This window comes from Rhizobium sp. PP-CC-3G-465, from assembly GCF_004343445.1.
GTDB lineage: Bacteria > Pseudomonadota > Alphaproteobacteria > Rhizobiales > Rhizobiaceae > Ferranicluibacter > Ferranicluibacter rubi.
Window position 1 is genome coordinate 313,714 of the sequence record NZ_SLYH01000004.1, and the last position, 57,130, is coordinate 370,843.

52 protein-coding genes and 1 pseudogene are annotated in these 57,130 nt (G+C 62.8%); 28 read left to right on the forward strand and 25 right to left on the reverse strand.

Annotation, left to right across the window (positions count from 1 at the left end; all coding sequences use genetic code 11):
• A pseudogene (locus C8J33_RS27080) lies at positions 1-1,377 on the forward strand (hypothetical protein); the annotation flags it as partial.
• A gap of 113 nt (positions 1,378-1,490) precedes the next feature.
• Here the strand turns inward: C8J33_RS27080 and C8J33_RS17405 are convergent.
• The gene (locus C8J33_RS17405) at positions 1,491-2,549 is read right to left on the reverse strand and encodes an ABC transporter permease (protein WP_110802535.1); all 1,059 of its coding nucleotides are present in this window, start codon (positions 2,547-2,549) and stop codon (positions 1,491-1,493) included.
• On the reverse strand, positions 2,546-4,039 hold the full coding sequence (locus tag C8J33_RS17410; RefSeq protein ID WP_132664990.1) for a sugar ABC transporter ATP-binding protein: 1,494 nt from the start codon (positions 4,037-4,039) through the stop codon (positions 2,546-2,548). Before C8J33_RS17410 ends, C8J33_RS17405 begins: the two co-directional genes overlap by 4 nt.
• A gap of 300 nt (positions 4,040-4,339) precedes the next feature.
• Here C8J33_RS17410 and C8J33_RS17415 point away from each other — a divergent pair, with 300 nt between their 5' ends.
• Positions 4,340-5,386 (forward strand): substrate-binding domain-containing protein, encoded by a 1,047-nt coding sequence (locus C8J33_RS17415; protein ID WP_110802533.1) that lies wholly within the window; start codon positions 4,340-4,342, stop codon positions 5,384-5,386.
• Positions 5,387-5,433: 47 nt separating this feature from the next.
• A complete protein-coding gene (locus C8J33_RS17420) occupies positions 5,434-5,625 on the forward strand; it encodes a hypothetical protein (RefSeq protein WP_110802531.1) in 192 nt (63 codons plus the stop codon).
• Between the two features lie 49 nt (positions 5,626-5,674).
• On the opposite strand, the gene C8J33_RS17425 is transcribed toward C8J33_RS17420, so the two are convergent.
• A complete protein-coding gene (locus C8J33_RS17425) occupies positions 5,675-6,688 on the reverse strand; it encodes a zinc-binding alcohol dehydrogenase family protein (RefSeq protein ID WP_132664975.1) in 1,014 nt (337 codons plus the stop codon).
• Between the two features lie 121 nt (positions 6,689-6,809).
• On the opposite strand from C8J33_RS17425, the gene C8J33_RS17430 reads away from it, so the two are divergent.
• From C8J33_RS17430 to C8J33_RS17470, 9 genes are all read left to right on the forward strand, one after another.
• Positions 6,810-7,205 (forward strand): winged helix-turn-helix transcriptional regulator, encoded by a 396-nt coding sequence (locus tag C8J33_RS17430; protein WP_132664976.1) that lies wholly within the window; start codon positions 6,810-6,812, stop codon positions 7,203-7,205.
• Positions 7,206-7,302: 97 nt separating this feature from the next.
• Positions 7,303-8,250 carry an MYG1 family protein gene (locus C8J33_RS17435; protein WP_110802525.1) on the forward strand — a complete coding sequence of 316 codons (948 nt, stop codon included), beginning with the start codon at positions 7,303-7,305 and terminating at the stop codon, positions 8,248-8,250.
• 27 nt (positions 8,251-8,277) lie between these two features.
• Positions 8,278-8,760, forward strand: a complete 483-nt coding sequence (gene greA / locus C8J33_RS17440; protein ID WP_110802523.1) for a transcription elongation factor GreA — start codon at positions 8,278-8,280, stop codon at positions 8,758-8,760.
• A gap of 168 nt (positions 8,761-8,928) precedes the next feature.
• Positions 8,929-10,023 carry a LacI family DNA-binding transcriptional regulator gene (locus tag C8J33_RS17445; protein WP_110802561.1) on the forward strand — a complete coding sequence of 365 codons (1,095 nt, stop codon included), beginning with the start codon at positions 8,929-8,931 and terminating at the stop codon, positions 10,021-10,023.
• A 138-nt stretch (positions 10,024-10,161) separates the two neighbouring features.
• Entirely contained in the window at positions 10,162-11,430 is a 1,269-nt protein-coding gene (locus tag C8J33_RS17450) for an ABC transporter substrate-binding protein (RefSeq protein WP_110802521.1), read from the forward strand.
• Positions 11,431-11,551: 121 nt separating this feature from the next.
• Positions 11,552-12,463, forward strand: coding sequence for a carbohydrate ABC transporter permease (locus C8J33_RS17455; protein ID WP_110802520.1), 912 nt, complete (start codon positions 11,552-11,554; stop codon positions 12,461-12,463).
• A complete protein-coding gene (locus C8J33_RS17460; protein ID WP_110802518.1) occupies positions 12,460-13,293 on the forward strand; it encodes a carbohydrate ABC transporter permease in 834 nt (277 codons plus the stop codon). Before C8J33_RS17455 ends, C8J33_RS17460 begins: the two co-directional genes overlap by 4 nt.
• 10 nt (positions 13,294-13,303) lie before the next feature.
• Entirely contained in the window at positions 13,304-15,550 is a 2,247-nt protein-coding gene (locus tag C8J33_RS17465) for a glycoside hydrolase family 2 protein (RefSeq protein WP_110802559.1), read from the forward strand.
• 8 nt (positions 15,551-15,558) lie between these two features.
• Positions 15,559-16,641: an ABC transporter ATP-binding protein gene (locus tag C8J33_RS17470; RefSeq protein ID WP_110802517.1), complete on the forward strand. Its 1,083-nt coding sequence runs from the start codon at positions 15,559-15,561 to the stop codon at positions 16,639-16,641.
• 196 nt (positions 16,642-16,837) lie between these two features.
• Here C8J33_RS17470 and C8J33_RS17475 read toward each other — a convergent pair whose 3' ends face one another.
• The 6 genes from C8J33_RS17475 to C8J33_RS17500 all read right to left on the reverse strand — a co-directional run bounded on the left by C8J33_RS17475 (position 16,838) and on the right by C8J33_RS17500 (position 25,885).
• A complete protein-coding gene (locus C8J33_RS17475; RefSeq protein ID WP_110802515.1) occupies positions 16,838-18,208 on the reverse strand; it encodes an alpha-glucosidase/alpha-galactosidase in 1,371 nt (456 codons plus the stop codon).
• 16 nt (positions 18,209-18,224) lie between these two features.
• Positions 18,225-19,895, reverse strand: coding sequence for an ABC transporter ATP-binding protein (locus tag C8J33_RS17480; RefSeq protein WP_110802513.1), 1,671 nt, complete (start codon positions 19,893-19,895; stop codon positions 18,225-18,227).
• Positions 19,896-19,908: 13 nt separating this feature from the next.
• The gene (locus tag C8J33_RS17485; RefSeq protein ID WP_110802511.1) at positions 19,909-21,066 is read right to left on the reverse strand and encodes an ABC transporter permease; all 1,158 of its coding nucleotides are present in this window, start codon (positions 21,064-21,066) and stop codon (positions 19,909-19,911) included.
• Positions 21,063-22,076 (reverse strand): ABC transporter permease, encoded by a 1,014-nt coding sequence (locus C8J33_RS17490; protein WP_132664977.1) that lies wholly within the window; start codon positions 22,074-22,076, stop codon positions 21,063-21,065. Before C8J33_RS17490 ends, C8J33_RS17485 begins: the two co-directional genes overlap by 4 nt.
• Before the next feature lie 139 nt (positions 22,077-22,215).
• The gene (locus C8J33_RS17495; RefSeq protein ID WP_132664978.1) at positions 22,216-24,303 is read right to left on the reverse strand and encodes an ABC transporter substrate-binding protein; all 2,088 of its coding nucleotides are present in this window, start codon (positions 24,301-24,303) and stop codon (positions 22,216-22,218) included.
• A gap of 115 nt (positions 24,304-24,418) precedes the next feature.
• Positions 24,419-25,885, reverse strand: coding sequence for an alpha-glucosidase/alpha-galactosidase (locus tag C8J33_RS17500; protein WP_110802508.1), 1,467 nt, complete (start codon positions 25,883-25,885; stop codon positions 24,419-24,421).
• Between the two features lie 188 nt (positions 25,886-26,073).
• On the opposite strand from C8J33_RS17500, the gene C8J33_RS17505 reads away from it, so the two are divergent.
• Positions 26,074-26,988: an AraC family transcriptional regulator gene (locus C8J33_RS17505; protein ID WP_110802506.1), complete on the forward strand. Its 915-nt coding sequence runs from the start codon at positions 26,074-26,076 to the stop codon at positions 26,986-26,988.
• Between the two features lie 202 nt (positions 26,989-27,190).
• Positions 27,191-27,334, forward strand: a complete 144-nt coding sequence (locus C8J33_RS17510) for a DUF1127 domain-containing protein (protein WP_082475727.1) — start codon at positions 27,191-27,193, stop codon at positions 27,332-27,334.
• Between the two features lie 120 nt (positions 27,335-27,454).
• Here C8J33_RS17510 and C8J33_RS17515 read toward each other — a convergent pair whose 3' ends face one another.
• A complete protein-coding gene (locus C8J33_RS17515) occupies positions 27,455-28,309 on the reverse strand; it encodes a LysR substrate-binding domain-containing protein (protein WP_132664979.1) in 855 nt (284 codons plus the stop codon).
• 114 nt (positions 28,310-28,423) lie between these two features.
• Here C8J33_RS17515 and C8J33_RS17520 point away from each other — a divergent pair, with 114 nt between their 5' ends.
• Positions 28,424-29,419: a bile acid:sodium symporter family protein gene (locus tag C8J33_RS17520; protein WP_132664980.1), complete on the forward strand. Its 996-nt coding sequence runs from the start codon at positions 28,424-28,426 to the stop codon at positions 29,417-29,419.
• A gap of 152 nt (positions 29,420-29,571) precedes the next feature.
• Entirely contained in the window at positions 29,572-31,575 is a 2,004-nt protein-coding gene (locus C8J33_RS17525) for a methyl-accepting chemotaxis protein (protein WP_110802500.1), read from the forward strand.
• A gap of 61 nt (positions 31,576-31,636) precedes the next feature.
• Here C8J33_RS17525 and C8J33_RS17530 read toward each other — a convergent pair whose 3' ends face one another.
• The 4 genes from C8J33_RS17530 to C8J33_RS17545 form a co-directional block, all read right to left on the reverse strand.
• Complete coding sequence (locus C8J33_RS17530; protein ID WP_110802498.1) at positions 31,637-33,022, reverse strand: FAD-containing oxidoreductase; 1,386 nt, start codon at positions 33,020-33,022, stop codon at positions 31,637-31,639.
• On the reverse strand, positions 33,019-33,507 hold the full coding sequence (locus C8J33_RS17535; RefSeq protein WP_110802496.1) for a DUF4126 family protein: 489 nt from the start codon (positions 33,505-33,507) through the stop codon (positions 33,019-33,021). Before C8J33_RS17535 ends, C8J33_RS17530 begins: the two co-directional genes overlap by 4 nt.
• A gap of 382 nt (positions 33,508-33,889) precedes the next feature.
• Positions 33,890-34,942, reverse strand: a complete 1,053-nt coding sequence (dinB, locus tag C8J33_RS17540; RefSeq protein WP_245420196.1) for a DNA polymerase IV — start codon at positions 34,940-34,942, stop codon at positions 33,890-33,892.
• Positions 34,943-35,107: 165 nt separating this feature from the next.
• Positions 35,108-37,186, reverse strand: a complete 2,079-nt coding sequence (locus tag C8J33_RS17545; RefSeq protein WP_132664981.1) for an ATP-dependent helicase — start codon at positions 37,184-37,186, stop codon at positions 35,108-35,110.
• A 293-nt stretch (positions 37,187-37,479) separates the two neighbouring features.
• Between C8J33_RS17545 and C8J33_RS17555 the strand changes: the two genes are divergently transcribed.
• From C8J33_RS17555 to C8J33_RS17590, 8 genes are all read left to right on the forward strand, one after another.
• On the forward strand, positions 37,480-37,935 hold the full coding sequence (locus tag C8J33_RS17555) for an RbsD/FucU family protein (RefSeq protein WP_110728900.1): 456 nt from the start codon (positions 37,480-37,482) through the stop codon (positions 37,933-37,935).
• A gap of 344 nt (positions 37,936-38,279) precedes the next feature.
• On the forward strand, positions 38,280-38,954 hold the full coding sequence (locus tag C8J33_RS17560) for a FadR/GntR family transcriptional regulator (RefSeq protein WP_110802492.1): 675 nt from the start codon (positions 38,280-38,282) through the stop codon (positions 38,952-38,954).
• Entirely contained in the window at positions 38,951-40,132 is a 1,182-nt protein-coding gene (locus tag C8J33_RS17565) for a PLP-dependent transferase (RefSeq protein ID WP_110802484.1), read from the forward strand. The genes C8J33_RS17560 and C8J33_RS17565 overlap by 4 nt, the downstream gene beginning before the upstream one ends.
• Before the next feature lie 34 nt (positions 40,133-40,166).
• Positions 40,167-41,426: an ABC transporter substrate-binding protein gene (locus C8J33_RS17570; protein ID WP_110802481.1), complete on the forward strand. Its 1,260-nt coding sequence runs from the start codon at positions 40,167-40,169 to the stop codon at positions 41,424-41,426.
• A gap of 189 nt (positions 41,427-41,615) precedes the next feature.
• Positions 41,616-42,548 carry a carbohydrate ABC transporter permease gene (locus C8J33_RS17575; protein WP_110728904.1) on the forward strand — a complete coding sequence of 311 codons (933 nt, stop codon included), beginning with the start codon at positions 41,616-41,618 and terminating at the stop codon, positions 42,546-42,548.
• A gap of 2 nt (positions 42,549-42,550) precedes the next feature.
• A complete protein-coding gene (locus C8J33_RS17580; RefSeq protein ID WP_110802479.1) occupies positions 42,551-43,375 on the forward strand; it encodes a carbohydrate ABC transporter permease in 825 nt (274 codons plus the stop codon).
• A 3-nt stretch (positions 43,376-43,378) separates the two neighbouring features.
• Positions 43,379-44,494: an ABC transporter ATP-binding protein gene (locus C8J33_RS17585; RefSeq protein WP_110802477.1), complete on the forward strand. Its 1,116-nt coding sequence runs from the start codon at positions 43,379-43,381 to the stop codon at positions 44,492-44,494.
• A 108-nt stretch (positions 44,495-44,602) separates the two neighbouring features.
• Positions 44,603-44,983, forward strand: a complete 381-nt coding sequence (locus tag C8J33_RS17590; protein WP_110802475.1) for a PRC-barrel domain-containing protein — start codon at positions 44,603-44,605, stop codon at positions 44,981-44,983.
• Between the two features lie 143 nt (positions 44,984-45,126).
• Here C8J33_RS17590 and C8J33_RS27335 read toward each other — a convergent pair whose 3' ends face one another.
• Positions 45,127-45,531 carry a PadR family transcriptional regulator gene (locus C8J33_RS27335; RefSeq protein ID WP_207901548.1) on the reverse strand — a complete coding sequence of 135 codons (405 nt, stop codon included), beginning with the start codon at positions 45,529-45,531 and terminating at the stop codon, positions 45,127-45,129.
• The gene (locus C8J33_RS27340) at positions 45,528-45,704 is read right to left on the reverse strand and encodes a hypothetical protein (RefSeq protein ID WP_207901549.1); all 177 of its coding nucleotides are present in this window, start codon (positions 45,702-45,704) and stop codon (positions 45,528-45,530) included. Before C8J33_RS27340 ends, C8J33_RS27335 begins: the two co-directional genes overlap by 4 nt.
• A 228-nt stretch (positions 45,705-45,932) precedes the next feature.
• Between C8J33_RS27340 and C8J33_RS17600 the strand changes: the two genes are divergently transcribed.
• Complete coding sequence (locus tag C8J33_RS17600; RefSeq protein WP_132664982.1) at positions 45,933-46,700, forward strand: siderophore-interacting protein; 768 nt, start codon at positions 45,933-45,935, stop codon at positions 46,698-46,700.
• A 76-nt stretch (positions 46,701-46,776) separates the two neighbouring features.
• Here the strand turns inward: C8J33_RS17600 and C8J33_RS17605 are convergent, their stop codons facing one another.
• Positions 46,777-46,944, reverse strand: coding sequence for a Thivi_2564 family membrane protein (locus C8J33_RS17605; protein WP_092936807.1), 168 nt, complete (start codon positions 46,942-46,944; stop codon positions 46,777-46,779).
• A 139-nt stretch (positions 46,945-47,083) separates the two neighbouring features.
• Positions 47,084-47,290: a hypothetical protein gene (locus tag C8J33_RS17610; RefSeq protein ID WP_110802470.1), complete on the reverse strand. Its 207-nt coding sequence runs from the start codon at positions 47,288-47,290 to the stop codon at positions 47,084-47,086.
• A gap of 94 nt (positions 47,291-47,384) precedes the next feature.
• Here C8J33_RS17610 and C8J33_RS17615 point away from each other — a divergent pair, with 94 nt between their 5' ends.
• A complete protein-coding gene (locus tag C8J33_RS17615) occupies positions 47,385-48,356 on the forward strand; it encodes a 3'-5' exonuclease (protein WP_110802468.1) in 972 nt (323 codons plus the stop codon).
• A 402-nt stretch (positions 48,357-48,758) separates the two neighbouring features.
• Here C8J33_RS17615 and C8J33_RS17620 read toward each other — a convergent pair whose 3' ends face one another.
• The 7 genes from C8J33_RS17620 to C8J33_RS17650 all read right to left on the reverse strand — a co-directional run bounded on the left by C8J33_RS17620 (position 48,759) and on the right by C8J33_RS17650 (position 55,419).
• Positions 48,759-50,039: a TRAP transporter large permease gene (locus tag C8J33_RS17620; protein ID WP_110802466.1), complete on the reverse strand. Its 1,281-nt coding sequence runs from the start codon at positions 50,037-50,039 to the stop codon at positions 48,759-48,761.
• Complete coding sequence (locus C8J33_RS17625; protein WP_110734815.1) at positions 50,039-50,560, reverse strand: TRAP transporter small permease; 522 nt, start codon at positions 50,558-50,560, stop codon at positions 50,039-50,041. The genes C8J33_RS17620 and C8J33_RS17625 overlap by 1 nt, the downstream gene beginning before the upstream one ends.
• Positions 50,561-50,646: 86 nt before the next feature.
• Positions 50,647-51,621, reverse strand: a complete 975-nt coding sequence (locus C8J33_RS17630) for a TRAP transporter substrate-binding protein (RefSeq protein WP_110802464.1) — start codon at positions 51,619-51,621, stop codon at positions 50,647-50,649.
• 50 nt (positions 51,622-51,671) lie between these two features.
• Positions 51,672-52,559, reverse strand: a complete 888-nt coding sequence (locus C8J33_RS17635) for an amidohydrolase family protein (RefSeq protein ID WP_132664983.1) — start codon at positions 52,557-52,559, stop codon at positions 51,672-51,674.
• Positions 52,559-53,707 carry a mandelate racemase/muconate lactonizing enzyme family protein gene (locus C8J33_RS17640; RefSeq protein WP_110802460.1) on the reverse strand — a complete coding sequence of 383 codons (1,149 nt, stop codon included), beginning with the start codon at positions 53,705-53,707 and terminating at the stop codon, positions 52,559-52,561. The genes C8J33_RS17635 and C8J33_RS17640 overlap by 1 nt, the downstream gene beginning before the upstream one ends.
• A 1-nt stretch (position 53,708) precedes the next feature.
• A complete protein-coding gene (kdgD, locus tag C8J33_RS17645) occupies positions 53,709-54,614 on the reverse strand; it encodes a 5-dehydro-4-deoxyglucarate dehydratase (RefSeq protein ID WP_132664984.1) in 906 nt (301 codons plus the stop codon).
• A gap of 70 nt (positions 54,615-54,684) precedes the next feature.
• A complete protein-coding gene (locus C8J33_RS17650) occupies positions 54,685-55,419 on the reverse strand; it encodes a FadR/GntR family transcriptional regulator (RefSeq protein WP_110802456.1) in 735 nt (244 codons plus the stop codon).
• A gap of 124 nt (positions 55,420-55,543) precedes the next feature.
• Between C8J33_RS17650 and C8J33_RS17655 the strand changes: the two genes are divergently transcribed.
• Both C8J33_RS17655 and C8J33_RS17660 read left to right on the forward strand, forming a co-directional pair.
• Complete coding sequence (locus tag C8J33_RS17655) at positions 55,544-56,341, forward strand: NAD-dependent epimerase/dehydratase family protein (protein ID WP_110802454.1); 798 nt, start codon at positions 55,544-55,546, stop codon at positions 56,339-56,341.
• Positions 56,342-56,377: 36 nt separating this feature from the next.
• Positions 56,378-57,094 carry a hypothetical protein gene (locus C8J33_RS17660; RefSeq protein WP_110807735.1) on the forward strand — a complete coding sequence of 239 codons (717 nt, stop codon included), beginning with the start codon at positions 56,378-56,380 and terminating at the stop codon, positions 57,092-57,094.
• The last annotated feature ends 36 nt before the right edge of the window (positions 57,095-57,130 follow it).

A 57,130-nucleotide genomic window follows, 5' to 3' on the forward strand; every position in this document is an offset into this window, starting at 1 on the left:
TCGGCCCTCAACGCTAATGTGTTGTCGAAGCTCTCGACGGACAACATCGCGGCCCTGACGTCCACGCAGCTCGGTGGTCTGACGACCGCACAGGCTGGCGCTCTCGGTACGGCCCAGATCAAGGTGCTCTCGACGGCCCAGATCGACGGCTTGACGACGGCGCAGGTCAAGGTCCTGACGGCGGTACAGGTCGGTGCCCTGACAACGGATGGTCTGGCTTCGCTCTCGACCGATCAGGTCGCAGTGTTGAGCACGGCCGTGGTCGCCGCGCTGTCCTCCACGCAGATCGGCGCTCTGACCAGCGTGCAGCTCGATGCCTTCGATACCAAGCAGCTGGCGGCCCTGTCGCCGGCAGCCGCAGCCGGCCTCGAAACGGCAGACATGGCAACGATCTCGTCGACGGAAATCTCGGCTCTCAACGCGAAGGTGTTGTCGAACCTCTCGACGGCGAACATCGCGGCCCTGACCTCCACCCAGCTCGGCGGTCTGACGACGGCACAGGCCGGTGCCCTCGGTACGGCCCAGATCAAGGTGCTTTCGACGGCCCAGATCGACGGCCTGACGACGGCGGCGGTCAAGGTCCTGACGGCGGCTCAGGTCGGCGCCCTGACAACGGATGGTCTGGCTTCACTCTCCACCGATCAGGTCGCAGCCCTGAACACGGCGGCGATCGCCTCCCTCTCCTCCACGCAGATCGGCGCTCTGAGCAGCGTGCAGCTCGATGCCTTCGATACCAAGCAGCTGGCGGCGCTTTCGTCGGCAGCGGCTGCAGGCCTTGAAACCGTCGACATGGCAACGATCTCATCGACGGAAATCTCGGCTCTCAGCGCCAGGGTGTTGTCGAGCCTCTCGACGGCGAACATCGCGGCCCTGACGTCTACCCAGTTGAGCGGTCTGACGACGGCACAGGCCAGCGCTCTCGGCACGGCTCAGATCAAGGTGCTTTCGACGGCCCAGATCGACGGCCTCACGACGGCGCAGGTCAAGGTTCTGACGGCGGCACAGGTCGGCGCTCTGACGACCGACGGTCTGGCCTCGCTCTCGACCGATCAGGTCGCAGCCCTGGGTACCGGCGCTGTTGCCGCGCTCTCGACCGCGCAGCTGGATGCCATGTCGTCCGACCAGATCGGTGCGCTGACAGCTACCCAGGTGTCTGTGCTTGGCTCGGCAGCGATCGCTGCTCTGTCCTCGCAGGACCTCCTGGCCTTCTCGACGAGCGATATCGCTGCCATCAACCTCCGGGCACTGGCAGGGCTCTCGACGGCGGATATCGGCAACCTGTCGACCACGCAGGTACGGGCCTTCACGACGACCCAGGTCGCCGCGTTCGACACGGAGCAGATGAACGCTATCGTCATCGCCTACCAGCAGATCTAAAACACATACCGCCATTCGGGCTTGTCCCGGATGGCGGTGATCCTTCCAATATCAAGATCCCGCCGGCTGATGCACATGCGTCAGCCGGCGAACGTCGTCTGAAAAACGGTGGCCTACAGCCGGTTCCGCGCAACCCCGTAGGTCAGCGCCAGCGCTCCCACGAGGACGGCACCTTTGATGAAGTCCTGCGTGTAGTAGGGGGCATTCAGCATGGTCAGCCCATTCAGAAGCACGCCGACGAAAACTGCGCCGATGATGGTGCCAAAGACATTGGGACGCCGCAGGCCGAGCACCGCAAAGCCGATCAGCGCGGCGGCGACCGAATCCATGAGGAGGGACGCGCCGGAGGAGACATCGCCGCGACCGACGCGTGCCGCGACGATGATGCCACCGACAGAGGCCAAGGCACCCGAAAGCACATAGGCGATGGTCTTGATACGCGCGGTGTTCGCGCCTGCGAGCCGCGCAGCGATCTCGTTGCCGCCGGTGGCGAAGAGGACGCGGCCGAAGCGGGTCTTTTCGGTGAGGACGAAGAGGACAACGGCGAGCGCCGCCATGATGACGACCGGAATGGGGACGGTTCCCCAAAGACTGGATCGGCCGATCAGGAGGAAAGAAGGATCGACCCGCCCGGTGGCCGTCGTGCCGTCCGGCAGGATGAGGCCGGCCGAAATCGAGCGGCCTGCGGTCGGGATCAGTTGCAAGCCGGTGAGAAGGAACATCGTCGATAGCGTTGCCAGGAGATCGGGCACCCCGAGGCGGACGATGAGCAACGCGTTGAACAGGCCGACGAGAGCCCCGAAAGCGATCACGAGGACCACCGTTTCCGTCGCGTTCAAGCCGAGCACGATCATCGCGTAGCTTGCGGCCATGACGCTGGAAGCGGCGACCGCGCCGACGGACAGGTCGAACCCGCCGATGGCCAGCGTCACGGTGACGCCGGCGCCGATAATGGCGACGACGGAGACGCCCTGCAAAATGCTCATCAGATTGCCGACCGTGAGGAAGGCAGGCTGCGCGACCGCGAAGACTATCAGGAGAACGGCCAACAGCAGGAATACGGCACTGCTGCGAACCGCTTCGCGGATCGCGTCCAGACCGGGTAGACGCAATGAGGTGGTGCTGTTCGGGTCAAGGGGAGAGGCGGCGTGTGCCGGGTCCTGCGGGATCATGCGTCTTCCTTTTGTTCGCGAAGTGCCTGCGGCTCGGTGATCTCACCGTGCGCAGCGGTCTCGATCGTGTGGCGGGAGAGGGTGAGGACGCGGTCGGCGACGGCGTGCGCTTCGTCCGGATCCGATGTGGCTATCAGGGTGGCCCGCCCGCGCTGGCTGCGCAGCGCGTCGATGATATCCTGGCGTGCGCCGATATCGACGCCCTGGAAGGGTTCGTCCAGAAGCAGGATGCGGCTGACAGCAGCATCCCAACGGGCGAGAACCACCTTCTGCTGGTTGCCGCCGGACAGCGACCAGACCGAGGCATCGGGACTGCGCGCCTTGATCCCCAGCCGTTCGATGGCCCTCGCGGCCTCGCGGTTTTCCCGTCGTGTGTCGATCAGGCCGGAGGGATACCAGCGGGCCAGATGCGGGAGGCTGATCGTTTCGGCGATGCTCTCGCCCGGCCAGCCAGCCGGCATCAGAGACGAGCGATGGCGATCCTCGGCGGCCATCACGACGCCGGCGGCGATGGCCTCGGCCGGTCCTTTCGGACGGTAGGGCATGCCGGCAAGCGTCATGTTACCGGACGCCAGGGGATAAACGCCGAACAGGGTCGAAAGAAGCCGGCTCTTGCCCGCCCCAAGGACGCCTGTGATGGCGACGATCTCGCCCTCGTGAACCGTCAGGTCGAACGGTAGGCTGTCGGGCAGGAGGGCGGCGCCGTGAAGGTGGAGGAGAGGTTTACCGGGCGCTGCAGCCTCTCGTGTTTCGGCCGCGGGTAGTGGTCGCCCGATCATCGCCTCGATGGCGGCGTCGAAATCGATCGGCCGCGCGAAGCGCCCGACATCGCGTCCGTTACGAAGGACGACGACGCGATCGGCCAGCGCCTGAAGATCGGCCGTGCGGTGGGAGATGTAGAGAATGGCTAGGCCTTGGGCCTTCAATGCCCGCAAGAGCGCGTAAAGCCTCTGGCTTTCCAGCGACGAGAGGCTTGCGGTGGGTTCGTCGAGGATCAGCAGTTCGGCTTTGTTGGAGAGCGCGCGGGCAATGGCTACCATCTGCCGATCTGCTGTGCCGAGATCGCCGAAACGACGGTCGAGAGGTAGGTCGATGCCCGTTCCCTTCAGAAGACGGGCGGCCGATCTGCGGACCGAGGCCGTGGAGAGAAAGAAGGGTTGGCGGCCGTCGATGAAGCAGTCGAGCATCAGCGCGTCGGCAACGGTGAGATCGGGAATGCCAACGACATCCGTCGATTGGTGCACGGTGACCACCCCGGCGCGACCGGCCGCCGCAGGGCTTGCCGGAGCAAAGGGCAGGCCCTTCCAGAGAACGGCGCCGCTATCGGCTCTCTGGACGCCGGAGAGGATCTTGACGAGCGTCGATTTGCCCGCGCCGTTCGCGCCCATCAAAGCAACGATTTCGCCGGCTTCGATGCTGAGCGAGGCAGCGTCCAGGGCGCGTGTGGAGCCGAAAGAGAGGGAAAGCGAACGGATATCGAGAAGCGGCATGACGAGGGTCTCCGGATGTTCGGCAAGGCGTGCCGCATCCATGGACCTCCGACAAGGCGTGCCCCTGTTATAGTCGAGTGAGTTTGTAGAATATTATTGCGTTGGAGCCGGTGTGGCCGCTTTTCGTGCACATTCACGGGGGAGAGCGTCGGTGTTCCGCGTTCTACGTCGGGCACAGCATTTGCAAAATGCATCCGCAAACGCGGAGAATGACGCTATTTATTATCTACCATTATACTAGACTAAATGGCCTGATAGGACAACGCTCGATCCGGCGTCGTTCAACGGGAACCCACGACCATGAAGCCCTTCCTCCGTCTCGCCCTTACAACCGCCACGCTCCCTCTTTTTCTCGTGTTGCCTGCGCAGGCAGCAGGACTTCCCGGCGCGCCCGCACCGTTCGACAAGGGAGGCGCAAAGATCGCCCTGATCAGCTACATCTCCGCCGGAGACTTCTTCCAGGCCTATCAGGCGGGAGCGGAAGCGCAGGCCAAGGCGCTCGGCGTCGATCTCAGGGTGTTCCCCGGCCGCCAGAACGCGAGCGAACAGCGCGAACAGATTCTTCAGGCGATCAACCTCGGTGTCGATGGCATCGTGATCGATCACGGCCTGCCGGAATCGCTGGGCGATGTGGTCGAGCAGGCCTTGAGCAAGAATATCAAGGTGGTCGCTTTCGACGTCAATCTGAACAATCCGAAGATCCCGCAGGTGGAGCAATCCGACCACCGCCTCGCCGAACTCGCTCTCGACAAGGCCATCAAGGACAATGGGACGGCCTTCAAGGCGGGCTACGTTTATGTCGCAGGCTTCGCGCCGCTCGACCGCCGCAACGAGGTCTGGGAAAAGGTGAAGGCGGCAAATCCCGGTATCGAACAGAAGGCGCATTTCGGCAGTGTCAGCGATACCACGGCCGCGACAACCGCAGACCAGGCCAAGGCCGCGCTGCAGGCAAACCCCGATATTACCGTCGTCTTTGCGCCCTATGACGAGTTCGCGCGCGGGGTAAAGCTGGCGCTTGCCGATCTCGGGCGGTCCGACGCGGTGAAGATCTACTCGGCGGATGTCTCCACCGCCGATATCCAGGAGATCACCGAGGCCGGTAGCCCCTGGGTCGCGACGGCTGCGACCAATCCGGCCGTCGTCGGCGCGGTTTCGATCCGCGCGGTGGCGCTGCAGATCGCCGGACAGCCCGTACCGCCCCGGATCGTCGTGGAGCCCTTGCTGATCACGCAGGACGAGCTTCGGGCAGCCGGTGTCCAGACGGTCGAGGACCTCGCCCGGAAGATCCCCGCCTTCTCGACCAGTGCAGCCGTGACGGCCGACTGGATCCCCGCCGCGGCATTCTGAGCCGCCGTCGGAGACTCCTAAAAAGCAACCTCGCAGGAGGAAACGATATGGCAGGAGTAGGACATGTCCTGCGGCTGGAAAGCCTGCGCGATGATCTGGAGACCCGCCTGTTTCTCCACGAGGAGCGGCGTTGCTTCGGCGATGACGACGTGGATGACGGTACGTGGCAGGACTTGAAGGTCCGGATCCGCGATCTCTCGCGGGAGATCAGCGCCTTGCGCCATTGCGCGAGCTGCTAAATCCCCGTGCGAGCTTCAGCCCCTGCCGGAGGTCGGCAGGGGCTTGAGGTCAGAAGCCTTCGAGCACGATCTTGCCGCGCGCCTTGCCGCTTTCGATCACGGCATGCGCTTGTTTCAGGTTCTTGGCATTGATCGGTCGCAGCACCTCCGTCACCGTCGTGCGGATCTTGCCGGCGTCGATCAGGGCAGTGACCTCGGTAAGCAGCTTGCCCTGCTCGTCCATGTCGGGCGTTTCGAAGATCGAGCGGGTGAACATCAGCTCCCAGTGAATGGACACGGCCTTGCGCTTGAAGCCGGTGACATCGAGGCTTTCCGGATCATCGATCAGGCCGAAGCGGCCCTGCGGGGCGATGAGGCTGATGATCTCGGCGAGATGACGGTGCGTTTCCGTGGTGGAGAACACGAAGGCCGGGGCGCCGATGCCGAGCGCGGTTATCTGGTCTGCGAGCGGTTTGCTGTGATCTATGACGTGATGCGCGCCGAGCTCGCGGACCCAATCCCGCGTCTCCGGCCGTGACGCCGTCGCAATGACGGTCAGGCCTGTGAGGGCACGCACGAGCTGGATGGCGATCGATCCGACACCGCCGGCGCCGCCGATGATGAGAATGGCGTCTGCCGCGCCCGCGACCGGCTTGCGCACGTCGAGACGATCGAACAGCATTTCCCACGCCGTGATGGCCGTAAGCGGCAAAGCGGCGGCTTCGGCATTCGATAGAGAGGACGGCTTCCTGCCCACAAGCCGCTCATCGACCAGATGGAATTCGCTGTTTGCGCCCGGCCGCAGCAGGGAGCCGGCATAGTAGACGGCATCGCCAGGCTTGAACCCTGCGACGGCGGCGCCCACCTCCACGACTCGACCGACAGCATCCCAGCCGAGCACTTTATGCGCGCCGGCTTCGGGCGAGACGTTTTTCCGGATCTTCGTATCCACCGGGTTCACCGAGATCGCATCCACGGCGACCAGAAGATCGCGGGGCCCGGGCGTCGGCTTGGAGATTTCGACATCGATGAGCGCGTCGTCGCGCTCGATGGTGCCGGCCTTGGTGTAGGCGACTGCTTTCATGATCAGGTTCCTCGTCTTCTTGCTGCCGGCCCATCCGGTTGCTTCCTGCTTGATATGCGCATACGCTCGACAGAATGGAATACGCACAAAGAGAGTACATAGTGTCGAAAAGGATACCGTCATGGCGAAGGTCCGGCATTCCCGGTTCGACTGCAGCCCCGGCTGCTCGGTGGAAGCAGCGATCGGGTTGATCGACGGCAAGTGGAAATCCGTCATTCTGTTCCATCTCCTGTCGGGCACGCTCCGGTTCAACGAGATCCGCAAGATCATCCCCAACATGACGCAGCGCATGCTGACCAACCAGCTGCGCGAGATGGAGGATGACGGCCTGATCTCGCGCAAGGTCTATGCGCAGGTTCCGCCGAAGGTCGAATACAGCCTGTCGCCGCTCGGCCGGTCGATGGAGCCGGTGCTGCTGGCGCTGAAGCAGTGGGGAGACGCCAATCTCGGCCTCTACGGCAAGCCGAAGATCGCCAACCCCGATGAGGCGGCATCCGCCGACAGCGTTGCGGCCTGAAGAAGGCGCTTTCGAAACCGGTTGAGATCAGGGGACGGAGCGTCTATCTGATGGGCACGCGCAGGCGCGAACGTCCCGACAGAACAAGGCATCCGGCATGACCCTTACCTATCTCGTCACCCATTCCGGTGGCTTCCATGCCGATGAGCTTCTCTCGAGCGTCATCCTGACACGGCTTTATCCCGAGGCGCGGATCGTTCGCAGCCGGGCGCCGGAATGGATCACGGCCGGCGCGGACAGGATCGTCTACGATGTCGGCGGCGCCTATGACGCGGAGACACGCATCTTCGACCATCACCAGCGCGGCGCACCGGTGCGGGACGATGGTCAGCCCTACAGCTCCTTCGGCCTGATCTGGCGGCATTTCGGACAGGACTACCTCCGTGCGTCCAGTGTTCCCGAGGCGCATGTCGCGACGATCCATGCCGCCTTCGACGGCAGCTTCGTCCTGCCGGTCGATCTGGTCGATAACGGCGCGCTCAGCCCCTCGACGGCAGGCCTTCTCGCCGGCCTGACGCTTCCGGCCCTGCTCGAAACGCTGAAGCCTGTCTTCGACGAAGCCGACCCGGACGCGGAAAACCGAAGCTTTCATGCCGCGCTCGCCATTGCGCGCAGCTTCGTAGAGGCCAGCATCGGCAAGTCTGCGGCCAAGCTGCGCGCGGAGGCGCTGGTCATGAGCGCGATCGAGGCGGCAGGGCAGGGGAACATTCTGGAGCTTCCGCTCGGCATGCCCTTCCGTTCGGCGGTGGTGAAGGCCGGCGCCGATCAGCTGCTCTTCGTTGTGCACCCGCGTGACAAGGACTGGTGCGTCACGGGTATTCGCCGCGCGGACGAGGGCTTCGAGCTTCGCGCAGACCTGCCTGCCGCCTGGGCCGGGCTGACGAATGCCGACCTCGAGGCAGCCAGCGGCGTGGCCGGCGCGAGCTTCTGCCACAAGGGCCGCTTCATCGCAGCCGCCCGCACGCGCGAGGCAGCTATGGCTCTGGCGGAGATCGCCGTCGCCGAAGCGCTGGCCGAGAAAGCAAGCGTCGCCGCCGTCGCCTGATCGCGGCGCGATGCAGGGAGGTCCGGAATGAGCGTCGCCTTTACCAAGGAAGAAAGCTTCGAGACGGCATCGGAAACGCTCGTTCCCGACCGTCCGATCTCGGCGCATCCGAACCTCGTGACGCAGGAGGGTTTTGCGGCGCTGGAGGCGCAGTTGGAGCAGGCACGGACCGCCTATACAGCGGCGAACCTGATCGAAGACGTCAACGAGAAGCGCCGGCAGACGGCAACGCCACTGCGGGACCTGCGCTATCTCTCGGCCCGCATCCGCTCCGCGCAGGTCATGCCGGAACCGACGTCCTCGGCCAGCGTCGCCTTTGGCAGCACCGTAACGTTTTCCCGCGATGACGGCCGCGTTCAGACCTACCGGATCGTCGGCGAGGACGAGGCGGATCCGAAGGGCGGGACGATCTCGCATGTCTCGCCGGTGGCGGCCCTTTTGATCGGCAAGGCCGTGGGCGATGTCGTCAGCGTCAATGGTCAGGAGCTGGAGATCGTCGCCATTGCGTGATGTGGCGCGATAATCCTCTTCAAGGATGAGCAGCGTGGCGCAGTGGACCTACGGTAAAAATCTCCGACCCTGGCTCGAAAGCCGGTAAATATTTACTGACAGCGAGTGGACAATGGGGCAAGTTGCTTCGTCCCGTCACCGGCTTTCAGCATCGAGCTTCAGCATCTCATGGTCACCATCAAGGAAATCGCGAAAGCTGTCGGCGTGTCCTCCGCGACGGTGTCCCGCGTCCTGAACTACGATCCCGCTCTTTCGATTTCCGCCGCCAAGCGGCAGGCGATCATCGAGACGGCGGAGGCGCTGAATTACGCCACCCCCCGCAACCGCGCCCGCCAGAGCGAGGCTTTGCAGCAGGAGGCGGCGCAGAACGGAGCCGGTCACCACGGTGGCGCCGAGCCAAGCATCCTTCCTCGGCTCGCCATCGTCCATTTCCTGGAACCGTCCGACGAGGTGGCCGACCCCTATTATGTCGGCGTTCGCCTCGGCATCGAGAACCGGTGTCGCGAGTTGCGCACCGATATCGTCAAGGTCTTCCATTCCGATACCCTGCCGGACGCAGCGCTTCTGGCGGACGTCGCCGGTGTCATCGTCATCGGCAAGCACTCGGACAATGAGATCGCCTGGCTCGACGAGCATTGTCGCCATGTCGTCTTCGCCGATTTCGTGCCATCGTCCGACCGCTTCGACTGTGTGCATAGCGATCTCGTTGCCGCGACACACAAGGTATTAGATACGCTTCATCATCTCGACTATGAGCGGATCGCCTTCATCGGCAGCTACGAGCATCTGAACGGGGAAACCCAGCATTTTGGCGAGCGGCGCTGCAAGGCCTATATCGATTGGCAGACGGCGCGCGGCACCTTCGACACAGAACTTCTGGTGCTCGGCGAGAGTTGCGATTCCGGGCAGAACCTGCGGCTCGAAACCGGCTACGAACTCGCGCGCCAACTCCTGTCCCGGCGCCCGCTACCCGATATCATCCTGACCGCGAACGACAATATGGCGATCGGCACCTACCGCGCCGCGCGCGAGGCTGGCCTGTCGATCCCCGACGACGTGGCGATCGTTTCCTTCAACGATATCCCCGTGGCACAATTCCTGACGCCACCGCTGTCGACCGTGAAGATCCACGGGGAGCATATCGGCGAGACCGCGGTCAACCTGCTGCTCGAGCGGCTAGGCGGTCGCAGCTATGCCAAGATGGTGACGATCCCGACCGAGACGATCTGGCGCGGCAGCTGCCGGGCTCCCGGGGCCCTGTGACCGCAGTCGCAGCAGACCTCTTTTGCAGCGCGATAAATATTTACTAAATTTCTGTTGCCCTTGCGCAAAGTTTAGGAAATACTCTCTCCCAAGACAGGTGGAGCTGTCTCAGCCATCGGGACTTCAGGGAGGAAGACCATGCATTTTCAGCGTATTTCCAAGACCTTCGCAGCCGTTGCTCTGGCGGGCACGAGCTTCTTCGCCACCACCGCGGCCTTTGCCGGCGAGATCACCGTGTGGTGCTGGGACCCCAATTTCAACGTCGCGATCATGAAGGAAGCGGGTGAGCTCTATACCGCGAAACACCCGGAAACCACCTTCAACATCGTCGACTTCGCCAAGGCCGATGTCGAGCAGAAGCTGCAGACGGCGCTGACATCCGGCACCACGGATGCGCTTCCCGATATCGTCCTGATCGAGGACTACGGCGCGCAGAAATACCTACAGTCCTTCCCCGGTGCTTTCGCGCCCATGTCCGATACGGTCGATTATTCCGGCTTCGCGCCCTACAAGGTCAAGCTGATGACGGTGGACGACAAGGTCTACGGTATGCCGTTCGACAGCGGCGTGACGGGCCTCTACTACCGCAAGGATTATCTGGAACAGGCCGGCTTCAAGCCCGCCGACATGCAGGACATCACCTGGGATCGCTTCATCGAGATCGGCAAGGTCGTCGAGGAGAAGACCGGCAAGAAGATGCTTGGTCTCGATATCACCGATGCCGGCTTCACCCGCATCCTCATGCAGTCGGCGGGCCAGTGGTATTTCGATGCCGAAGGCAATCTGAGTATCGAGAACAACACGGCGCTGAAGGCGGCGCTGGAAACGCAGCAGAAGATCCTCAAGGCCAACATCCACAAGCCGGCCGCTGGCTGGACGGACTGGGTCGGCACCTTCACGTCCGGCGATGTCGCAACGGTCACGACCGGCGTCTGGATTACCGGAACGATCAAAGCCCAGGCCGACCAGTCCGGCAAGTGGGGCGTCGCGCCTCTGCCGAGCCTCGGTATCGAGGGGGCGACGCATGCTTCCAACCTCGGCGGCTCCAGCTGGTACGTGGTCGAAAGCTCGTCCGAGAAGAAGGAAGCCATCGACTTCCTCAACGAGGTCTATGCCAAGGATATCTCGTTCTATCAGGACATCCTGACGACGCGTGGCGCCGTGGGCTCGCTGACAGCCGCCCGCACAGGCGATGCCTACATGCTGGCCGATCCGTTCTTCGGCGGCGAAAAGGTGTGGCAAAATTTCGCCGACTGGCTCTCCAAGGTGCCGCCGGTCAATTACGGCATCTTCACCAACGAGGTCGACACCGCCGTGACGGCGCATCTGCCGTCGCTGGCCCAAGGCGCCGACATTCCCACGGTGCTGAAGGAAATTCAGTCGCAGGCCGAAGGCCAGATTCAGTAAGCGGTTCCTCCCAGCCGCGCTGCGGTGTCGCGCCTCCCTCCGGGCGCGGCACCGGCTTATCCCCAGGCCCAGTAGGCCGGGGCTGAAGCGCATTCTTCATCCAACAGGTCCCGGCGGAAACATGGCTCACGCGAAAACAGGTGGCGCCCGAACAAGCGGGCTGAAGCGATATTACGACGTCAACGGCTGGCTGTTCATCGCGCCCGCCATCGGCCTGATCGGCCTGTTCCTCATCTACCCCATCTTCCGCTCGCTCTACCTCTCGTTCTTCTCGGGCAGGGGTATGATGATGAAATTCGCGGGCTTCGGGAACATCACGCGGCTGAGCGGCGATCCGGTGTTTCTAAAGGCGCTGACCAACACGACGATCTTCTTCGTCGTGCAGGTGCCGATCATGATCGTGCTCGCGCTGATGCTCGCCTCGCTGCTGAACACGGACCGCCTGAAGTTCGCCGGCGTCTTCCGCACCGCCATCTTCCTGCCCTGCGTCGCCTCGCTGGTCGCCTATTCCATCCTGTTCAAGAGCATGTTCTCGATCGACGGCGTCATCAATCAGGCGCTTCTTGCGGTCGGCATCATCGGCTCGCCGATCGGCTGGCTGACCGAGCCCTTCTGGGCGAAAGTCCTCGTCATCCTCGCCATCACCTGGCGGTGGACCGGCTACAACATGATCTTCTACCTCGCCGCCCTGCAGAACATCGACCGCTCGATCTACGAGGCCGCCCGCATCGACGGTGTGCCGGCCTGGGCGCGCTTCGTTCACCTCACCATCCCCATGCTGAAGCCGGTGATCCTGTTCACCACCATCATTTCCACCATCGGCACGATCCAGCTGTTCGATGAGGTCTATAATCTGACCGAGGGCAAGGGCGGGCCGGCGGATGCGACGATCACGCTGTCGCTCTACATCTACAATCTCACCTTCCGCTACATGCCGAGCTTCGGCTACGCCGCCACGATCTCCTACGTGATCGTCGTCATGGTAGCGGTGCTGTCCTTCCTGCAATTCTACGCCGCTAGGGAGCGTTCATGACCGCCGTCTCCGCTTCCCGGGCAAGCCGTGCCCTGCCGCGCGCCGCCACGTATGTCGCCCTCTCGGTCGCCGCCTTCGTTTCGGTCTTTCCCTTCATCTGGATGATGATCTCCTCGACCAACACGTCGATCGACATCATCAAGGGCAAGGCGACGTTCGGTAGCGCCTTTTCCACCAATGTCGCGAATTTCTTCGCGCAGGTCGATGTGCCCCTGGTGTTCTGGAACTCGGCCAAGGTGGCGATCCTCGCGACGCTGTTGACCATCGCCGTGTCGTCGCTTGCCGGCTACGGCTTCGAGATGTTCCGCTCCAAGATGCGCGATCGCATCTATTCGCTGGTGCTGCTGACGCTGATGGTGCCGTTTGCAGCGCTCATGATCCCCCTGTTCATGATGATGGGCAAGGCGGGGCTCATCAACACGCACATCGCCATCCTGCTCCCGACAGTCGCTTCCGCCTTCATCATCTTCTACTTCCGCCAGGCAACGAAGGCCTTTCCGACGGAACTTCGGGACGCTGCCAAGGTGGACGGGCTGAAGGAGTGGCATATCTTTCTCTACATCTACGTTCCCGTGATGCGCTCCACCTATGCCGCCGCCTTCGTCATCGTCTTCATGATGAACTGGAACAACTATCTCTGGCCGCTGATCGTTCTCCAGTCGAACGACACGAAGACGATCACCCTCGTCGTCTCGTCGCTGGCCTCCGCCTATTACCCCGACTTCGGCGTGGTCATGATCGGCACGATCCTCGCCACACTTCCAACCCTTCTCGTCTTCTTCGTCATGCAGCGCCAGTTCGTGGCCGGCATGCTCGGTTCTGTGAAATAGGATGTCGACAATGCGTAAGTATGAAAGCTTCAACGGCAACTGGACCTTCAGCGAAGGCTTCGACGCTGCGAAAGCCGGACAGCCGCTGAATGGGGAAACCGTGCGCCTGCCGCACACCGCCGTGGAGCTGCCCTACAACTACTTCGACGAAACCAGCTATCAGAAGGCCTTCACCTACCAGAAGGTGATCGCCTGGGAGGCCGGCTTCGAAGGCCGTGAGGTTTCGCTCGTTTTCGACGGTGCCATGGCCGACAGCGAGGTCTATCTGAACGGCGAGAAAATCGCCTTCCACCGCGACGGTTACACACCCTTCGAGGCGCGGCTGACCGCCGGGCTGAAGCCGGGCGACAACATCGTCACCGTCAAGATCGACGGGTCCGAGAACCCCGAGATCCCGCCCTTCGGCGGCATGATCGACTATCTCTGCTATGCCGGCATCTATCGCGATGTCTGGCTGAAGGTCGCAAGCCCGGTCTCGATCCGCAACATGAAAATCGAAACGCCCGAGGCGTTGTCGGCGAGCACGGTCACGGTTCGCGTCGACCTCGCCAACCCGCAGACCCTGCCGACGACGGGCACGCTCCGCGTCTCGATCGCCGACAAGGCGGGCACTGTGGTCGGCACGGTCACGGCGGATGTCGCAGGCGACAGCACGACGCTCACGATCGACGGCCTCACCGGTCTCGCCCTCTGGGATATCGACAATCCCGTGCTCTACACGCTGACGGCGGAGCTGGAGACCGCATCCGGCACGGATGCCCTGTCGAGCAGATTCGGCTTCCGGACCGCCGAATTCACGGCGGACGGCTTCCTGCTCAACGGCAAGCCGCTCAAGCTGCGCGGGCTCAACCGGCACCAGGCCTGGCCTTATTCCGGCTATGCGATGGGACGGCGGGCGCAGGAGAAGGATGCGGATATCCTGAAATTCGACCTGCGCTGCAACATCGTGCGCACCTCGCATTATCCGCAGGCGAAGAGCTTCATCGAGCGCTGCGACGATATCGGCCTTCTCGTGTTCGAGGAGATCCCAGGCTGGCAGCATATCGGCGACGAGGCCTGGAAGACGGAATCGATCGAGAACGTCCGCCGCATGATCGAGCGCGACTGGAACCACCCCTCCATCATCATCTGGGGCGTGCGCATCAACGAGAGCCAGGACGACCACGACTTCTACGCCGAGACGAACCGTCTGGCGCGTGAACTCGACACCACCCGCCAGACCGGCGGCGTGCGCTTCATCACCAATTCCGAGCTGCTCGAAGACGTTTACACCATGAACGACTTCATCTTGGGCCTGGAGGAGACGCCCGGCAACAATCGCGGTCGCGTGGTGCTGCGCGACCGGGTGGAGACGACGGGGATCACAAAGCCGATCCCCTACATGATCACCGAATATAACGGCCACATGTACCCGACCAAACGCTTCGATCAGGAGCAGCGGCAGGCCGAGCATGTGACGCGGCATCTGTTGATCCTCGACGCGGTCGCCGGTCGCGACGATATCTCCGGCTCCACCGGCTGGTGCATGTTCGACTACAACACGCACAAGGATTTCGGCTCGGGCGACCGCGTCTGCTATCACGGCGTGCTCGACACGTTCCGCGAGCCGAAACTCGCGGCCTATGCCTATTCGTCTCAGGGCGATCCGGAAGGCGGCGTCGTGCTGCAGCCGGTGACATACTGGGCGCGCGGCGAGCGTAACATCGGCGGCGTCCTGCCGCTGATCATCCTGACGAACTGCGACTACCTGGAGATCAAATTCGGCGACTTCGAACCGAAGCGCATCGAGCCGGACCGGGAAACTTATCCGCACCTCGCGCATCCGCCCGTCATTCTCGACATGCGCAATGTCACGCCTTCGGAGTTCGGCACCTGGGGCCGGATCTGGCGTGACGGCGTGATCACCGGTTATGTGGGTGGCAAGGCGGTGAAGACCGTGGTTCTGCCGGCCGATCCGCTGCCGACGACGCTGCAGATCGCGCCGGATGACACGCAACTGCGGGCCGGCGAGAAGGACGCCGTCCGCGTCATCGTCCGCGTGCTCGATCAGGGCGGCAATATCCTGCCCTATTATGAAGAGCCAGTCCGCTTCGCCGTGGACGGTCCCGGCCGCATCATCGGCCCGTCGCTGCAGAGCTTCAAGGGCGGGGTGACCGGCTTCTGGCTGGAGGCTGGCGACACCGCCGGAACGATCACGCTATCGGCGGAGTGCGGCCTGTTCGCAGCCCAGACCGTCACCTTCACCGTCAGCGCATAGGAGCCGGAATGGCCGACGTCACCCTCAAGGACATCCGCAAGACGTTCGGCGTGCTCGACGTCATCAAGGGTGTCGATCTCGACATCAAATCGGGCGAGTTCGTCGTCTTCGTCGGCCCGTCCGGCTGCGGCAAGTCCACGCTGCTACGCATGATCGCCGGGCTGGAGGATATCACCTCCGGCACGCTGGAAATCGGCGGGCAGGTGATGAACGACGTCGATCCCTCCAAGCGTGGGATCGCCATGGTCTTCCAGTCTTACGCACTTTATCCGCATATGACCGTGCGTGAGAACATGGGCTTTGCACTGCGCTTTGCCGGGCAGGACAAGGCGGAGATCGCGCGCCGGGTCGATGCGGCCGCAAAGATCCTCGAGCTCGGGCCGCTGATGGACCGCAAGCCGAAGGCGTTGTCCGGCGGGCAGCGGCAACGCGTCGCCATTGGCCGTGCCATCGTGCGCGAGCCGGACGTGTTCCTCTTCGACGAGCCGTTGTCGAACCTCGATGCGGAGCTTCGTGTCCACATGCGCGTCGAGATCGCCCGGCTGCACAAGGAACTGAACGCCACCATCGTCTACGTCACGCACGATCAGGTGGAGGCGATGACGCTCGCCGACAAGATCGTGGTCTTGCGCGCTGGCATCGTGGAGCAGGTCGGCGCGCCGCTCGATCTCTATGACGATCCCGCAAACCTCTTCGTCGCCGGCTTCATCGGCTCACCGCGCATGAACGTCTTTGCCGGGCGGGTGATCGGCGCCAGCGGCACCACCGCCCTCGTCACGCTCGACGGCTTCGCCGATAAGGAGATTGCAGTGCCCCTGCAGGGTCCGGTGCCCTCGGCCGGCACGCCGATCCGCCTCGGCATTCGCCCGGAGCATTTCACCGATGCGGGCGAAGATAGCCTGTCGATCACCATCGACATGTTCGAGCATCTGGGCGGCGAGACCTTCGCCTATGGCCGCTCGACCTCCGGCGAAACCATCGTCGTCACCACCCGCAACGGCCGCAGCCTGTCGGCCGGCCATGTGCTGAAGGCGGGCTTCGACCCGACGCGAGCCTTGCTGTTTGCGGAAGATGGGAAGCGTATCCGCTAGCGATCACGGACGTCGAATGTTGAAGCGCCGGACCTCTCGCGGGGTTCCAGCGCTTTTCTTTGGGCACGAGGCGGTTTTCAGCGACCTCTCTATGATTCAACGGACCGGATGGCCAGGGGTGCCATCCGGTCCGTCAGCGCGGCGGGGACGGTGTCGTCTCGACCCGGGAGGGAGGTCGCGCGCTATCTCTGTCCGGTCAGGCGGCGCGAACCTTCTTTTCGATGCGCGCCCATTGCGGGATCCACTCGTCATGCGCGATCAGCAGATCGTCCACGAGAGACCAGATCTGGTCGAGATCGAGCTCGGCCGCCGTGTGAGGGTCCATCATTGCGGCATGGTAGAGGTGTTCGCGGTTCTCCGTCATCAGGGCCTGAACCGTGAGTTCCTGCACGTTGATGTTGGTGCGCATCAGGGCGGTCAGCTGCGGCGGCAGGGCGCCGACGAAGGTCGGCTGGATGCCGTTTTCATCAACCAGGCACGGCACTTCGGCGGCGCAATTGTCGGGCAGCGAGGTGATGCAGCCATTGTTGCGCTGGTTGCCGTAGATGACCGAGGGCTCGCCGGTCCAGACCGAATTGACGATCGAGGACGCGTATTCCTTGGATTGCTTCACTTCGATCTTGTCGGCGGAGATGTAGGCTGCGGCCTGACCCTTCCAGCGTTCGATCTGCTCGACGCAGCGCTTGGGATATTCGTCGAGCGGAATGCCGAACTTTTCGATCAGGTCCTCGCGGCCTTCCTTGATGAAGTAGGGCGTGTATTCGGCAAAGTGCTCCGAGCTTTCGGTGACGAAGTAGCCGAGACGCGTCAGCATTTCGTAGCGCACCTTGTTCGGGCAGCGCGGGTTCCAGGTCGCCTTCGGCGCACGGCCTTCGCGATAGCCGCGCAGGAGATCCGGGTAGAGATCCTTGTAGGAACCGTCGGGCTGGCGGTGCTCGAACTTCAGGTAGAAGGCCATGTGGTTGATGCCGGCCGACTTGTAGCGGATTTCCTCGTAGGGGATATCCAGATCCTCGGCGAGTTCCATCGCGGTGCCCTGCACGGAGTGGCAGAGACCGACCTGCTTGATCTTCGGATACTTCTCCGCGATCGCCCAGGTGTTGATGGCCATCGGGTTGACATATTGCAGCAGGATCGCCTCTGGGCAGACCTGCATCATATCCTCGCAGATCGACCAGAGATGCGGCACGGTGCGTAAGCCCCGCATGATGCCACCGACGCCGAGCGTATCGGCAATCGTCTGGCGCAGGCCGTATTTCTTCGGCACTTCGAAGTCGGTGACCGTGCAGGGCTCGAAGCCGCCAATCTGAAAGGCGACGACGACGAAGTTGGCACCATCGAGTGCGCGCTTCTGGCTGGAATGCATCTCGATGGTGGCTTTCGCGCCAAGGGACGAGATCAGCTTGCGGACGATGACTTCGCTTTCCGCCAAGCGTTCGGCATTGATGTCCATCAGTGCGATCTTGGCACCGGAGAGAGCCGGGCGCTGGAGGATGTCGCCGATGATGTTCTTCATGAACGTCGTCGATCCCGCTCCGATGAAGGTGATTTTGGGTTGTCTGGTCATGGGGGCCTCTTTCTGCTCAGGCTGCAACGTTGAAGGCGGCTCGGACGAGCCGTTCGGTGTATTCGGTCTTGGGGTTGGACAGGACCTCGGCGACGGGGCCTTCCTCGACGATCTTTCCTCGCTGCATCACCGCGACCCGGTGGCAGAGCGCGCGCACCACCTTCAGATCGTGGGAGATGAAGAGGTAGGAGAGGCCCCGCTCTTCCTGCAGCTTGCGCAGCAGGTCGATGATCTGGGCCTGGACCGAAAGATCGAGCGCCGAGGTCGGCTCGTCGAGAAGAATGAATTCCGGCTCGAGAGCGATGGCACGGGCAATCGCGATGCGCTGGCGCTGGCCGCCGGAGAACTCGTGCGGAAACCGCCCGAGGATGTTGCCCGGCATACCGGCGCTGGCAAGCGCGTCGTAGATCCGTCCCAGCCGCTCGTCGCGCGTCGCGCCGAGCTTGTTGACGATCAGGCCCTCCTCGATGATCTGGCCGACCGACATGCGCGGGTTGAGCGAGGAGAACGGGTCTTGGAAGACGATCTGCATGCGGGCGCGCAGCGGGCGCATCTCGGTCCGGCCGTAGGACTGGATCGCCTCGCCGTCGAACGTGATCTCGCCGCTGCCGGGGTTCAGCAGCCGGATGAGCGCCTGCCCGAAGGTCGTCTTGCCGGAGCCGCTTTCGCCGACGATGCCCAGAGTCTCGCCGCGCCTCAGCGTGAGGCTCAAATCGTTGACGGCGAGAAGCTCGCTGAAGACCGGTTTGAAGAAACCGCCCGATTTCAGCGTGAAGGCAACGCGAACATTGCGGCCTTCGAGGATCACGGGCGCCTTTTCGGAGATAGGCTTCACCGTGCCGCGCGGCTCGGACGCGAGGAGCTTTGCGGTATAAGGATGGCGCGGATTGGCAAACAGCGCCTCGGTGGTGTTGTGCTCGCGCACCTGGCCGGTGCTCATGACATAGACGTAGTCCGAGAACTGCCGCACGACGGTGAGGTCGTGGGTGATCAGGATCACGGCCATATTCATTTCTCGCTGCAGGGAGCGGATGAGATTGAGGATCTGCGCCTGCACCGTCACGTCGAGCGCCGTCGTCGGCTCGTCGGCGATTAGCACGTCCGGCTTGTTGGAAAGGGCCATGGCAATCATGACGCGCTGGCGCTGGCCGCCTGAAAGCTGGTGCGGATACTGGTTGAGCCGCGCCTCCGGCTCGGGGATCTGGACGTGGCGCAGGAGGTCGAGCGCTTCCGCCATGGCCGCCTTCCGGCTCATGCGGCGGTGGACGAGGATGGCTTCGGCGATCTGCGCGCCGATCGTATAGACCGGATTGAGCGAACTCATCGGCTCCTGAAAGATCATGGAGATCCGGTCGCCGCGCAGCTTCCGCCGGCGGTTTTCCGAGAATTTCAGCACGTCCTCGCCCTTGTAGGCGATGGTGGAGCGGGGGCTTGTCACGGCGCGCTTTGAGAGCAGCCCCATGATGGTACGGGCGGTCACGGACTTGCCGGACCCGCTCTCCCCGACGATGGCGATCGTCTCGCCGCGGTAGAGCTGGAAGGACACGTCCTTCACGGCGCTGACCATGCCGTGCTCCACCTTGAAATCGACCGCAACGTTGCGGGCATCGATGATCGGCGCGTCCGTGTGCTGTGCAAGGTCGCAGCGCTCATCTGGGGCCGTGACGGAGATGTCTGATGTCGTCATGGTCTCGCTCCTCTCAATAGGGGTCGATGGCATCGCGCAAGCCATCGCCGAGTGCGTTGAACGCGAAGACGGTGATCAGCACGATGCCGACGGGCGACAGAATCCAGGGATAGGACCCGATGACGGAATAGGTCGAGGTGTCCTGCAGCATCAGCCCCCAGGAGATCAGCGGCGGCTTGACCGCGAAGCCGAGGAACCCGAGGAAGGATTCAAGGAGCACCACGCTCGGAATGGCCAGCGTCACCGCGACGATCACGTGGCTCATGACATTGGGGAAGATGTGCTGGAGGATGATGCGCCGGTCGCTGGCGCCGACCGCGATGGCGGCACGGACATAGTCGATCCGGGCGAGCGCCAGCGTCTTGCCGCGCACCTCCCGCGACATCTGCGCCCAGCCGAGCGCCGACATGACACCGACCACGAAGACGAGGAACACATGCGTAGGCGCCGTGACCGGGATCAGCGAGGTCAGTGCGAGGTAGAGCGGCAGCTGCGGAAAGGCGAGAACGAGCTCCACGAAACGCTGCATCCAGGCATCGAAGCGGCCGCCGAAATACCCCGAGACCATGCCGACCGTGGTGCCGACGACGGTAACGATGAACACCACGGTCAGGGCAATCGATAACGAGATCCGCGAGCCGTAGAGCATGCGGGAGAGGACATCCCGCCCGAACTTGTCGGTTCCGAGGAAATGGATCGGCGAACCGTCCTGCGTGCCGATCAGGTGGCGATCGAGCGGAATGAGGCCGAGCAGCCGATAGGGCGCGCCCTTGACGAAGAGCCCGATGATCTGCGGGTTGTCGTAATCCGGGCCGATGATCGGCTGGAACGTAACCGGATCGAGTTCGTCCGTTTCCCGCACCGGGTAAACCCGTGGAGGGAAGACGAAGTTGCCGTCCTTGTCGGTGAAGCTCGGCAGTTGCGGCGGCGAGAAGCCCACATTCGTCGCTTTGGGATCGACCGGCGACAGGAAATCCGCAAAAACAGCCGAGAAGAGAAGCAGGCAGACAAGGATCAGGCCGAGCATGCCGGTCCAGGATTTCCTCAGCCGCCGCCAGACGAGCGACATGTAGCTCTCGTTGCGGTGGCGCTCGCCCGTCTGGGGTGCGGCCTCGTGCTGCTCCGCCTCGGATGTCGCGATCGGCAGTGTGGCCTGGGTTTCGAAGCTCATGCGGTGGCCCCTCCCATCTGGCGGACGCGGGGGTCGAGGGCTGCGAGCAGCAGATCGGCGATGATGTTGCCGACGATCAGGGTGGCCGAGAGCACCAGCATGAAGGTGGCGGTGACATAGACATCGCCCACGGCCATGGAGCCGACGATGGCGGGGCCGACGGTCGGCAGGGCGAAGATGATGGCCGTCTCGATCTCACCGGTCAGCATGTAGGGGAGGACGACGCCTTGGTACATGACCAGCGGATGCAGCGCATTGGGCACCGCATGGCGCATGATGACCTTGCGCTCGGAGAGACCCTTGGCGCGGGCGGTTTCGACATATTGCGCGTTCAGCGTGTCGAGCAGATTGCCGCGCATGACCCGCATATTGTAGGCGAGGCCGCCGAAGGTGGCGATGGCGATGACCGGCCAGACGTGTTTCAGGAGGTCCACGAACTTGCCCCAGGACCAGGGGGCGCCGCCGTAGCGGGCCGACTGGAACGAGCCGATCTCGCTGACATTGAAGTGGAACACCATGATGTAGACGATAATCAGCGCCATCAGGAAGCGCGGCACCGTCATGCCGAGGAACGAGATGCCCGAAAGCAGCGTATCCACCCAAGTATATTGTCGCGTGGCCGCGAGGATACCGAAGGTGATGCCGATGACGGAGGCAAGGATGTGGCAGACGAGTGCCAGCGCCAAGGTCCGGGGCAGGCGTTCGCCGACCACTTCCGAGACCGGCTTGTTGTAGAACAGGCTGTGGCCGAAATCGCCGCGCGTGACGATGCCCCTGATCCAGTTGACGTATTGGAGGGGCAGCGGCTTATCGAGGCCGTTTGCGATCTTGTAGGCCTGCGCTTGGGCGTCGGCTTCCTCGAAGGACGCGCCGCCCTGGTTGATCGCCTGCGAGCGGATATAATCGCTATAGTCGCCGGGTGGCGCCTGGATGATGGTGAAGGTGACGACGCTCAGGACAAAGAGCACCGGCAGCGCGGAGGCGATCCGCACAAGCAAAAACCTGAGCATGTCGTATCCTTTGGGGAACGGGCCGCCGGACGCGACGCTGCCATGCGCCCGTGCGGTCATTTTTCTCTGCCGCCGGAACGCCCGGCGGCGGTGATGTCAAAGGGCCGTGCTCCGATCAGTTGATCGGACCGGACCACGATCAGTTGATCGGGCCGGGATCTCCGGGCTTGCCGGGAAGCTGCTGCTTGAACAGTTCGTAATCGCCCTGCTTGTCGGCGCTGACGAAGACGCGTTCGCGCAGGATCGTATCTTCAGCCCAGTTGAACATGTAGATCGGTGCGCCCGGGGGAATGTTGGAGAAGCGCTTGTTGATGATAAGCGCCCCCGGATACTCCGTCAGGCCGACCGTATCGACGTTCTCGGTCGCGATCTTCTGATACTTCTTCATCAGGTCCTGCCGTTCGGCATTGTCATTGGACGCGATGAAGCTGTTGACGGCCGCGACCATTTCCTTTTCGAACGGCATCAGATCAACCGTTCCGTCCGGTCCGGCACGGTGATGCCAGCTGGTGCGCGGGCCGACCGGGGCCAGCTGCGGCGTGTTCTGGACCACGGAGGAGATCTCCGAGGTATGGCGCATCAGCGTCCAGTCGAACCGGCCGGCATCGCGCGCCGCATCGCGTTTGACGCCGTCGAGCGAGTTGAGCGTGACCTTGATGCCCAGCTGCTCCATCTGCCCGATTATGCCTTCAGCCAGATTGCGATCCGTACCGTAGTCGGAGGTCGAGAGAAGCACGATCTGCACGTCATCACCGCCCGCGGTGCCCGCGGGGAAGTTGACGAAGCCGTTGCCTTCCGTGTCCTTCAGACCGATTTTCTCCAGGAGCGCCTTGGCGCCCTCCAGATCGAAGGGATAGTAGACGGTCGACTGTCGGTCGTAGAAGCTGGTGCCGGACGAGATGCCGCCGGGATAAATCGAGGTGAATGGCCCCTTCACGAGGCTGTCGCCGATCTTCTTGCGATCGACCGCCATGGTGATCGCCTTGCGGAAATCGGGATTGCGGTTGAGCTCGCGCACGGCCTTGGTCCGCTCGTCCGGGTCGCCCCAGCCATTGGCCGAGAAGTTCATGTGCAGGTTATAGCCGATAAGGCGCGCGCCGAAGGCGAGACGGGCAGGGGCACTTTCCTGTGCCGCACGCTTCAGGCTCTCGACAAAATTTTCCGGCTGCTCGAGGTTCGAGAAATCGCCGGAGCCGGCAATCGCCTGCACGTCGCGGTCGGCCCAAGTCGAGAGCTTGTAATGCAGCTCGTTGACGTAAGGCAGCTGGTGGCCGGCTTCGTCAACCTTCCAGTAATAGGGATTGCGACGCAGCACGATCATGTCGTCCGGCCTGTAGGAGACGGGGACCCAGGCACCCATGACCGGGATGTTCATGTACTGGGCGGGGAAGCCGTTCTTGTACTGGTCGTAGGTGAAGTCCTTGTTGTACTTCGGATGCTTGGTTTTCAGGATATGCGCCGGGCCCGGGCAGAAGGTGCCATAGGCCATGGCGAAAAGGTGCTGGCGAGGGAAGGCTTCCTTGAAGGTCCACTCGACCGTGTAGGCATCGATGGCTTTCAGTGTCGTGCCTTCGCCGAACGTCTCAGGCGAAGCGCCGTTGAGCGGCGTTACATTGGGATCGACCACATTGTCGTTCCAGTAGAACATGACGTCGTCGGAGGTGAACTCGACGCCGTCGGACCATTTCGCGCCTTCGACGAGATGCATGGTCAGCTTGTGGCCGTCCTGCGACCACTCCCAGCTTCGCGCGAGGTTCGGCAGCGGCTCGACGTCGGTCGCTTCGACCTGAAACAGCGGTGCGGTGCGCGTCAGGCACTCCGACATGGCGATGTCGATGCCGCCCCAGCCCTGTGTCTGGCCCGCCGAATAGTTCCAGCCTTCCGGCCGTCCGCCGATGACATGGCGCAGGGTATCGCCATAGACGCCGATGCCGTCCGGCATATTGCCGGTCTTGTAGACCAGCGGCTCCTTCGGCAGGCGCTGTTCGACCGGCGGAAGCTTGCCGGTCGCGACGAACTTTTCCGTCACCCAGTCCGGCTCGCTGTATTTCGGCAGCGCCTTGAACTCGAGAATCGAGTCGCGCGGCACATAGGTGATCTTGCCTTGCCCCGGAAAGGGCGGCGCTTCCGGCGCGACGGTCGGCTCGGAGGCCGAGGCGGTCATTGCGAAGGCGGATACGCCGAGCATCAGCGCGGCGACGGCTCTCAAATGGCGGTTCGATGTCATGGTCCTGTCTCTCCCTCAATCTCTGCCGGTCCGGTTTCCCCGGCTGCGGCACTCCTCCGGAACAAGCCGGTCCGCCTCTCCTCCAGAAGCGGGCCGTCTCATGGTCAAGCCGTTGTTAGCTCGCAGCCCGCAGTTCGGCCTTCTCGGCCCTCAACTCCTCGATGGAGCGGACTTCGCGGCGGGCGACGCCCTTCCAGTCGCGGGTCTTCACCGTAGCATGCTTCAGGCGTTCGCGGGCTTCCGGAACGGCGTGCGCATATTGCGGCAGCCATTCGGCCTGGGCGACGACCATCTCGTCCACCATCTGCCAGACCTCGTCCGGCGTGCAGATCGCGCCGACCAGCGGGTCGTGCAGCACGGCAAGCTTCAGGAGATCGATATCGCCGGATATGGCGGCATGGACGGACATGCGCTGCACGTTGATCGAGGCTATGCAGGTTGCCGCGCAGGCTTCCGGCAGCGTGATGCCGGCGACCATGTTGATGCCGAAGCGATCGACGAAGCCGGGCGACTCGATGATGGCATCGGCCGGAAGATTGGTGATGACGCCATTGTTCTTGACGTTGAAGTGCCCACGATAGACACGGCCCGTTTCCAGCGCCTCAAGAATATGGCTGGCATGTTCGTTGGAACGCTTGGCCGGATCGAGCGGCTTGCCGGCGCTTTCCAGAAACTGCGGAAATTCGGTTTCGAACCAGTTGCGCGTTTCCGTGGAGTAGCGCAGATAGCCGCCGGTCTCGCCGTGGATCCAGTCGGACATGTCGATCCAGCGGGTGATTTCCTCCGGCCGCTTGCGATACCATGGCAGGTACTCGGACAGATGACCGTTGCTCTCTGTGGAGTAGACGCCGAAGCGCTTGAGGACGTCGATGCGCAGCTTTTCCTGCTGCGAGAACACGGGATGCGCTTCGAAGGCGGCGACCAGCTCGTCCTTGCCGATCTTGCGGCCCTTCAGGCGAATATCCGTGAACCAGGTCTGGTGGTTGATGCCCGAGCAGATGAAGTCAAGTTCGCCGTCCTCGGCACCGAGGATTTCGGCGATCTGCTCGCCGCCATGCTGGACGCCGTGGCAGAGGCCGATCGTGTCCACCTTGCCGTATTCGATCGCAGCCCAGGTGTTCATGGCCATGGGGTTGGCATAGTTCAGGAACTTCGCGCCGGGTTCGGCAAGCTCGCGGATGTCCTTGCAGAAGTCGAGAATGACGGGAATGTTGCGCTGGCCGTAGAGAATGCCGCCGGCGCAGATCGTGTCGCCGACGCACTGATCGACGCCGTATTTCAGGGGAATGCGGATATCGTCCGCATAAGCGCCGAGACCGCCGACGCGGACGCAGCTGATCACATAGCGCGCACCTTCGATGGCCTTTCGGCGATCCGTCGTTGCTGTCACCTTGGTTGGCAGGCGGTTGGCTTCGACGATGCGGTCGAGGATCGTCTTGATCATCGAGAGGTTCTGCTCGCTGATGTCGGTCAGTGCGACCTCGATCTCGGCGAATTCCGGTACGGACAGGATGTCCGTGAAAAGCTTCTTTGTGAAGCCGACGCTGCCTGCGCCGATGATGGCGATCTTGAAGCTGCTCATGGCGGTCTCTATCCTCCGAATGGGTCTTGTCGTTCAGCCGGGTAAAATCGCGCGGTGCAGGCCAGGCGTGAAGCCATTCAGGCTTCCCGTTCGGCTGTCATTTGGCGCTCTGTACTCTCCCGGTATTGCTCCCTTGGGCGGCATTATGCGTATAATATCGAAGCGTGATAGAGAGGGATTGTGCTTTCATGGGTAATTCTATGCTGCAAAGATTGATGGCCAGCGGGCCTTGCATGAGGACCGTTTCCCTGCCACGCGGTCGGCATCGGCTGCACACCATGCCGACGAGCACCGGTTACGAGATCCGCGAAAAACCCAACTACGACTGGGACGGGCGCAAGCGCGGACAGACGCCGTTCACGGTTTTGCAACACACGATCTCCGGCGCCGGCAACCTGCGTTATGACGGGCGCGCCTACCGCGTGATACCCGGCGAAACCCTGCTGGTCACCGTGCCGGACAATCATCGCTATTGGCTGGAACCCGGCGGGCGGTGGGAGTTCTTCTGGATTTCCATGAATGGCGAGGAGGCGATGCGCCTGCACCAGGCCATTCTCTCCGCCAACGGACCTATCCTGTTGCTCCAGCCGGAAACGATCGAGCACCTTGCCGATTGCAGCTACCGGCTGATCCATGACGGCGGGGAAATGCCAGGACGGGCCTCGGCCATCGCCTATGAGGCGGCGATGGCGCTTTACGACGATGTCTTCGGGGCGCATCCGGTGTTCGGGCAGGAATATCGCACGATGCAGCATGTCCTGAACCATATCGCCGACAATCTGGAGAAGCCGCTGCCGGTGGAGGAGCTCGCGCGCGTATCCGGGCTCAGCCGCGCGCATTTCTCCCGCGTCTTCAGCGCCACAGAGGGCATGCCGCCGGCAGAATTCGTGATGCGCAAGCGGCTGCAACGCGCTGCCAAGCTGTTGACGCAAGCTGCCAACCTTTCGGTCAAAGAGATCTCGCTGATGTCGGGCTTCGAGGAGCCCAATTACTTCGCCAAGGTCTTCCGCCGGCATTTCGGTGCAAGCCCGACGGAATTTCGCACGACAGGCATGTATGCAAGCGTTGTCGAGCCGCGGGGCGTGTCGGAGGAGGGCGCCTGACCCATCAGGGCGAACGCCGAGATCATATAAGTCTTACAGATTTCCTAACCTCTGCAAATCCGAGGCATGCGGCTCTTGCATACGTCACCTGAGGCTTTCGCGCTGGTCGATGTTGCGGTGCACGCGTATAAAGGTCTCAACACAGCGAAAGAGACGAAACAAGGGTTTCGCCAACGCTGGAGACCTTGGAAAGGGGATCATCATGAACGTAGCACGCTCCTTCAATAACTGGCGCAAGTATCGTCAGACGGTGACCGAACTCGGCCGCATGTCGACGCGCGAACTCAACGACCTCGGCATCTCCCGCTCCGAGATCACCAGCGTCGCCCGCGCTGCCATCCGCTAAGTCCGGGACTGGGGTTTCCGCTTAAGTGGAAGCTGCACGGATCATCTTGCTTCACGCCCGCGATTGCCGCGGGCGTTTTGCGTTTTGGGCATCGTCAGGGGTCAAAAATGAATTCTGGCCTTACGCATGGTGTGGCGCGATCTGCGCAACGATGAGGTTCGACAATGCATCGACCAGCGCTGCGTCGGCGCCACGTCTCTGCACCAACACGAATTCCACATCCGCAAGCGGCGGAAGACGATCTGCCGAGACCTCGCGCAGGCCGCTTGGCGCCATGCTGCGGGGCTGGACCAGAAACCCCATGCCCGCCCGCGCTGCGGCCGTCAGCCCGCTCAGACTGCCGCAGGTGCAGACGATCCGCCAAGGCATGCGTGCCGCGTCAAGCGCCTCCTGCGCGATGCGCCGCGTGATCGAGGGTGGGGGGAAGGCGATGAGCGGCAAGGCGTTTCCGCGGGACAGCAGGAGATCAGGGTCCTGTGCAAGCCAGACGAGCGGCTCGCGATAGAGTAGCCGCCCATGCGTTTCGCCGATGTGACGCTTGGCGAGCACCAGATCGAGATCGCCGGCATACTGCATCTGATTGAGCACGGCACTGAGGGCAACTGTCATTTCGAGATCCACCAGCGGATAGAGGCGGATGAAGTCCGCAAGGATCGCCGTCAGGCGGCTGGCCACGACATCCTCCGAAACGCCGAGCCGCAACCGCCCGCGCAACCGGTTCTCACCAAAGAGCGCCGCGACCTTGCCATTCAGATCGAGCATGCCGCGGGCGTGGCCGAGAAGCGCTTCTCCCTCCGCCGTCAGCCGCACCTGGTGCGTATCGCGGAACACCAGTTGTCGCCCAAGCGCTTTTTCCAGTCTCTGGATATGCTGTGTGACCGTAGACTGACCGATGCCGAGACGCAGAGCCGTCTCCGTGAAGCTCCCGGTTTGCTCAAGCATGACGAAGCTGGCGAGATGGGTGAGGTTGAGCACGGTTATCGGACTTTATAATGACTGTTAGTGTTTGCATCTTGAAACATGATAAGCGATGACGCGACGCAACTTCAAGGCAAGACCTGTCCCCAGAGCCATCAAGGGATCACCACCATGCGCCGCTACCTGCCCGATACCTTCACCGTCCTCCTCGTCTGCACCGTCATTCTTGCGTCGCTCCTGCCGATCCATGGCCGATATGCTGACGTGTTCGATATCGCGACGGACATTGCGATCGGGCTCCTGTTCTTCCTCCATGGCGCGCGCCTGTCGCGCGATACCGTGGTGGCGGGCGCGCTGCACTGGCGGCTGCACCTGACGATCCTTCTGACGACGTTCTGCATATTCCCGCTTCTGGGCCTTGCCATCGGCCTCATCCCCACGTCGGTTCTCGCCGCCCCGCTCTATATCGGCATTCTCTTCCTCTGCGTCCTGCCCTCGACGGTCCAGTCCTCGATCGCATTCACTTCGATGGCCGGCGGCAATGTGCCCGCAGCCATCGTCGCGGCCTCCGGCTCCAATATCTTCGGCATGTTCCTGACGCCGCTGCTGACGGGCCTCGTCCTGTCCACCACGGGCGGCGGCGGGTTTTCCTGGGAGGCGCTGCAGAGCATTCTTCTGCAGCTGATGCTGCCCTTCGTCGTCGGGCAGATCCTGCAGCCCTGGATCGGCAACTGGATCCGCTCGCGCAAGAAACTCCTGATGCCCGTCGATCGCGGCTCCATCCTGATGGTCGTCTACCTCGCGTTCTCCGAGGCTGTCATGGAAGGGCTGTGGCACACGTTCTCGCTCGGCGATATCGCCGCCGTCATTCTCGTTGATATGGCGCTCCTGGCCACTGTCCTCTGCATCACCATGTTCGGCAGCCGCCTTCTCGGCTTCTCAAAGGAAGACGAGATCACCATCACCTTCTGTGGATCGAAGAAGTCGCTGGCCAGCGGCGTGCCCATGGCCAATGCCATCTTCGGCAACGCTTCTTCCTCCGTCGGTGCCATCGTGCTGCCGCTGATGCTGTTCCATCAGATCCAGCTCATGGCTTGCGCCGTGATCGCCCAGAAATATGCAGCGCGACTGAAGGACAAGGCGGAGGTAAAGCCGCTCGCCGCCTGAAGTGGTTTTGAGGAGGCTATCTGTAAGCGGGTATGCACGATGAGGCGAAGAAACTGTTCGCATGTGCGAATGCTGGTGCGCACGTAAACCATCGTTTAAAATTCACGCCGTATGGTGCCGTCATTCGTTGTTCGTATGGCTTGAGGCATTTTGTGAAACACATTCCGATCATTGGCAAATTTTTGAGCCTGATGGGCGTCTTCGCGCTCTTCTCCCTGGGGGTTGCGTTCTACTCGGGCGATCGGATCATGAGAACCGATGACGCCTATTCCGCGCTGCTGGCCCAACAGTCGAAGGCCGCCACGGAACTCGCTCTTGCCAACCAGGCATTCCAGACCGCACGGGCTGCGGCCGGCACGCTGATGATCGTCACCACCGAGGCGGCGAAGGCAGCGGCAACGGCCGAGCTTCAGGCTGCCAAAACGCAGTTCGGCACAGAAATGGACGCGGCACTGGCTGCAACGCCCGAGAACGCACGAATCTCCGAACTGAAGACCAAAGGCCTGTCCATCCTCAATGAGGCCTGCGGCAATGCCTTTACGCGCGCGGCGGGTGCACGGGGCTCGCAGGATCGCCTGAGCGCGCAGGGCGCCTTCCTGCGGGAATGCGAGACGCAGTTCGCCCCCATGAGCCAAGCCATGGCGGAGGAAACCAACGAGCTCCTCGTCATTGCCAATACGGAGAGCGACGTGCTGACGACCGGATCGATCCACACCTACTGGGTGACGATCGCCTTGGTTGTCGTGGGAACGCTGACCGTCATCCTCGCGGCATTCTTCGCTATCCGGGCCTGGCTTGTGCAGCCAATCGATGCGCTGGGTAGCGTCATGCAGCGGCTGGCAACAGGCGACCTCGACGCCGATGTCATCGGAACCGATCGCCGCGACGAAGTGGGCGGCATGGCGCGCGCCGTGGAAGTGTTCAAGGAAAACGGCTTGAAGGCGCGTGCGCTGGAAACGGAAGCCGTGCAGCAGCGATCGCTGAGCGAAGGCGAGCGGCGGCGCCAGGTCGAACTGGAGCGGGAGCGTGCCGAAGCCATGGCGCAGGCAACCAGCGGGCTCGCCAAGGGTCTGACGCATCTTGCTTCCGGCGATCTCAGTTTCCAGCTCACCGAGCGCTTCGCCGACGACTTCGAGACGTTGCGTACGGACTTCAACCGGGCCGTCGAGCAGCTTCGCGACACGCTGAGCGCGGTTGCGGACGCCACCGGCTCGATCGACAGCGGTTCGCGTGAGATCAGTCAGAGCGCCGACGACCTGTCGCGCCGGACCGAACAGCAGGCAGCCTCGCTCGAGGAAACCGCAGCGGCTCTCGATGAAATCACCGCCAACGTCGCCAACTCCTCCAAGCGCGCGGACGAAGCCCGGACGATTGCCGTGCAGGCCAACGACAGCGCTCGCCAGTCCGGCGCCGTGGTCACCAGCGCGGTCGATGCGATGAGCAAGATCGAACAGTCTTCCAACCAGATTTCCTCGATCATCGGCGTCATCGACGAAATCGCCTTCCAGACGAACCTGCTGGCCCTGAACGCCGGTGTGGAAGCCGCCCGTGCCGGGGAAGCCGGCAAGGGCTTCGCGGTGGTCGCGCAGGAAGTGCGTGAACTCGCCCAACGCTCGGCCAAAGCTGCCAAGGAAATCAAGGACCTGATCCGCAATTCTTCAGGCGAAGTGCAAAGCGGCGTCCAGCTGGTCAGCCAGACAGGCGAAGCGTTGAAGACGATCGAGACCTACATCGTCACGATCAACCAGCACATGGATGCGATCGCGACCTCATCGCGCGAACAGTCGGTCGGCCTCGCCGAGGTCAACACGGCCGTCAACCAGATGGATCAGGTGACGCAGCAGAACGCGGCGATGGTGGAAGAGGCCAATGCGGCCGGTGCCACGCTCGCCACCGAAGCTGCACGGCTGAAGGATCTGGTCGCGCGCTTCCAGTTCGGCGGCGCATCGGCATCCTATGCGTCGGCAGCGCCGTCGCAGCCGGCACCCCGCGTCAAGACACCGAGCCGGCCCGCGCTCGCGACAGCCACACGCGCCGTTCCCGTCGCGTCTCCGGCCCGCAAGATGGCGAACACGCTCGCACGTGCGTTCTCCGGCGGTTCCGCCAGTGCCGCACCGGCCGCAGCCGCGGCACAGGACAATTGGGAAGAGTTCTGATTAACGCGGCTATCCTGCCCCGTCATGAAGAGAGGCCCTCGGCGAAACCGGGGGCCTTTTTCTATGGGGAGGCATCCACCGGCTTCATGCCGAGAACGAGGGTCGGCCAGAATTCCGATATGGTGGGATGGATCGGTACGGCCCAGCGCAGGTCGTCGTAGTGTGCGCCGACATTCATCATGTCGAGTACGCCATGAATGGCCTCGTCGCCACCCGTGCCGAGAATGGCAGCGCCCAGGATCTCGCGCGTGTCCGCATCGGCGATGATCTTCATCAGCCCTTGCGTCTCCCCTTTCTCGACGGCCCGTCCGACGCGCGCCATCGGCAGACGTCCGACGAGGATCCGCCTGCCGGAGGCGCTGGCCTCCCGTTCGCTCATTCCGACACGGCCGAGTGGCGGGTCGATGTAAAGCGCATAGCCTGGCAGGCGGTCGGAAACCTTGCGGGTCTCGCCATCCAGCAGGTTCGCCGCGATGATTTCAAAATCATTGTACGCCGTATGGGTGAAGGCGCCGCGGCCGTTGCAGTCGCCCATTGCCCAGATGCCGGGCGCGCTGGTGGCGAGCGCGTCATCGACGATGATGTAGCCGCGTTCATCCAGAGCAACACCGGCGGCGTCGAGCCCGAGATCATCCGTGTTGGGTTTACGCCCCGTGGCGAGCAAGATGTCGGAGCCGCGAATGTCTGGCTCGCCCTTCGTGCAGTTCACACCAACGATGACGTCTTCGCCGTCGCGGGAAAAGCGGATGCACTCTGCTGCGGTTCGAACCGCGATGCCTTCGCCCTCCAGCACCGCTTGGATCGCGTCCGATATTTCCTCGTCTTCTCGCGCGACGAGTCGAGGCCCTTTTTCGACAATGGTCACCTCGGCTCCAAAGCGATGGTACATCTGGGCGAATTCCAGACCGATATAGCTGCCACCGACGATAATGAGGTGTTTCGGCACACGCTCTAGCATGACGATGTCGCTGTTGGTCATAAAGGGAACGTCATGGATTCCGGGGAAATCCGGGATGGCGGCCCGGCCGCCGACATTGATGAAGATCTGCGGCGCGAACAGGCGCTCGTCGCCGACACGTACCGTCGTGCGATCCTCGAACCGCGCATGGCCGCGGATCAGGGTGCAGTTTTCAAGCCCCTCCAGCCATCGCTCGTTGCTCATGCGGCTGTCGAGCGTGATCTTGTGCGACCGGCGGAATACGGAGGGCATGTCGATCGTCACGTCTCCGCCGATGACGACGCCAAAATCCGCGGCGCGCCGGGCGATATGGGCGGCGTGAGCACTGGCGACGAGCGCCTTGGTCGGCTTGCACCCGGTGTTGACGCAGGTTCCGCCGACATGCTTGCGCTCGATGATGGCGACGGAGCGCCCGGCGGCGGACAGGCGAGCGGCGAGCGACGGGCCGGCCTGTCCGGCACCGATGATGATCGCGTCGAACGTTCTCATGCAGGGATCGGCATGGACGCCGAGACGGGCAGGGCGCTCATGATGAGAAACGCTCCGATGATGGCGATAGCGTCCTCGACAAAGGCTGCCGGCCGATCGCGGCCGAAACTTGCTGCGAGGCGGGCCCGCAGAGCGGCTCCACCGAGGGTGCCGGCGATGGCGCCGAGGAGACCGGCAACGAGGCAGATCAACCAGCCGCCGGAGGGCGTTCCGATGATCGCACCGCAGAGCGCGCCGACCACGACGCGGGTGGCGAACTGTACCGGCACCTTGCGGCTTGGCGTTGTCGGCAACTGGTCGGTGACGTATTCGCCGATTGCCAGGACGGTGAGGAGTCCGGCCGCCCAGATCGAGCTCATGAAGGATGCCCAGGAGCCGGAGAGATCGATCCATCCGAGCGTAGCGGCCCAGGCAATGGCTGCCGGCGCGGTCATGGCGCGCAGGCCGGCGATGACGCCGATCAGGAATGCAAGAAACAAGAGCATGAAACCTCCAAGGCCGGATCGGCATTCGCAATGCAATCACAGACTGACATTGTGGACAAGGGCCATGCGTAGCTGCGCTGTTCTACTGATGAAGCGCCACACGGTCGTGCCCTTCGATTTCTGCATAGCTGCACTGCAACATTGCCTCTCGTAAGGGCAGGCGTCTCGGCGTAAATATTATCTCAACGAAGCGATGCACCTCCTCCCGCGTCCCTTCGTAGTTCGAACGCTCCCCTCCTCCTCCCAGGATCGTTCGAAGGAATGGCGACATCCTCCTCCCAGTCGCTGTTCGGTTCTTATCGAAAAGCCTGCCGCACCTCCTCCCGCGGCAGGCTTTTTCGTTTTGAGCCTATTGCTTGCTGCTCCCCAAGTGCCGAGAGACCTACAGACCGAGATCGAGCTGCGGTTCCTCGCTCGTGTCGGGACTCGCGCCGTTCGTCGTCAGCGATGACAGCGTTACGCCGAGAAGCCGCACAGGCCGGCGAAAGGGATGGACCGTCGCCAGCAACTGGTCGGCGACCTCAAGAACATCATCGATACGAGCAAAGTTCGCCGCCAGCGTTCGCGCGCGCGTCGCCTGCGTGAAATCCGCGTATTTGATCTTCACCGTCACCGTTTTGCCGGTGATGTCATGCGCCTCGCAGTACCGCCAGACCTTCTCCGCCAGCGGGCGCAGTTCGGCCTCGGCGAGGACGAGGTCGGATATGTCCTCGCTAAAGGTGTCCTCGGCGCCGACCGACTTGCGAATACGGTCCGGCCGCACGCGCCGCTCGTCGATGCCGCGCGCGATCCCGTGGAAATACGCGCCGGATTTGCCGAAATGCTGCTGGAGATAGGCGAGCGGCTTCGTTTTGAGATCAAGGCCCGTCTCGATGCCGTGCTTCTTCATCCGCTCGGCCGTGGCCGGGCCCACGCCGTGGAATTTCTTGACCGGCAGGGCCTCCACGAAGGCCGGGCCGTTCTTCGGCGTGATGACGAATTGACCATTGGGCTTGCGCTGGTCCGACGCCATCTTGGCGAGGAACTTGTTATAGCTGATGCCCGCCGAGGCCGTGAGACCGGTGGCGGCGAAGATCCGGGCGCGGATCTCGGCGGCGATCTCGGTTGCGATCTCCATGCCTTTCAGGTTTTCCGTTACATCGAGATAGGCCTCGTCCAGCGATAGAGGCTCGATCAGAGGCGTGTATTCCGCAAAGATCTCCCGGATCTGCTGCGACACGGCGCGGTAGACCTCGAAACGCGGTTTGACGAAGATCAAGTCCGGGCATTTGCGCTTGGCGGTGACGGACGCCATGGCGGAATGCACGCCGAACACTCGGGCTTCGTAGCTCGCTGCCGCCACCACGCCCCGTGCAGCCGATCCGCCGACGGCAAGGGGCTTGCCGCGAAGCTCCGGGTTGTCCCGCTGCTCGACCGAGGCATAGAAGGCGTCCATATCGACATGGATGATTTTGCGCACCGGGGCATCCCGTGGCTCCACGCTTTCCCCCGGTACAGCATCGGGAACGGGTGCGGCCAGCGCTTCTGCCAGATCCTGAGCCTCGCGGGCCGCCGCTCTTGCTGCCGTTTCCGGCCTATCGGAAGCGCCCGTCTGCACGGCCTAGCTCCACATGCCGCGCATGCGGGCGGCGACGTCGATGCGGATTTCCCGCGCGCTGCGTTCCGAGGCGGAGGCTGATACCAGCGGCCAGGTCGCGCTCTCGAAGAACTGGAGCAGCGTCGCTGGAATGAAGCGGGTTCGCGCGGCATAGACATGCCGATCGCCCTGCGGGTTCTGCCCGTGGGTGAAAAAGCGCTGCGGCGTGATCAGCGCCAGACTGTCTTTCGCGCGCGTCATGCCGACATAGAGAAGGCGGCGCTCCTCCTCGATTTCCTGCGTCGTCCCGGTTCCCAAATCGGACGGGATGCAGCCATCGACCACGTTCAGCATGAAGACGGACCGCCATTCCTGCCCCTTGGCGGAGTGGATGGTCGAGAGGATGAGATAATCCTCGTCCAACAGCGGCACGCCGGCCTGGTCGCTTGTGGCATCCGGAGGATCGAGCGTCAGTTCGGTCAGGAAGCGCTCACGCGAGGCATAGCCGGTGGCGATCTGCTCCAGTTGCAGGAGGTCCGCCTTGCGCGTTTCGGCGTCCTCGTGGATGCGGTCGAGATGCGGCTCGTACCACATCCGTGCGAGACCGATCTCCGCCGGCCAGCCCGGGCCGGACTTTCGCAGGCTTTCTAGCATGGTGACGAAGCGGCTCCAGTCGTCACCGGCACGGGGCGGAGCGGGGATTTCGGCCAGGGCTGCGAGCGGCTCGGGATCGGCCGCGATCGCATCGAGGATCTTGCCCACCGTCTGCGGGCCGACGCCCGGCAGCATCTGCAGCAGCCGGAAGCCCGCCACCCGGTCGCGCGGGTTCTGCGCGAACCGCAGCACGGCCAGCATGTCCTTCACATGCGCGCTATCGAGAAATTTCAAACCGCCGAACTTCACGAAGGGAATATTGCGCCGCGTCAGTTCGACTTCAAGCGGCCCGCTGTGGTTCGACGAGCGGAACAGCACGGCCTGCTGCTTCAGCGTCATGCCGGTTTCGCGGTTCGCCAAAACCTGTTCGACGATGAAGGCGGCCTGATCCGTCTCATCTTTCACCGTCACCAGCTTCGGCCGCTCGGCCGACTGGCGCTCCGTCCAGAGATTCTTGGTGAACCGTTCCCGCGCGAGATCGATGACGCCATTGGCGGCGGCGAGAATGGTCTGGGTCGAACGATAATTGCGGTCGAGCGTGATCACATCCGCCGCCGGGCTGAAGGAGGCGGGGAAATCGAGGATGTTGCGAACGGTGGCGGCGCGAAAGGCGTAGATGGATTGTGCGTCGTCGCCGACCACGGTCAGGCCGCGACCGCCGGGCTTCAGCGCCATCAGCACCGAGGCCTGCAGCCGGTTCGTATCCTGATACTCGTCCACCATCACATGGTCGAAACGATCCCCGATATCCTGCGCAAGGCCGGGATCGGACACCATCTGCGCCCAGTAGAGCAGGAGATCGTCGTAATCGAGCACGTTCTGGGCCTGCTTGGCGGCGACATAGGCAGCAAACAGTGTCTTCAGCTGCGCTTCCCACCCGGCGACCCAGGAAAAATGCAGGCGCAGCACGTCGGTCAGCGGTGTCTGCGAATTCACCACCCGGGAATAGATGGACAGGCAGGTGCCCTTGGTGGGAAACCGGCTTTCCATCTTGGAGAAGCCGAGTTCGTGACGCACGAGGTTCATCAGGTCGGCACTATCTTCACGGTCGTGGATGGTGAAATCGATATCGAGGCCGATCTGCTCGGCGTACATCCGCAGCAGGCGCGCGCCGATGCCATGAAACGTGCCGGACCAGGAAAGGGCGTCGGTCAGAACGCCCGCGTTAGCGCCGAGCACCTTCCGGCAGATCCGCTCGACCCGCCGCGCCATCTCGGACGCGGCGCGGCGCGAAAAGGTCAGCAGAAGGATACGCCGGGGATCGGCACCGTGAACGATGAGATGGGCGACGCGGTGCGCGAGCGTATTGGTCTTGCCCGATCCGGCGCCCGCGATGATCAGCAGCGGACCTGCGACCGTGTCGGATGTTGTCCCGTTGGAGACGATGCCGTGCTCGACGGCTTGGCGCTGCCGCTCGTTCAACGTCTCCAGATAGGCTACTGCCGCCATGCCGTCTTCCCCGTCCTGCCTGCATGTTCCGGAACAAGACGCAGAATCGTCGCGCCGAGGACTTGGGAACAAATAACGAACATATCAGCCAGGGAAAAGCTTGAACAGGGCTGTCGCGAGCCAAACGGGATCGCAGCGCGTTAACGGGTGGTCGATGACCGCTATCATGCCTTTGGTGCTGGCCGGAATCTTCCTGGAGCGTTACATCGTCAAAGGCCTCACGGCGGGAGCCGTGACGTGGGCATTCAGAGATCGCGGCGGGAGCCGCGACGAAGACGTAATGGGAGGTTTTCTTGCTGAAGAATATTCATCCGGCGCTCGGCGCCGACGTGCTGCATGCACTCCGCTCCATGGGGCATGGCGATACGCTCGTCATATCGGACACCAATTTTCCGACCGATAGCGTCGGGCGACAGACGGTCATCGGGCGGCCGCTGACGATGGCCAATCTGAGCGCACCCCAGGCGATCGCCGCGATCCTCTCGGTGCTGCCGCTGGATACGCCGCTGCAGAATTCGGCGGGCCGCATGGAAGTGATGGGCGCACCGGACGAGGTGCCGGATGTGCAGCGCGAGGTTCAGGCGGAGATCGACCGTGCCGAGGGCAAGCCTTGCCCCATGTACGGGATCGAGCGCTTCGCCTTCTACGATCTGGCGAAGAAGGCCTATTGCGTCATCTCGACGGGGGAAACGCGGTTCTACGGCTGCTTCCTGTTCACCAAGGGCGTCATTCCCCCGGCCGGCGCGTAAATCCCTCTCCTTTCTGATCGCGATGACGCCAGCAGGCAGGCAACAGCATGGCCGCCCGGGTATTGCCGAGCCCGTCCTCGGCAATACCCGGAAGCTCGACGCGATTGCGGCGGCGGCTATCGGTGGGCCTCGCTGATGGGTTACACAACAGTCAGCCTACGGCGGGCATCCATGGGGCATGAGATGTCCATGAGCAAAAAAGCATAAAGCTTCCGACTGCAGCGTCTTGACAAACCATCACAGCCATCCTCAATTGGCAGGATGTCAGACCAATTCTCTTTAAACGAGTCCTTGTCGTGAGTGCGTCGCCCCGTGCACCGACGCGCATCGAGCCGTTGCCGCCGATGAACCGGGCGCAGCAAGTCGAGACGGCGCTGGCGCAGTATGTGGAGCATGCCGGCCTCAAGGCTGGGGACAGATTGCCGGCCGAGCGCGAATTGATGCTGGCGCTCAGCGTCGGCCGATCGACCATCCGTGAGGCGATCGGCAAGTTTCAGGCTCTGGGAGTGGTCGAAAGCCGCAAGGGTAGCGGCAATTACCTGCTGAAGCCGATTTCCGCCGGCACGGTCCATATGCCGCTCTCGTTCGAATCCGTCGGCCTTCGCGACGCCCTGTTGATGACGCTCGAGGTTCGCCGCGGTATCGAGGTCGAGGCCTCCATGGCCGCCGCCCGCCGCCGGACGGAAACGGACCTCAAGACCATCGAAGCCCGCCTCGATGAAATGGAGACCGTGCATCTTGCCGAGGGCACATCAGGCAAGGCCGATCTCGCGTTCCACCTCTCGATCTACGACGCCACCCACAACCCGCTGTTTCGGCAACTGCTGGAGCAGATGCGTGGCGGTTTCGAGCGCTTCTGGTCGAAGCCCTTCGATCGGCCGGATTTTGCGGCGCGCTCCTTTCCCTTCCACCGGACGCTCTTCGATGCGATCGCCGCAGGCAACGCTGAAGCTGCGCGAACGGAAACGCTGAAGATCCTCGCCATCGTCGAGGAAGATATCAAGGACATGTCGAAATGACCCCAGGCCACGATCTCTTCGATCCCGCCTCGCTGATCGTCGCCCATGACGAGACCCATGCCTTCGAGGCCGTCGTGCCGCCGATCGTGCAGACCTCGCTCTTCACCTTTTCGAGCTATGACGAGATGGTCGCGACCTATCGCGGCGAACGCAACCGGCCGGTCTATACGCGCGGCCTGAACCCGACCGTCCGTCTGTTCGAGGAAATGCTGGCAAAGCTCGAAGGCGCGGAGGATGCGCTCGCCTTTGCGAGCGGCATGGCGGCGATTTCCTCGACGGTCCTGTCCTTTGTCGAGCCCGGCGATCGGATCGTCGCTGTCCGCCATCTCTATCCCGACGCTTTTCGTCTGTTCGGCACCTTCTTCAAGCGCATGAACATCGCGGTCACCTATGTCGACGGTCGCGACGAGGCGGCGGTCGAAGCGGCCATGCCGGGCGCCAAGCTCTTCTACATGGAAAGCCCGACGAGCTGGGTGATGGAGGCGCATGATGTCGGCGCGCTCGGCGCCATCGCGCGCCGTCACGGCGCGATTTCGGTCATCGACAATTCCTGGGCAAGCCCGATCTTCCAGCAGCCATTGTCGCTCGGCTGCGATCTCGTGCTGCATTCCGCCTCCAAATATCTTGGCGGCCATAGCGATGTCGTCGCCGGCGTCGTGGCTGGCCCGAAGGCGCTGATCGACCGCATCCGGGGCGAGGCCTATCCCTATCTCGGCGGCAAGCTCTCGCCGTTCGACGCCTGGCTCATTGTGCGGGGCCTGCGCACCCTGCCGATCCGCATGAAGCAGCATCAGGCGTCCGCGCTGGAGATCGCGACGCGTCTTCAGGCGATGGATGTGGTGGAGACCGTGTGCCATCCAGGGCTTGCCAACCGCCTGCCGCCAGGGCTGAACGGCACGTCCGGCCTCTTCTCTTTCATCTTCCGCGAGGGTGTCGATGTCAGGGCCTTTGCCGATCGGCTTCGGCTCTTCAAGCTCGGCGTATCCTGGGGCGGGCATGAAAGCCTGATCGTTCCCGGCGAGGTCGTTCTGGAGCAGAAGGCGCAGCCGAACTCCGCACACACCTTCGGCATCAGCGCTCGCTCCGTCCGCCTGCACGTGGGGCTGGAGGGAACCGAAGCGCTCTGGGCCGATCTGGAGCCCGCCATCCACGCCGCGACATCCGCCGCCGCGTCCTAAAACTGACATTCAAATCAAAAAAAGGGAGAACAGCATGAAACGTCTGATCGCAGCCACACTCTTCACCGCCCTGATGGCTGGAACGGCTTTTGCCGATACCACCCTGAAGCTCGTCGAAGTCATCACCAGCCCGGAGCGTACCGAGACGCTGAAAAGCATCGTCTCCAAATTCGAAAGCGCCAATCCGGGCACGAAGGTCGAGATCGTTTCTCTGCCCTGGAGCGATGCCTTCCAGAAGTTCGCGACCATGGTCTCGGCCGGCGATGTGCCGGACGTCATCGAAATGCCGGACACCTGGCTCTCGCTCTACGCCAATAACGGCATGCTGGAGAGCCTGGAGCCCTATCTGAAAGAGTGGGAATACACCAAGGACCTCAGCGCCCGCACGCTGGAGCTCGGCCGCGACGTCAAGGACACGGCCTATATGCTGCCCTACGGTTTCTATCTCCGGGCGATGTTCTACAACAAGAAGCTGCTCGAACAGGCCGGCGTCACCGAACCGCCGAAGACGCTGGAAGCGTTCGCCGAGGCCTCCAAGAAGGTTTCCGCCATCCCCGGCAAGTATGGCTACTGCCTGCGCGGCGGCCCGGGAGGTTTGAATGGCTGGGTCATGTTCGGCGCCAGCATGGCCGGGTCCAACAGCTTCTTCAACGAAGACGGCACCTCGACCTTCGACAGCCCCGGTTGGATCAAGGGCCTGACCTATGTGGTCGATCTCTACAAGAATGGCTATGCTCCGAAGGACAGCGTCAACTGGGGCTTCAACGAGATCGTCGCCGGCTTCTACTCCGGCACCTGCGCCTTCCTCGATCAGGACCCGGACGCCCTGATCGCGATTGCGCAGCGTATGAAGGCCGAGGACTTCGGCGTCATGACCATGCCGAAGGGCCCGGACGGCAAGACCTTCCCGACCATCGGCTTTGCCGGCTGGTCGATGATGGCCTCGTCTGCCAACAAGGATCTCTCCTGGAAGCTCATCTCCACGCTCGAAGGGCCGGAAGGCAATATCGAGTGGAACAAGAAGACCGGCGCCCTGCCGGCTCTGACGACCGCCGAGAAGGACCCGTTCTATCAGAGCGAACAGTTCAAGGGCTGGTTTGCGGAGCTTGCCGACACGAACGCCGTGCCGACGACCATGCCGACCTATCTTGAGGAATTCGCTTTCTTCAAGGACTCGCTGGTCATCAAGACCTCGCAGGAAGCGCTGCTCGGCGACATCACGCCGGAAGAGCTTGGCAAGCAGTGGGCGGACTACATGACGAAGGCGCAGAAGAAGTTCCTCGCGTCGAAATAATCCCTCGTCGAGAGCCCGGCGCGCGGTCCTTCCGCTGCGCGCCGGGCTTCGCCTTCACGCTACAGTCTTTCAGGCTCAATCTGAGCCAGCCAGACTCTCGCTTTTATTGTTTTCGTTTGTCTTTTCAGGATAACCGGCTTCCACTTATCCCTGACAAACATGAGCGCCGGACCTTCAGGTGACGACTCCATGACCCTTTCCACGACCGGCAGCCGCCCGCGCCCGCGCAAGCCTTTCGCACGCCGGCTTGCCGATGCCGCCGAGCCATGGCTCTACACGGCACCCGTGCTCGTGCTTATCATCGCCGTCATGCTGGTGCCGCTTATACTCGGCCTGTCCTACGCGTTCCGCGATATCCAGCTGCTCAATCCGTTCTCCGGGGGATTCGTCGGGCTCGATCATTTTCGCGAGCTTTCGCAGGATACGGCCTTCTATCGCGCACTGCGCAATACGCTCTGGTGGACCGGAGCCTCCGTCTTTCTCCAGTTCTTCTTTGGCCTCATTCTGGCGCTTCTCCTCGACAAGCCGTTTGCCGGACGCGGCCTCGCACAGGCGCTGGTCTTTCTGCCCTGGGCCGTGCCCACTTTCCTTGCTGGGCTCAACTGGGCGTGGATGTTCAATCCGGTCATCGGCCCGCTGCCGCACTGGATGGTCTCGCTCGGCATCATGTCGGCGCCGAACAACATCCTTGCCGATCCGCATCTCGCCATGTGGGGGCCGATCATTGCCAATGTCTGGTGGGGCATTCCGTTCTTCGCGATCACCTTGCTCGCCGCCCTTCAAGCCATCCCGCGCGATCTCTATGAAGCCGCCGCGATCGACGGCGCCAATCCGTTGCAGCGCTTCACCTCGATCACGCTGCCCTTCCTCGCGCCGACCATCGCCATCACGGTCCTCCTGCGCACGGTCTGGATCGCCAACTTCGCCGATCTCATCATCGTCATGACCAATGGCGGCCCGGCCGACCGCACCCAGATCGTCGCGAGCTACATCTTCACGCAGGCGTTCAAGCGGCTCGATTTCGGCTATGCCTCGGCCATCGCGCTTGTCCTCCTCGTCCTGCTTCTCGCCTACTCCATGGTGATCGTCGTCATTCGCCAGCGCCTGATCGAGAAGGATTGACCATGAGCATCCTCCTCACCATCGCGCATCGCCTGGCCATTCTCGCCTATGTCGTCTTCGCGCTGTTCCCGCTCTACTGGCTGCTCAAGGTCTCGGTGACGCCGAACGACCTGCTCTATAGCGAAGGCGTGCGCATGTGGCCGTCGCATGCGACGCTCGAGCATTACCGCTACGTCCTCGAAAACAGCGCTTTCCCGATCTTCTTCCGCAACAGCCTGATCGTCGCCGGTTCGACGGCGCTGGCCGTCACGCTGATCTCGTCGCTCTCGGGCTATGCGCTCTCCCGCTTCGTCTTCCGGGGCAAATATGCCGTCGTGGCGCTGATGCTGATTACACAGATGTTTCCGCTGGTCATGCTGGTCGCGCCGATCTTCAAGATGCTCTCGCCGCTTGGGCTTACCAACAGCCTCACGGGCCTCATCATCGTCTACACCGCCTTTAACGTGCCGTTTGCGACCTTCCTCATGCAATCCTTCTTCGATGGCATTCCGAGGGATCTGGAGGATGCGGCGATGATCGACGGGGCAAGCCGGTTCACCGCCTTCCGCCAGATCATCCTGCCGCTGACACTGCCCGGCATTGCCGCCACACTCGGCTTCGTCTTCACGGCCGCATGGAGCGAGCTGCTGTTCGCGCTCATGCTGATCTCGGGCAACGACAGCGCGACATTCCCGGTCGGGCTTCTCACCTTCGTGTCGAAATTCTCCGTCGATTTCGGGCAGATGATGGCCGCGGGCGTCATGGCGCTGGTGCCGGCCTGCCTCTTCTTCCTCCTGATCCAGCGGTATCTCGTGCAGGGCCTGACGGCCGGCGCGGTGAAAGGGTAATCCATGGCCTCTATCGAAATGCGCGATATCGTCAAGACCTATGGAGACCACCCGGTGCTCCACGGCGTCGATCTGTCGATACAGGATGGCGAGTTCATCGTTCTCGTCGGCCCTTCCGGCTGCGGCAAGTCCACTCTGCTGCGGATGATCGCGGGGCTGGAATCGATCTCGTCCGGAACGATGTCGATCGACGGGCGCGAGGTCAACGATCTCAAACCCAAGGACCGCGACATCGCCATGGTGTTTCAGTCCTATGCGCTCTATCCGCACATGACGGTCGCCGACAATATGAGCTACAGCCTGCGCCTGCGCCGCACGCCGAAGGAGAAGATCGCCGCCGCCGTTGCCGCCGCGTCGGCCAAGCTCGGCCTCGATCCCTTCCTCGGCCGGCGCCCCAAGGCCCTCTCCGGTGGACAGCGGCAGCGCGTCGCCATGGGCCGCGCCATCGTCCGCCAGCCGAAGGCCTTCCTGTTCGACGAGCCGCTCTCCAATCTCGATGCACGCCTGCGCGAGCAGATGCGGGCCGAGATCAAGCGCATGCACGCCGAATTCGGCGCGACCTCCGTCTACGTTACCCACGACCAGATCGAGGCAATGACGCTCGCATCGCGCATCGTCGCGATGAATGCCGGTTCGGTGCAGCAGATCGGGGCGCCGCTCGAGCTCTACGACCGGCCTGCCAATCTCTTCGTCGCCGGCTTCATCGGCTCGCCGGGCATGAACATGCTGGAAGGCACGATGATTTCCGACAACGGGACGAGCCTTGTACAGCTCACCAACGGAACGACGATCTTGCTGGGGCAGGCGGTGGATCTGGCCGAGGGAACATCCGTCACGCTCGGCATCCGTCCCGAGCATGTCGCCATTCGTCCAGTGACCGGTGGCGTTGCGGCGTCCGTCGAACTGATCGAGCCGACCGGGCTCGGTATCATTCTGCACCTTACGGTGCATGGGCTGCCGTTCAAAATCTTCACCAGCGACCGGGCGCTTCTGGCACCGGGCACCGACCTGACGGTCGGCTTTCCCGCGGAGCGCTTGCATCTGTTCGGCCCGGATGGTCAGCGGATTGCGCTCGGCACGCTGGAAGGCAGCGGGGTCTCGTCGCTGACAGCGTCGTGATCGTCGAGCGACATCTTTAGGGGAACCTATCGAGTGGTTTGCGCCTTCTCCGGGCTGCAGGCTGCGCCGATCGTGGTCTGCGTCATCATCCTATAAGACGGAGTCACCATGACAAAGCGCAATACCCGCATCGCAACCATGACCCTTGTTCTTCTCGCTGGCGCTGGAGCGTCCTTCGCGCAGGCCCCGGCCACGGCATTGGTCGACGTGTCGGGAAAGACGATGGTTCCGGGCTTCAACGTTACGGCAGACGATCTGGAAAGCATGAACGTCTACAATGCGGCCGGCCAGAAGATTGGCGAGATCGAGGACGTCGTGGGCAGCGACAAGATGACCCCGACCGGCGTGGCCATCGATTTCGAACGCAGCGCCAATCTTGGCCGCGAGCATCGTGTGGTCGCGCTCGACAAGGTCAAGCAGAATGGTCTGCGTCTGGTCGTCGATATCGATTCCGCCGCTGCGGCACAGCTGCCAGTATACAACGATTGATCCGAACGAACGCCGGCGACCGTCGGCTTGCGCTTTGGAGATCGGAAACCGGCCCCTTCTCAGGGCCGGTTTTGCTTTGAGCAGGGCTCGACATCGTCGTGCACTCCCTATCGTCCAAGGCGCCGCACGTAACACGATGTCTTTCAGCTACGCTCGATGGCTTTCGCGGCCGCATCGAGCGCCGAGGCGATCGCCTCGATGGTCTCGGCATCGACCGTTTCCTGCTTCAGTCGGAGGCGCAGCGCGAATTTGACATTCTCCATGGCGCGCAGAACAGGCGGTGGAATGTGTCCACGGGCCGAGGGCGAGAGCCGGGCGAGCAGAATATCCGCCATCTCACGGTTTTCCATCAGGAACGTCTGTCCTTCCGCAGTGATGCGATAGAGCTTCCGGCCTTTTTCTTCCGGCTCGATCACCGCATAGCCCATGTCGTCGAGCCAGGCGAGGGTGGGGTAAGCGACGCCCGGGCTGGGGACGTAGTTGCCGCCCGACCTCTCCTCGACGGCCTTGATCAGCTCGTAGCCATGGCTCGGACGGTCCGCGATCATTGCAAGAAGAAGCAGGCGAAATTCACCGTAGTCAAACAGGCGATGCCGCCCGCCGCGCCGCTCTCCCTCATGTCCACCATGCCGGCCGTGCCGTTCGCCGTGGTCACCATGCTCCCCGCGGGGTCCGCCACGGTGTCCATGGCCGTGTCGCTCGTGCTTTCCGTGATGGGCATGCTTTCCCTCATGGGAATGCTCGGCGGGAGATTCGGCTGCGGGGTCGCGAATTTCCGTCCGAGGCTCCGGGGAAAGTATGCCGGCTGTTTCAGGTGAGGATGTCTGTTGATTATTTGTCATATCGTGGATATATCACGATATATCGGAATGTCAAACAGGTGCCCAACGGGTGGGTGCTCCGACAGACCGAACCCTCGTCTCCGTGTCTTCTGAAAGGACGCCCGACCATGACATATTCAACGGTCACATCTGCCGAGCCGCCGCCGCACATCGAGGGCGTCCGCCACGTGCTCACCCGCCGAAAGCTCACGGTTTCCGCCATCGAATACGTGACGCCCGCCATGTTGCGGATCACCCTTGGTGGTGAAGACCTTGCCGGCTTCACGAGCCTGTCTCCCGACGACCATGTGAAGATCCTGCTGCCATCGACCGTCGGCGAGGAGGAGCGTCGCGACTACACGCCGCGTCATTATGATGCCGAAACCGGCAGCCTCGTCATCGACTTCGCTGTCCATGACGCAGGCCCGGCAACGCAGTGGGCTGTGAACGCGAAGATCGGTGACGAACTGCAGATTGGCGGCCCCCGCGGTTCGGCCGTTGTCTCTCCGGAGGTGAAGCGGTGGTTGCTTATCGGCGACGAGACGGCCCTGCCGGCGATCGGCCGCCGGATCGAGGAAGCTGGGTCTGAGCATGTCATGACGAGTCTCGTGGCGGTTGCCGGTCCTGAGGAAAGGCAGCTGTTCGAAACGAAAGCATCGCTGAATGCGCTCTGGGCCTATCGCTCCCTGGCGTCGGCGAACGACGCAACTCCACTTCTCGACCTTCTGAAGACCGTCACGATCGAACCGGGAACCTTCGTCTGGATCGCGGCGGAAGCCTCCGTCACCCGCGCCCTGCGCGCCGAGGTCGAACGGCGCGGCCTGCCGCAGGGCTGGCTGAAAGCGGCCGGCTACTGGGTCATGGGGAAGGCGGATGCCCATGAGAAGTTCGAATAAAAAAGCTTGAGTAACATAAATGAAAACAGGCCCGACGGAAGGCCGGACCTGTTTAGTCTCATCGATCACACGTCGCCTAGAAAACGGCGAGATACTTCAGCAGCGAGATAATGCCGATGATGATAACGATGATCTGGACGATCTGCTTCGCACGGCCATCGATCGGCAGACGTGCGACAAGATAGAGAACCAGAACAACGACGAGAAACGTGATCAGGATGCTGATCAGTGCAGAACTTCCCATAACCCCAACTCCTTACATTAAAGGCCTCCGGAAATGCCTCCAGGACGCTAGAAAGTGAGATATGGCGGTTCCCTGTGAAGGGAAGGGCGTATCCGTCTGAAATTGATGGAAACTTGACGATGGCCATCGACAGGCTTGCTCAGTCGCCGATCAGCCCGTCGAAGACTTCGAGCATCGCCTCGGAAATCGCAGTGCCCAGCGCTGCGGCGGTGGCGGCCAGAGCATCGTCGTTCATGTCGCGCGCGGCGATCGCGAAGGCGGCGCCCTCGCTGGTGACGATCTCCTGTGCGCGCTGGATCGCCCAGAGCGCAAAGTCGCTGCGGCTGCCGATTTCAGTGGTTTCCACGGGCTTGCTCCTGACGTTGACCTGTCATCGAGTTATACTGATCTGAGCGAGTCCCGATAGACTCAAAGGACGAGACGGGCATAAGAGGCGGCCAATGGCAGTGCAGTTCGATATGTTTGCGCATGAGGCGCGCGAGATGGCACGACCGGCGACACGACGCGCGCGGCCGGCGCTATTGCCGTCCGGCCCGGCAGCGGAAGCGAGCCTTGTCGAGCAATTGACCCGTACCGGACGCTACCGAATCCTGCGCAAGCTGGAGCCACGCGCGGTCACCACGAAGCCGCGGCCGGGCTTCCCGCTGCGCGGCGTCATTCTGGATACGGAAACGACCGGCCTTGATCATCGCCGCAACGAGATCATCGAGATCGGCGCCATTGCGTTCACGTATAATGCGAGCGGCGACATCGGGGACATCACCGGCGTCTTCGGTGGCTTGCGGCAGCCTCTGGCGCCTATTCCCTTGGAGATTACGCGTCTGACGGGGATCACGGACGAGATGGTCGAGGGGCAGCAGATCGACGTGGCGGCTCTGGAAGCCATGATGGCGCCCGCCGACCTTATCATCGCCCATAACGCAGCCTTCGACCGGCCTTTCTGCGAGACCTTCCACCCTGTTTTTGAACGCAAGGCATGGGCCTGCTCGAATGCGGAGATCGACTGGTCGGCACGCGGCTATGAGGGCACCAAGCTCGGTTATCTCATCGGTCAGGCCGGGTTCTTTCATGAGGGGCACCGGGCGGTGGACGATTGCTTCGCGCTTCTCGAAGTGCTGAACCGTGCAGTCGATGGCGTTCCCACGGCCTTTGCCGAACTGCATGAGGCAAGCCAGGCCAGCCGCGTGCGCATCTATGCCGAGCACAGCCCTTTCGATATGAAGGACCACCTGAAGGCACGGGGCTATCGCTGGGCGGACGGCAGTGACGGTCGACCGAAATCCTGGTGGATCGAGATCGCCGAGGAGGCCGTGGACGAGGAACTGCGGTTCCTGCGCAGCGAGATCTACCGCTATCCCGAAGCCGATCCGCCCATGCGGCGGCTGACGGCCTTCGACCGTTTTCGCACCTGATCTTGAGGATCCTCTTTGCGAGTCCTGCTTCTACCGCATGGCTGCACTGCAAAGACGTCTCTGGGAGATGTCGCCAAAATCCGTATACTCAGATCCGACGAAGCGATGCACCTCCTCCCGCAAAGCTTCGTTCCGCAGACGCTCCACTCCTCCTCCCAGGGACGTCTGTTCGAACATCGGCACTCCTCCTCCCAGCCCATGTTCGGTTTTTTCGGAAAGCCTGCCGCACCTCCTCCCGCGGCAGGCTTTTCCGTTTCTGGAGGTTTTCGCCTTTGTTGCTTGAGTATGGTCGTTTCGGTCACCGGTTCTGGCGTCCATCACCTTTCCGCGCGTTCGGCGCATGCGAAAATGCCCTGCATCGCGAAATGCAGGGCGCGGGAATAGGTGGCGATACGTGCGCCCCTATCGGAACACAGCCGGGAGCCAGAGGGAGAGCGCGGGAATGTAAGTGACAAGCAACAACACCGCGATGCTTGCACCGAAGAATGGCCAGATCGTCTTCATGGCCTCCCGGATGGAAATGCCGCCCACCGCGCAACCGACGAAGAGGACCGTGCCCACCGGCGGCGTGTTCAGCCCGATGCCGGCATTGAGGATCATCACCACGCCGAAATGGACGGGATCGACGCCGAATGCCTTGACGACGGGCAGGAGAACCGGTGTCGCGATGATCACCATCGGCGCCATGTCCATGAAGGTACCGAGCAGCAGCAGGATGATGTTGATGACCAGGAGAACGATAATCGGATTGTCGGAGATGGCGCTGATCGCCGCGATCATCAGGGTCTGGACCTGCAGGAAGGCCATCAGCCAGCCGAACGCGGCCGCCGTGCCGATGACGAGCAGCACCATGGATGTGGTGCGGGCCGCCCCGAGCACCGCCTCGACGAAACCGGACCAGTCGAGTTCGCGATAGACGAGGGTGGCGACGAGGAAGGCATAGAGCACGGCGATGCAGGAGCTTTCCGTAGCCGTGAAGATACCCGAGCGCACGCCGCCGAAGATGATGCCGATCAGGAGCAGGCCGGGGAACGACGCCAGCAGGTAATAGCCGACCTTTGCGAAACCGGGGAAGGGTTCCGCGGGGTAGCCGCGCCTGCGGGCGACGATATAGGCCGTGATCATCAGGGCGCCGGCCAGCATGAAGCCGGGAACGATGCCGGCTGTGAAGAGATCGGCGACCGAGACGTTGCCGCCCGCAGCGATCGAATAGAGGATCATGTTGTGCGATGGCGGGATCAGCAGCGCGATGATCGCGGCATTGACCGTGACGTTGACCGCATAGCCGCGATCATAGCCGCGTGCCGCCATCTGCGGGATCATCAGTCCGCCGACGGCGGAGGCATCGGCAACGGCCGAGCCGGAAATGCCGCCGAAGAGGGTCGAGGCTACGATGTTGACCTGTCCGAGCCCGCCTTTGAGGTGACCGACGAGGCCCGCGGCAAAGCGGATCAGACGCGTAGCAATGCCGCCGCGCACCATGAGGTCTCCCGCGAAAATGAAGAACGGGATCGCCATCATCGCAAAGACGTTCATGCCGGAATTCATCTGCTGGAACACGACGATCGGCGGCAGGCCCATATAGAGCACGGTGGCGACCGACGCGATGCCGAGGCAGAAGGCGATGGGCATGCCGATGAACATCAGCGTGGTGAACGTGCCGAAAAGGATGGTGTAAGCCATTACGCAATCTCCGTCAGCACGACGACGTCGGTGACTTCCTGGCCGAGGGACACATCGACGAAGCGTTCTGCTGCAAACAGCGAGATCAGCACGCCACCGACGATCATGGGAATGAAATCCACCCCGCCCGGCCATCCGAGAACCGGAATGCGGGCGCTCCACGTGCCGGCAGCCAAGAGGACCGCATAATAGGCCATGGCGATGCCGAAGAGGGTGATGAGGCCAAGGCTGATCTGGTCCATCAGCTTCTGGACGGCGGGCGAGACCATGTGGTGCACCAGATCGAGGCCGAGATGCACGCTCTCGCGAACGCCGACGGCGGCGCCCAAAAGAATGAACCAGGACATGAGATGCAGCGATAGCGGCTCCGACCAGCTGGGCGTGTCGTTCAGCACATAGCGGCCGAACACCTGCCAGCCGATGATCAGCGTCATCGCGACGATCCCAAGGCCGGCGAGGTAGAGCGCCGTCCGGTTGAGCGCGGCCAGAATCGGCCGCACAGACGACATGAAATGCCGCATTGCAGAGTCCTCCCAAAGAGCCGGTGGAATGCCCGCGCCGGCATATGCAAAAACAGGCCCCATCACGGGGCCTGTCGACGCTGATATTATTGAACGGCCTGGACGCGCTCGAGCAGGTCCTTCATGGCGGGATCGGTGACGAAGCGGTCGTAGACGGGCTTCATCGCGTCGGCGAAGGGCTTCTTGTCGACCTTGATGACGTTGTTGCCGGCCGCGCGAACCTTTTCCTCGGAGGCCTTTTCGCGCGCCGTCCACAGCTCCCGCATCTTGCCAACCGAATCCTTGGCGGCCTGGCGCAGCAGAGTCTGGTCTTCGGGCGTCAGTTTGTCCCAGGAGATCTTGGAAATGACGAGGATCTCAGGGTTCAGGGAATGTTCGGTCAGCGTGTAGTTCTTCGCGACCTCGAAGTGGCGGGCGGACTCGTAGGAAGGCCAGTTGTTCTCGGCACCATCCACGACGCCGGTCTCCAACGACGAGTAGACCTCGCCCATCGGCATGGGCGTCGGGTTGGCGCCGAAGGCCTGCATCATGGCGATCCAGAGGTCGGACTGCTGGACGCGGATCTTCATACCCTTGAGATCGTCCAGCTTCTCGATCGGCTTTTTGGTGGTGTAGAAGGACCGGGCGCCGCTGTCGTAGAAGGCAAGACCGACGAGGCCATGCGGCTCGAATGCCTTCAGCACCTCATCGCCGATCGGTCCATCCACCGTATGGTGCATATGATCGGTGGAGCGGAACAGGAAAGGCAGTCCGAGAACCGTGGTTTCCGGCACGAGATTATTGAACGGCGCAGCGTTGACGCGGTTCATGTCGATGACGCCGAAGCGCGTCTGCTCGATCGTGTCCTTCTCGTTGCCGAGAACGGCATTGTTGGACACGTCGATCTTGATCCGGCCGTTCGACCGTTCCGAGAGCAACTGCCCCATATATTTGACCGCCTCGACGGTCGGATAGCCATCGGGATGGATGTCCGCGGAACGCAGGGTGATCTCCTGCGCCTGTGCGGTCGATGCGGCGAGGGCGATGCCCAGCGCCATGATCAGTTTGCCTGCGATGTTCATGTGTTTCCTCCACCGTTTCAAAAAATCCGGCTCTCCTCTGCCGGACCGCGTCAAATTCTCTTTTCGACCGCCTGCCATGCGGGAAGGCCGAACAGTTCTACCGGATTATCGACCAGCGCCTGACGAATGGCCGCTTCGTCGCCGATCCAGCCGAGAACCGTATCGGCCAGAGCGATGTCGTCGGGATAGGCGTCCTGCGTCTTCGCCAGATTGTGCGGCCAGTTGCTGCCCCAGACGATGCGCTCCGGCGCATGCACTGCCAGAACCCGCGAGAAGGCTGCGACATCGGGATAGTCAGGTCCGCCGGAACGGGAGGACTCGTAGACGCCGGCGAATTTGAACCAGCACCGACCGCCATCCATCAGCCCTCGCAGCGCCGTGATCTCGGCGCCATCCGGTGCGGCGCCTGCAAAGAACTTGCCGTGATGATCGAACACCCAGCGCGATTTCAGCGCCTTCAGCCGATCGACATGGTCGAGAATTCGGTTGCCGTCGAACTGGACGGCGACCATCCAGCCACGGCTTGCAGCCTTGGCATCGACCGCTTCCAGAGCATCGAGGCCGACGGCACCGCCCGGGAGATCCATGATGCGCACACCGACGACGCCGGCGGCCGAGAGACGATCGAGTTCGCCTTCGCTCGTCTCGGCATCGATGACGGCAACGCCGCGGGCGACGTCGCCCATCTCCGTCAGGCAGGCGATGAGGTTGCCGTTGTCGCGCTGATGGGCATTGCCCTGTGTGATCATGACACGGTCGATACCGAGCCATTTCATGAAGGCGCGGTATTGATCGGCGTCGGGCAGGCTGCCCGCCGGAAGGTCAGGACCGCCCGGCTGCGCCGGATATCCCGGCAGATACATATGCATTTGCGAATCGACGGAGCCTGCGGGGAAGGCGATCCTCGGTGCTGGTCCGGAAAGAGGTCTGACGAGCATTAGATGTCCTTTCCTGCGTCGGGCATGCGGTATTCGGCCAGCGCATCGCGATCGATCTCGATGCCGAGACCGGGGCCATTCGGGATCGTGACGACACCATCGACATGGTCGATCGGCGTCTTCACCACCGCCTGCCGGAACGGGTTTTCCGTGCGGTCGAATTCGAGGATTGGCTCCACCGGATTGACGCGCATCGGGCTCGGCACCATCGCTGCCATGAACTGGAGGGCGGCGGCGATATGCACTGCCGTTCCCCAGACATGCGGCACGACGCGCACGCCGTGAAGGGCTGCAAAATCCGTGATCCGTCGCGCCTCCGTGAAACCACCGGTGCCCGCAAGATCGGGCTGGAGGATATCGACGGCGCGGGTCTCGATGGGTTCGCGCATTCCCCAGCGGCTGTGCCACGTCTCGCCGCCTGCAACCGGGATCGGCTGGCGATCGCGAACCTCACGATAGGCGGCAAGCTGCTCGGGCACGACAGGTTCCTCGAACCAGTCGATATCGAGTTCGGCCGCGGCGTTGCCGAAGCGGATGGCGTCCAGTGCATCGTAGCCATGATTGGCATCGACCATGATGCGGAATTCCGGGCCGACGGCATCGCGCACAGCCCGCACGATCGCAAGGTCCTCGGCAACGCCGAAGCCGATCTTGATCTTGCTCGCGTGAAAACCTTCGCGCTGATAGCGGGTAATGTCGGCGACATTGTCATCCAGCCGATTGACGCCGTCCCGCTTAAAACTGCCGGTGGCATAGGCCTTGACGCTCTCGCGGAAGCGGCCGCCGAGGAGGGTCGAGACGGGCACACCGAAATGCTTGCCCTTGATGTCCCAGAGCGCAATGTCGATGCCGGACAGCGCCGTGATGGCAAGGCCGCGCTGGCCCTGGTCGCGCAGAGCATTGTAGAGCACGGCCCAGATCTTTTCGGTTTCCAGCGGGTCGGCGCCGATCAGCCACTGGGTATAGGCCTTGACCACGGCGGCATTCGGCCGGGCAGGGCCGAGGCATTCGCCCCAGCCGACGAGACCGTTGTCGCAGACCACCTCGACCAGGATATGCGCCCGCCGGTCGAACCGCATGGACGCACTCTCGAACGGCGTCGGCAGCCGGTATTCCAGCAGATGGGTGTGGACCGCCGCGATCTTCATCTCAACGCCTCCAGGGGTCGATCAGCTTGTCGAGGATGCCTTCTTCCTCTGGCGTCAGGTCGGAAAGCGGCGGCCTAACCGGGCCGGCATCGAAACCTTGCAGCCGCACGCCAGCCTTGACGGCAGCAACGGCATAGCCCTTGCGGCGGCTGCGAAGTGCCATGAAGGGATAGAAGAAATCCTTCAGGATCGTCTCGCAACGCGCACGGTCGCCGCCGCGCAGGGCGTCGTAGAATTCGACCGCGAGCTTCGGCACGAAGTTGAAGACGGCCGAGGAATAAGTGGTGAAGCCCGCTGCCAGATAGGCTTCCGCGAACAATTCCGCCGTCGGCATGCCGCCGAGATAGGTCAGCCGGTCGCCCATGGTGGCGGAGATCTGGCGGATGAGGCCGATATCGCCGGTGCCATCCTTGAAACCGATGAGGTTGGGGCAGGCGTCGCAGAGCTTCTGCAGCGTATCGACCTGTATGACCGAATTGTCGCGGTTGTAGACCATGACGCCGACGCCGACCGACTGGCAGACGCGCCGGACATGCTCGAAGATGCCGTCCTGCGGCGCATCGATCAGGTAGTGGGGCAAAAGCAGGATGCCATCGGCGCCTGCCTTCTCCGCGCTGCGGGCGATTTCGATCGCGATCTCCGTGCCATAGCCGCAGCCGGACACGATGGCGGTCTTGCCGGCCGCTTCCTTTGCGGCGCGGATGATGTCGGGAATTTCACGCGGGGCAAGCGAGAAGAATTCGCCCGTGCCGCCGGCCGCAAACAGAACGGGCGCCGGGAAACCGGCCAGCCATTCGACATGCCGGCGATAGCTCTCGGCCTGGAAAATTCCGTTTCCATCAAAATGGGTCACGGGAAATGACAACAGGCCAGCGCCAAGCGCGACCTTTACGTCTTGCGGGTTCATCGGGATGTCCTCTTTGCCTCCTCCGGCATCCCGAGATCTACAAGTTCGTCAGACGGGTGTCAATAACCTGTCATACAGCTTTTCTGTTCTCGCGCAGGAGCGAACGATAGCGCGTCTGGCTGCCGCGCAGGTGGCGGCGCATGGCCTCGCGCGCGCCGTCGTCGTCGCCGTTGGAGATGGCGAACACGATGGCGCGATGCTCCTCGTCGATCAGCTTGAGATAGGCCGTCTGGTCGGTCTCCTCGTCACCGGTGCGCAAGGCCGCCCGCGGGATGACGTTGGAGCCAATCATCGAGAGGAAATCGCGAAAACGCGGATTGTTCGTGGCCTCTGCAATGGCGAGATGGAGCGCAAAATCTGCTTCTGAACTTGAGGTGCCCGCTTCGAGGCAGGCGCGAACGGCATAGTGCCGCTCCAGAATCACTTCCTCCTGCAGCGGAGAGCGCCGAAGGGCTGCCAGACCTGCGGATTCGACCTCGACGGCCGTCCGCAGCTCCAGAACCTCGATCATGGAGGAGACGCGCGCCGGGTCGATCGTCTGCAGAGAAAGGGCAGCCGGCACCAAGAGCTGCGGCGGCTCCAGAACGAAGACGCCGGCGCCCTGGCGCGTATCGACCAGCCGGTCGGCGCGCAGGCTGGCGATCGCCTCGCGCACCACTGTACGGCTGACGCCATGCGATTTGCCCAGTTGCGCCTCACTCGGAAGCTTGGTGCCGGGCGGAAAGCGACCGTCCACGATTGCGGTGCGCAGGCTTTCTCCGAGCCTTGCCGTCAGGGTGCCTCCCGTGGCGCGGGCCTTGTTCATTCTTCGCGTCTCCGACTGATATTCGATGCAGTATACGTGCATCCGCTGCCACTGATATAGCCGATCTGTTGACGCGATTCCAGCAGCCTGTATGATAAGTTCGATAACACAGGAGGAATGACCGTTGAAACGAATGCTGGTAACCGGCGCTGCGGGCGGGCTGGGCCGCGCGATGCGCGAGCGACTAGGCAAGATGGCCGACATCGTCAGACTGTCCGATATCGCTGACCTTGGAGACGCCGCGCCGAACGAAGAGCTGATGCCGTGCGACCTGGGCGATGCCGACGCGGTGATGGCGCTGGTCGAAGGGTGCGATGGCATTCTGCACCTTGGCGGCATCTCGGTCGAGGACACGTTCTCGAAAATTCTCAACGCCAACATCGCCGGCCTCTACAACCTATACGAGGCGGCACAGGCACACGGCCAGCCACGCATTCTCTTTGCAAGCTCCAATCATACGATCGGCTTCTACCGCCAGGATGAGCATATCGACACGACATCGCCGATGCGTCCTGATGGTCTTTATGGCGTCTCAAAATGCTTCGGCGAGGCGCTGGCGCGGATGTACTACGAGAAATTCGGGCAGGAGACGGCACTGGTCCGCATCGGCAGCTGCTTCGAAAAGCCGCGGAACCACCGCATGCTCGCAACCTGGATGTCGTTCGACGATTTCGAAGCGCTGATCGGGCGGGTCTTTCACGCGCCCTTGCTCGGCTGCCCGATCATCTGGGGCGTCTCGGATAATGACTGCTCGTGGTGGGACAACAGCGCGGCCGCCTATCTCGGATGGCGCCCGAAAGATAATGCGGAGATATTCCGGGCCGAACTCGACGCCGCCATACCCACGCCGCCGAAAGACGATCCTGCTTCGCTTTACCAGGGCGGGCCTTTCGTGGCAGAGCCGATCCACAGGGACCGATAGGTCGGTCGGACGCGGGCAAGCGAGAGGGAGATGAGCATGAATTTGGCGGATATCCTGGCAGAGGCCATTCGAAACGGCGGAAGCGTTGACATCGACGCCGTGCCGCAACCGGATCTGGCTGAGGCCTATGCGATCCAGTCGGCGATACTTGGTCGGCTGAGCATCGACCCCAAGGGGTACAAGCTTTCCCTGCGAAGCGACGGTGTGCTGAGCGCGCCGTTGCTATCCGTAACCGAGGCGGCAAGCTTTCCGTATCAGCCCGGGCTGAAGCTGGAGGTCGAAATCGCGCTCGTTCTCGGTCGAGATCTTCCGGTCCGCGCCGAGCCCTACGCCCGGCAGGAGATCCGGGACACCATCGCTGCCGTCCATATCGGAATCGAGTTGGTTCGCAGTCGCTATGCCGGCGGCCCTCAGGGGCGCACGGCACTTCTGGTTGCAGACCTCATGAGCAATGCAGGCTATCGTCTCGGGCCTGCGCTCGACGCCGATGTCCTTGATGAAGGCCGGGCGGACGACCTTCGCATCATCGCAGGCGACCAACCTCTCTTCGACGCCCCGGGCGCGCACCCGGACAGCGATCCCCTGGCAGCGCTCGTCGCCTATGCCAACGAGGCCGGGCGCGCCACCAGGACATTGCGGCAGGGCATGGTCGTCACCACGGGCTCCCTTTGCGGAGGCCTTACCCTTCCATCACCGGCGACCGTTTCCATCTCGCTCGGGCGGACAACGTGGCGCATGGATATCGTCGAATAGGTCTTCCGGAATCTGACGAATCCGACGTCAACGCAC

Bases quoted from the DNA above. Each gene is read 5' to 3' on its own strand.
- C8J33_RS17445 (WP_110802561.1), top strand. From the start codon at position 8,929: ATGGTCACCATCAAGGAAATCGCGAAAGCTGTCGGCGTGTCCTCCGCG.
- dinB (WP_245420196.1), bottom strand. From the start codon at position 34,942: ATGGACGCCTTCTATGCCTCGGTCGAGCAGCGGGACAACCCGGAGCTT.
- C8J33_RS17650 (WP_110802456.1), bottom strand. From the start codon at position 55,419: ATGAACAAGGCCCGCGCCACGGGAGGCACCCTGACGGCAAGGCTCGGA.
- C8J33_RS17420 (WP_110802531.1), top strand. From the start codon at position 5,434: ATGGCAGGAGTAGGACATGTCCTGCGGCTGGAAAGCCTGCGCGATGAT.
- C8J33_RS17510 (WP_082475727.1), top strand. From the start codon at position 27,191: ATGAACGTAGCACGCTCCTTCAATAACTGGCGCAAGTATCGTCAGACG.
- C8J33_RS17500 (WP_110802508.1), bottom strand. From the start codon at position 25,885: ATGAGCAGCTTCAAGATCGCCATCATCGGCGCAGGCAGCGTCGGCTTC.
- C8J33_RS17585 (WP_110802477.1), top strand. From the start codon at position 43,379: ATGGCCTCTATCGAAATGCGCGATATCGTCAAGACCTATGGAGACCAC.
- C8J33_RS17600 (WP_132664982.1), top strand. From the start codon at position 45,933: ATGACATATTCAACGGTCACATCTGCCGAGCCGCCGCCGCACATCGAG.
- C8J33_RS17575 (WP_110728904.1), top strand. From the start codon at position 41,616: ATGACCCTTTCCACGACCGGCAGCCGCCCGCGCCCGCGCAAGCCTTTC.
- C8J33_RS17630 (WP_110802464.1), bottom strand. From the start codon at position 51,621: ATGAACATCGCAGGCAAACTGATCATGGCGCTGGGCATCGCCCTCGCC.
- C8J33_RS17435 (WP_110802525.1), top strand. From the start codon at position 7,303: ATGACCCTTACCTATCTCGTCACCCATTCCGGTGGCTTCCATGCCGAT.
- C8J33_RS17505 (WP_110802506.1), top strand. From the start codon at position 26,074: ATGGGTAATTCTATGCTGCAAAGATTGATGGCCAGCGGGCCTTGCATG.
- C8J33_RS17425 (WP_132664975.1), bottom strand. From the start codon at position 6,688: ATGAAAGCAGTCGCCTACACCAAGGCCGGCACCATCGAGCGCGACGAC.
- C8J33_RS17660 (WP_110807735.1), top strand. From the start codon at position 56,378: ATGAATTTGGCGGATATCCTGGCAGAGGCCATTCGAAACGGCGGAAGC.
- C8J33_RS17490 (WP_132664977.1), bottom strand. From the start codon at position 22,076: ATGCTCAGGTTTTTGCTTGTGCGGATCGCCTCCGCGCTGCCGGTGCTC.
- C8J33_RS17430 (WP_132664976.1), top strand. From the start codon at position 6,810: ATGGCGAAGGTCCGGCATTCCCGGTTCGACTGCAGCCCCGGCTGCTCG.
- C8J33_RS17450 (WP_110802521.1), top strand. From the start codon at position 10,162: ATGCATTTTCAGCGTATTTCCAAGACCTTCGCAGCCGTTGCTCTGGCG.
- C8J33_RS17470 (WP_110802517.1), top strand. From the start codon at position 15,559: ATGGCCGACGTCACCCTCAAGGACATCCGCAAGACGTTCGGCGTGCTC.
- C8J33_RS17495 (WP_132664978.1), bottom strand. From the start codon at position 24,303: ATGACATCGAACCGCCATTTGAGAGCCGTCGCCGCGCTGATGCTCGGC.
- C8J33_RS17480 (WP_110802513.1), bottom strand. From the start codon at position 19,895: ATGACGACATCAGACATCTCCGTCACGGCCCCAGATGAGCGCTGCGAC.
- C8J33_RS17605 (WP_092936807.1), bottom strand. From the start codon at position 46,944: ATGGGAAGTTCTGCACTGATCAGCATCCTGATCACGTTTCTCGTCGTT.
- C8J33_RS17475 (WP_110802515.1), bottom strand. From the start codon at position 18,208: ATGACCAGACAACCCAAAATCACCTTCATCGGAGCGGGATCGACGACG.
- kdgD (WP_132664984.1), bottom strand. From the start codon at position 54,614: ATGAACCCGCAAGACGTAAAGGTCGCGCTTGGCGCTGGCCTGTTGTCA.
- C8J33_RS17565 (WP_110802484.1), top strand. From the start codon at position 38,951: ATGACCCCAGGCCACGATCTCTTCGATCCCGCCTCGCTGATCGTCGCC.
- C8J33_RS17405 (WP_110802535.1), bottom strand. From the start codon at position 2,549: ATGATCCCGCAGGACCCGGCACACGCCGCCTCTCCCCTTGACCCGAAC.
- C8J33_RS17460 (WP_110802518.1), top strand. From the start codon at position 12,460: ATGACCGCCGTCTCCGCTTCCCGGGCAAGCCGTGCCCTGCCGCGCGCC.
- C8J33_RS17485 (WP_110802511.1), bottom strand. From the start codon at position 21,066: ATGAGCTTCGAAACCCAGGCCACACTGCCGATCGCGACATCCGAGGCG.
- C8J33_RS17520 (WP_132664980.1), top strand. From the start codon at position 28,424: ATGCGCCGCTACCTGCCCGATACCTTCACCGTCCTCCTCGTCTGCACC.
- C8J33_RS17615 (WP_110802468.1), top strand. From the start codon at position 47,385: ATGGCAGTGCAGTTCGATATGTTTGCGCATGAGGCGCGCGAGATGGCA.
- C8J33_RS17560 (WP_110802492.1), top strand. From the start codon at position 38,280: ATGAACCGGGCGCAGCAAGTCGAGACGGCGCTGGCGCAGTATGTGGAG.
- C8J33_RS17415 (WP_110802533.1), top strand. From the start codon at position 4,340: ATGAAGCCCTTCCTCCGTCTCGCCCTTACAACCGCCACGCTCCCTCTT.
- C8J33_RS17635 (WP_132664983.1), bottom strand. From the start codon at position 52,559: ATGCTCGTCAGACCTCTTTCCGGACCAGCACCGAGGATCGCCTTCCCC.
- C8J33_RS17410 (WP_132664990.1), bottom strand. From the start codon at position 4,039: ATGCCGCTTCTCGATATCCGTTCGCTTTCCCTCTCTTTCGGCTCCACA.
- C8J33_RS17590 (WP_110802475.1), top strand. From the start codon at position 44,603: ATGACAAAGCGCAATACCCGCATCGCAACCATGACCCTTGTTCTTCTC.
- C8J33_RS17530 (WP_110802498.1), bottom strand. From the start codon at position 33,022: ATGAGAACGTTCGACGCGATCATCATCGGTGCCGGACAGGCCGGCCCG.
- C8J33_RS17545 (WP_132664981.1), bottom strand. From the start codon at position 37,186: ATGGCGGCAGTAGCCTATCTGGAGACGTTGAACGAGCGGCAGCGCCAA.
- C8J33_RS17465 (WP_110802559.1), top strand. From the start codon at position 13,304: ATGCGTAAGTATGAAAGCTTCAACGGCAACTGGACCTTCAGCGAAGGC.
- greA (WP_110802523.1), top strand. From the start codon at position 8,278: ATGAGCGTCGCCTTTACCAAGGAAGAAAGCTTCGAGACGGCATCGGAA.
- C8J33_RS17455 (WP_110802520.1), top strand. From the start codon at position 11,552: ATGGCTCACGCGAAAACAGGTGGCGCCCGAACAAGCGGGCTGAAGCGA.
- C8J33_RS17580 (WP_110802479.1), top strand. From the start codon at position 42,551: ATGAGCATCCTCCTCACCATCGCGCATCGCCTGGCCATTCTCGCCTAT.
- C8J33_RS27335 (WP_207901548.1), bottom strand. From the start codon at position 45,531: ATGATCGCGGACCGTCCGAGCCATGGCTACGAGCTGATCAAGGCCGTC.
- C8J33_RS17570 (WP_110802481.1), top strand. From the start codon at position 40,167: ATGAAACGTCTGATCGCAGCCACACTCTTCACCGCCCTGATGGCTGGA.
- C8J33_RS17640 (WP_110802460.1), bottom strand. From the start codon at position 53,707: ATGAAGATCGCGGCGGTCCACACCCATCTGCTGGAATACCGGCTGCCG.
- C8J33_RS27340 (WP_207901549.1), bottom strand. From the start codon at position 45,704: ATGCCCATCACGGAAAGCACGAGCGACACGGCCATGGACACCGTGGCG.
- C8J33_RS17535 (WP_110802496.1), bottom strand. From the start codon at position 33,507: ATGCTCTTGTTTCTTGCATTCCTGATCGGCGTCATCGCCGGCCTGCGC.
- C8J33_RS17620 (WP_110802466.1), bottom strand. From the start codon at position 50,039: ATGGCTTACACCATCCTTTTCGGCACGTTCACCACGCTGATGTTCATC.
- C8J33_RS17625 (WP_110734815.1), bottom strand. From the start codon at position 50,560: ATGCGGCATTTCATGTCGTCTGTGCGGCCGATTCTGGCCGCGCTCAAC.